The sequence below is a fragment of the Shewanella sp. 10N.286.52.E4 genome (assembly GCF_041468785.1).
Lineage (GTDB): Bacteria > Pseudomonadota > Gammaproteobacteria > Enterobacterales > Shewanellaceae > Shewanella > Shewanella electrodiphila.
On record NZ_JBFRJJ010000002.1, the window covers coordinates 57,672 to 111,301 of the forward strand.

Below are 53,630 nucleotides of genomic sequence, written 5' to 3' on the forward strand. Positions count from 1 at the left end.
ATCATGGCTTGTATTATAGATTATTTTGCATTGCTGGGTGCTGCTTACGAGCAACAGCAATAAAAGTTACTTATCTAATATCGTTCTCATTTTATCAATAAAACCCTGCTAATTATCTAAGATAATTGACAGCAGTTATCTTTCCAAAGTGCTTTTAGAAATATCCTTTTTTTATGTGGTTAACATGCGATTGAACTTGTGTTTATTGTGACTTTTGTATAAATTGAAACAACTGTTTTAATTATCTGTTTAAGAGTCTGATATGAACCCTTACCAAGCACCTTTAAAAGACATGCAGTTTTTATTAGAAAATGTCTTCGACGCCACCAATACTTGGCAAAACATGCCTGCTATGGCTGAAATGGTCGATATGGATACTGCTGTCGCTATTTTAGATGAAGCGAGCAAGATAAGCCGTGACCTAATTCAACCTATTAACCGAAATGGGGATGAACAAGAAGTCAGACATATTGATGGTAAGGTCATCACACCGGATGGGTTTAAAGAAACTTACCAGCAATTTTCAGAAGGTGGTTGGGTAGGGCTTTGTGGTGAGCCAGATTTTGGTGGTATGGGAATGCCGAAAATGCTTGGTGTATTAGTTGATGAGATGAATTACAGCGCCTGTAACTCATTTACTTTATACAGTTCACTGACTGCTGGCGCCGCATTATGTATTAATGCGCACGCAACAGAAGAGTTAAAAGAAAAATATTTACCTAATCTTTATTCTGGCCAGTGGTCAGGTGCAATGGACATGACTGAGCCGCAAGCGGGTTCAGATTTACGTAACATTCGTACTAAAGCTGAACCTCAAGAAGATGGCAGTTACTTAATTTCTGGTAGCAAAATTTTCATTACCGGTGGCGATCATGATTTAACTGAAAACGTTATTCACTTAGTGTTGGCTAAACTGCCTAACTCCAGTGGTATATCTTTATTTTTAGTGCCTAAAATCAATGTTAATGATGACGGTTCATTAGGTGATTCTAACGGGGTGACTGTTGGTTCTATAGAACATAAAATGGGCCTTAAAGCATCTGCCACATGTGTGATGAATTACGACAATGCCAAAGGTTTTTTAGTTGGTAGAGTCGATCGTGGCTTGGTGTGTATGTTCACTATGATGAACTATGAGCGCTTGGCTATTGGTATTCAAGGTTTAGGCAGTGCTCAAGGTGCTTATCAAATGGCTGCCGACTATGCTAAAGAACGTGTACAAGGCGTCGCAGCAGGAGGGTCAGCAACTGGCGCTACTGCAGATCCAATTATTGTGCATGGCGATGTACGTCGTATGCTATTAACAATCAAGTCAATTACTGATGCGGGTCGTGCATTATCAGTGTTTACTGGTAAACAACTTGATTTGGCCAAGCACAGTGAAGGTGATGTTAAAGCAAAAGCGACAAAATATGTTGGCTTATTAACACCAGTTTCTAAAGCCTTCTTAACTGACCGTGGTTTAGACGCTACAATCATGGCGCAACAAGTATTCGGTGGTCATGGTTATATTCGCGAAACGGGTATAGAACAATTTGTCCGTGACACGCGAATAGCGCAGATTTATGAAGGAACAAACGGCATTCAGGCTATCGACTTTTTAGGTCGTAAAGTCACAGGTGACAATGTCGCAACGTTAACTAGTTTCGTTGCTGAGATTAACCAAGAGTTAGCCGGTTTTGAACATGTGTCTGACGCTGACAAAAAGGCGATCAGCTTGCGCTTTGATAATTTACTCACCATTGCAAATCACATCAATGAGCATAAATTAACTCAGCCAGCATTAATTAATGCCAGTGCGGTTGATTTCTTAGATGCATTTGGTTTTATCCTTTACGGTTATTACTCATTGCTGATGGCTGAACGTTCACAAGGTCATGAAGATCAAAGTTTTGCGCAACAAAAACAATTTGTGGCAAAGTTCTATATGGACAAAGTTCTGCCTAAAGCGGATTTCCATATTGCGCAGGTTAGTCAAGGTGATGATGCTATTATGGCAATGCCTGCAGACTTGTTTTAAATTATCGACTTGTAAGCACTTATCAGAAAAAAGCACCTTAATTTAAGGTGCTTTTTAGTATCTACAATAAATAAGCTTAAGCAGCAATTTGCTTGATAGCGCAAAGACCGATACTTAAGGTTTAAGGCAAATCATTCAACGTTTGCAGCAAAAGGGCACTAAAAGGTGCCAGTCTGGCTTTTTTTGCTTTAGGGCTTAAGCCGTTTTCTATGATGACAAAAGCGTATTGCTTACCATTATCTGCATCTAAATATCCTGCCAAGTTTTCTACGCCCATCATAGTGCCGGTTTTAGCGGCCACTTCACTCTTTAACGGTGGTTGATTGAAATATTTTTTGTATTTGAGGGTACCAGACTCACCAGAAACGGGTAGTAATGTTTCTAGATAGTTTAATTGCTCGTCTGTTTTGATTAGTTGTAATAGCGCCATCATTTGATGGGCTGTAATAAGGTTGTAACGTGACAAGCCAGAGCCATCGACAATGTTTGCTTCAATATAAGGTAAACCAAGTTCTAGCATTATATGCTCAATGGCTTTTGCTCCGACTAAAAATCCATCTTTAGGTACAGTATTATTCCACTGTATCTCATCTAAAGGGGCTGCTTGCTCAGTTCGTAATTGCTTTTGGTATTGAAAAAAATACTGTCTGCCAATTTGTTTTAATAAACTGTCAGCAATTAAATTATCAGATTTTTGTAACATGGTTTTTAATAAAACGGGTAGCGGTTTTGATTGATGTGTTGCAATGACTGTTTGTGGCTGATTAACCTTTGATACAGTGTTAATACTAAGATAGTTAATCTTGTTTTGTTGGAGTAAATCTTCAATTACCCCTTTGCTGTATAAACTCGGATCGTTTACTGCTATCGCTAATCGAATGGATTTGTTGCCTGGGTAACAACCATCAATTTGATAATGGTTATTATCAAATCGTTGCATATGCAATTCACAAAAATGTTTTTGTGCTTCTTTTACATCAATGGTTTGATCAAACTTAGCTGTTGATGTCATCGTGATTGGATAAATTGATTTAATTGAAACGGTAGACGCCACTTTAGACGGCGTCAGCGTCGCTTTAACGCAATTTCTATCAATAATGTAATTTGACACCGGCGCCGCATAACAAATGCCTAAATCGTCCCAAGCCCAGCCTGGTGCGCGAGTTTGTTTAGACTCTTCTGCAACTAGATATACATCACCGCTAATATTACTGATCCCTTTTTGCTTTAATTGTAGGATGAGCGCATCGAGGTGTTTACGTTTTAGGGTTGGATCCCCTTGAAAGTGGATATACAGGTTACCGTTTAAGACATTGTTATTGATAACACCGTCATGAGTAATTTGGGTTTCATAATGAAAATTTTTACCTAATTGATGGCTCGCAGCTACTGCAGTGATTAACTTCTGAATGCTAGCAGGTAACATTAAGGTATTATCATTCAGTGTATAGATGTTTTTTTGGCTTTCAACATCCCAAACACTCACTGATATCTGTGACTGTGATGGGCTGATGATATTCATCATATTAGTTAAATAGTCATTTGCTAACACTGGAAAACTCATTGCCAGAATGACTACCGTAAAGGATAAGGCTCGAATAGGAAAAGGCATAATTAGATACAATCAATATAGGTAAAGTTAAAATACGTCATTTACGCGTGGTTTACATTAAAGATCTTTGCTTGTGGCTGAGAAAGAGTCGATTTTACAGAAAATATTGGGTCACTTTCGTGAGTAAATCGTTAGCGTTTAAGCCCAAATATATTAATTGTTTCTCATAAACTAACCAAACACGTGTTTAAGTTGAGAAAAACCTTGCTCGAACGCAGTTAAGTCGGTAATTTCTATCTCCAATTATTTTAGTAAATTTGTTATTGCGTCGTTTCAGATATATCGATTGATAGATTAAGCATTTTATTGTTCAAACCTAGAATAAAAATAGGGCTGATGCTTAAATTCAATACGAATAGTCATTTAAAAACGGCGAACTCAGTGAGTAACACTGAGAATCATTTAAGGAGGTTGCCTTGCTGGACAAGCTAGGTGGTATCGCATTACAAGCTGAATCATTAAAATGGTTATTAGATCCGATTCAGTTTAAAACTGAATTACTTTCACGCATCGCGAACGCGAAAAAAGCGATCTATATAGCTGCGTTGTATTTGGAAGATGACGAAGCAGGACGCGAAGTCTTAAATGCGTTATTAGCAGTTAAAGCTGCCAATCCTGAAATTAATATTGTTGTACTAGTAGATTATCATCGTGCACGTCGTGGCTTAATTGGCCATAAAGGCGATAGCGGTAATTACATTATGTACCGCAAAGCTATGGCTGAAGCTGAAGTCCCATTTGATATTCTTGGGGTGCCTGTTAAATCCCGTGAATTTATGGGCGTTTTGCACCTTAAAGGTTTCATTATCGATGATGCTGTCATCTTCAGTGGTGCAAGTATCAATAATATCTATTTCCAGCAATTTGAAAAATATCGCTTTGATCGCTATCACCTGATTGAATCTGCTGAACTTGCAAGAAGCATGACTGCATTTATTCATAAGTATTTAGTTACCGATCCAGCAGTTTGCTCATTAACGCAAGATAGCAGTAGCGAGCAGTGCCCTGAAAAGAACGATATTCGCACATTCAAGACGCGTCTAGGGCGTTCTAAATACGAATTTGAAAGTACGCGTATTGGTAATCGTGTGACACCGCTTGTGGGGTTAGGCCGTAAAAAGAATAAGCTTAATGAAGTGGTTGTTAAGCTTGTCGATGAGTCTCAAGAGTCATTGTTTATTTGTACGCCATATTTTAATCCACCTAATGCCTTGGTGCGTGCACTGACTCGTCATCTTCGTAATGGCAAAAGTATTGATATTGTTGTCGGTGATAAAACGGCTAACGATTTTTATATACCACCTGAAAAAGAATTCTCTACCATTGGTGCATTGCCGTATATGTACGAGCAATCGTTACGCAAGTTTGTTAAGCGCCAACAATGGGCTGTTGAAAATGGTCAGCTTAGGATCCACCTTTGGAAAAATGGAATTAATAGTTACCATTTGAAAGGGATCAGTGCTGATGGCAAAAAACACCTCATCACAGGCTCTAATCTTAACCCACGGGCTTGGGCTTTGGATCTAGAAAATGGCTTACTACTGCATGATGAATCTGGTGCTTGGAAGGCCAATTTTGAAGCTGAACAAGAACTGATCCTTACCCACACTGAGAAGCTGTTTCATTACAGTCAAATTGAAACTTTACAGAAATATCCAGTTCCTGTGAAAAAAATTATGACTAGAATTAAACGCTTAAAAGCTGATTTTTTACTACGTAGAATATTATAGCTAGGCAAAAATCATTCATCACCTTAATTGGTGATGAATATTTTTGAACGTAAAAGTAAACGACTGCATCTATTTGTGTTTAATACACTATCATTTGATACTAAGATAATTATGTATCAAGCAAGCATGATAATTTTCCTTAATAGCAAAACTATAGCTGTCCTTAAGTCATTCCCATATTGCGATAGAAAGAGAGTCCACCATGTTGGCGATACCACCTGAGCAGCAACATGCTGTTCATCGTCTGTACCAATACAGAAAATCAATTTCAACAAAACCTTTTGCAGCTAGAGGAATGAAGCTTATTCGTTGCCCATGGTGTTTATTAGGAGAGATTTTCTGCACCTGTGAGCATAGGCAGTATCTCAACACATCAGCTAGCTTTATGTTGATCATGTATGATGACGAAGTATTAAAGCCGACAAATAGTGGTCGTCTCATTGCTGATACCGTGCCTAATACCAGCGCTTTTCTTTGGTCGCGTAAAGAGCCCAATAAGCAAATGATTGAGATGATTAATGATGCTCAATATCAGCCTTTGTTAATTTTCCCAGCTCAATATGCACAAGAAGGCCAGCAAGTGGTAGAGCATATTGATCAACTATCAGTGTGCAAACAGTCAAACATTGATAATGCAGTTAATGCAGTTAATGCTTCTTTAGCGCATCAAGCTGATAAGCCTAAAAAAATACCGTTACTCATTTTACTGGATGGTAGCTGGCGCCAAGCGATTAAAATGTTTCGCAAGAGTCCATACCTTCATGATTTACCTTTGCTATCTTTTAATCCGGAAACCTTAGCCACTTATGAATTAAGAAAGGGCAGTCATGACTTTCAGTTGTCTACCGCTGAAGTTGCTGCATTAGCGTTTAGTGCAATAGATGAACCTAAAAATGGTGAGGCATTATCATCTTGGTTTGAATTATTTGTGGAGTCCTCTTTGCTTGGGCGTAATAGACGCTTAAAAGAAGACATTGTGCCAATCGAAAACTATATTGATAAGTTTAAACAAGCTATGATAATAGCCAAAGAAGGCTAGTTTTTCTTTTTAACTTAATTGATTTTTGGATAATTTGTAAATCAGTTCAATTGTTTACGCATAGGATGCGCGCTTAGTATGTTTGATAATAAATTAATTGTTCTTTACCGTTTAGAGCCAGGTTGTTTAGGACCAGATGGTATAGATCACATTGATACCTTTTGTAATCTTGCTCAGCAAACGTTAGCTGCGTTTGATACAGACAGTTGCCAGTGGTTACTTGAACCTCGTTTTAATAAACAATTAGACGAAATGGCTTATTGTTTAGCCAATAAAATGCTCACTCGCGCGCAAGCTGCAAAATATTTACAGCGCTTTGGTCATGACCTTGAACAAGTACAAGAAGTGTTTGAAGATAAACTAACGGATTTAATCAATCAATATATTGCTCGTAAGTCGTAAGCGTTCGACTGCTTTCAATCAATAAAGGCGTCGACATGCAACAGCCAAGTTCTCACATATCTACAACAGCCCCAGCATTAACTGCGTTATTAAAACAACAATTTGGTTTTGATCAATTTCGTGAAGGGCAACAAGCTGTCATTGAACATATATTGTCAGGGCATTCTTCTTTGGCCATTTTTCCAACGGGTTCTGGTAAGTCACTATGCTATCAATTTAGCGCACTGCAGCTTGCTAATGTAACGTTAGTGATTTCGCCACTGTTGGCCTTAATGAAGGATCAAATAGCTTTCTTACATAGTAAAGGAATTAGTGCAGCGAGTATTGATTCAAGTTTGACCTATGAACAAAGCCAGCAAGTGATGCGTGATGTGCGTAGCGGGCAGACTAAAATATTAATGGTGTCTGTTGAACGTTTTAAAAATGAACGCTTTAGGCAGTTTTTATCTTCAATTACTATTTCGTTATTGGTTGTTGATGAAGCGCACTGTATCTCTGAGTGGGGTCACAATTTCAGGCCTGACTATTTGAAAATTCCTGTTTATTGTCAGGAGTTCGCTATTCCTCAAGTATTGCTATTAACAGCAACAGCAACTGCCAAAGTAAAACAGGATATGGCTAAGCGGTTTAATATATTGCCTCAGCAAGTGGTTCGAACAGGGTTTTATCGAGCTAACCTTGATATCAGTGTATTACCCGTTTTAGAAAGTGAAAAAAATACCAGCTTGAGCCATTGCGTCAGCCAGTATAACGGTGCGGGCATTATATACGTGACTTTGCAAAAAACGGCTGAAGATGTTGCGCAGTACTTAACGACTCAAGGCTTTCAGGCCACGGCTTATCATGCGGGGCTTGAATCTGATATTCGAAATCAGATCCAATATCGTTTCATGAATGGCGAAATCAATATTATTGTCGCTACCATTGCTTTTGGCATGGGGATAGATAAAAGTAACATACGCTTTGTTATCCATTATGATTTACCCAAATCGATTGAGAATTACAGCCAAGAAATTGGCAGAGCTGGGCGTGATAATGGTTTGTCACATTGTGTCACTTTAGCAAACAAAGATGGTCTCAGTACCATAGAAAACTTTGTTTATGGTGATACTCCAGAACCGAGTGCCATTGCCAAATTAATTCAGCATATCAGCGCTGAAGTGGATAATGGCCGCTGGGAAATGCAAGAATCTAGTATATCCAGCAGTTGCAATATCAAGTTATTGCCGCTTAAAACCTTATTGGTTCAACTTGAATTAGCCAAGGTCGTTAAACCTAGTTTTGCTTATTTTGCTGAGTTTAAGTATCAATTTCTAGTTGATAAACATCAATTACTTGCAGGCTTTGATGGGCAAAGGCAGACATTTTTAAATCAAATTTTTGAACATACACGTTTTAAGAAGGTTTGGGGTCAACTAGATTTTGATAGTTTATATCAAGCTTATGGGGCTGAAAGGCAGCGTGTGGTTGCAGCATTAGAGTATCTTGCAGATAAGCAGATGATCTTATTAGAGACCAAAAAAATCACACAAGTTTTCGAAGTAAACCCTGCAGCGCTAGTGCAAAAAGATCTCATTGGTCAGTTATCAGATTACTTCCAGAGCAATGAAGTCAAAGAAATCGCTCGTTTAAATCAATTGTTAGCTTTTTTTGAATCACAAACCTGTATTACAGCGCGGTTAGCGCATTACTTTGATGATAATGCGGCGCCTTCGCAGTGTGGTCATTGTAGTGTTTGTCGTGGAAAACCGGCCATTTTGCCGCAAAAAGCCATAGCACCCATCGAAAACTTAACCGACATCCAAGCACATTTAGACAGCTTTAATCAGCACATGCTAACGAAAGGGCATCTATCTGTTTCAGTATCTGTGCAAGCTAAGTTTTTGGCAGGTATGATCGTGCCTATATTCGCCAGAATAAGAGTGAAACAGTTACCGGGTTTCGGTTATTGTAGTGAGTATCGTTATCAAGATATCGTTAACTGTATCGACAAATATAACCAAAATGGAGCGCACTAAAATGAAGAACAAAGCAGTTGAGGGCTTGCTAAAGAAACATGAAAAACTTAATCATTTAGAAGGCGTTAAAGTTATCTCTCACATACAAAGAGAGAAAGAAGAGTGGGTGCTGCATACACTTATGATAGACGGTTATGACGTTCCATTTAAATTTAAGCGACCTAAAAAGTATAAGTCGCTTAAAGATCAATTAGTGAGCCTTATTTACTACACCGATGAAGAAACGGTTGCAGGTTTTACCATAGAAGTAATGCAAGTGGTGCGGGTTAAACGTTATTAACATGTTTTTATCTGCCAATCAGTAAGTTAACCTACACCGCGAGCACCAATCCTGTTTTATTGATTACCTGTGTACTGGTAATCACTTTTGACTTGCCAAATACGGTAACGAAGTTCGGCACCTTCAGGCAAATAAAACACCTTAGGTAAGCGGCTGTCATAATCAATTGTAATACTTTGCCCTAGCGTCACAAATTTTGCTGTTTTAGGCTCGCGACACATCATCATTGTACTTGGCCCATCGGTCAATTTATCAAGTGTATAGTAACTATAACCCCAACCTTGCAGGTTTTGCTTTTCAATTTCGCCCATCAATCGATGTTGATTACAGTCGACCATTTTGTTTTGACCAATCTGAATTTCCACTTTATATCTCGCTTCATCGTCACGTTTAGAAAGCGATAATATATGCTGTACTTGGTTCTCTGTAGGCTTAGGAAACATTTTAGCTTGTTCAATTTCTTGATAGCTCTCTTGTGTAAATGAATGACTTGAAATCATGTTAGAGCGCTCAAATTGATTCGGCACAGGACTAGTCGCTAGAGATGAAAATGACATAGTGGCAATGGCGCCAACTGCAGACAACTTGATTAGATTTTTAAATGCGCTGTTAAGACTAATTTTCATATGGATTCTCACTTGTAAAATGCTAGTGTATTACTGGTATCTAAAACCTTGTTATAGATATAAACGGTTTGGGGTTCAAAAAGGGTTTTATTTTTTTATTTATTTTTAATTCACGAGGATTTTACGATAAGCACACCCCATGAAAGCTTAAAATATCTTTTATATTCAATGTTTTTCATTTTATATATTAAATTCCATTGCTTAAATAAATAATTTTAATACACTGGTGAAGTATACTTTTTATGTGTATTGCTAAAGCGACTTGTAGGTCACTAGTGCAGATTGACTGTTTCGAAATATGATTCTCACATTGATGAATAGGATGTTCTCTTGAATACTAATCTTGAAAATTCTGCACAAATATTACGTATGGCTGTGCCGCAAATGTCAGCGTTAAACATTCCTGTCACGCCTGAAAATTATGCCATTTGGTATCAATACTATTCAGAAACCAATTTGAGTTTAAAGCGTGCGATTGATGGTCTTCTTGCTAATGAGGTTGAATTTACCCCTTCAGTCAATCAAGGTTTATACAATAACTTCATACAAGAGCAATCGCCTGAAGTGATTGAGAATGTCCAGATTGAAACCCAGCTACTCATTAATAGCTTAGTGAATCGCATTAATCAGTTTGCTTCTGGTACCGATGACTTCTCAAGTAATCTCTCACATTTTAATCAAGAGCTTCAAACAGAGCTTAACCCTCAAACACTGAATGAACTAGTCGTTAATATTAGCTCAGAGATAGAGCAGGTCATCTCTAATAACCAATCAATGAAAGCCGATATTGAAACTTTAGGGGACGAGTTGAGCCAACTTAAAGAAGAGATGGATAACCTCAGTAAAGTCGCTATGACCGATGAGCTCACCTCCTTAAATAATCGCCGCGCCTATGAAATATTTTCAACGGAACAAGTCAGCTTATTCACTCAAAACCAAATACCTTGCAGTTTACTGATGGTTGATATTGATCATTTCAAAGCATTTAATGACACCCACGGTCACTTAGTGGGTGATAAGGTCTTATCATTTGTCGGCTTTGCATTAAAACAGTCAGTGAAAGGCAATGACTTTGTCGCGCGTTATGGTGGTGAAGAGTTTGTTGTTCTTTTACCTAACACAGAATTTAAAGATGCATTTACTGTTGCTGAAAGTATAAGAGAGCGTATTGCCGCGCGGCAATTAACGATTGGCAAAGAAAACAAACAGCAACTAGGTAATATTACCGTGTCGATTGGACTTGCCAATATTCAACCAGGGGATGATTCTGAAACTTTATTAAAACGCGCAGACGATATGTTGTATCAAGCAAAATCATCTGGTAGAAACTGTGTGAAAGGCTAATAAACTAAGCGTCCAAACTAGTATGAATGTTATGACTGTCATCATTGACGCTTATCTAAATTTTACTACTGTCTAACACTGACGGCCAATAAGTACAATTGTAGTTATTGGCACTTAATGTCGACTGTTTAGTTAAACTGCAAATACATTAATTAACTCAATCCAATCTTTTTCTAATTGACTAAATGTTTTCCCCGTTAAGGTGTGTGGCTCGCCACCTTGGTATAATTTTAAATAAATATCTAACCCATAACGCTCAATGATAAATTGCGTAAATGCACCTTCTTGCAGATATGCGAGCTTCCTAGCGGTTCCAGTTTTTGCTGAATGCCTAATATCTTCTGCTTCAGTCAGTGAAATCAAACTCCCATATTTTGCTGATTGCTCTGCAACAGCCCTATATAAGTCAGTGCCAAAATCTGGATATTCTGGTGTTCCACCAAAGCGATGCTGTAAAAACACGGCAAGGCCGTCATCATAAAAACGATCTTCATATCCATTTTTCTTTTGTTTTCTAAATGCACTAACGGCATAAACGTGAGTCAATTCATGGATAATAGCCATACCAGAGTGTTCAGACTGGCTATCTGAAAAAGCAGCTAGGACTCTTTTTTCGGGGATATGTATTGTGTTCCAATCTTGGTAAGGCGTGCGTCTTTTTTTGGAAACATAAATAATGAGATGCTCGTTAATCGGAGTTCCAACATAGACCGAAGACTGCTGTAAATAAGATAGAACGACTTCTCTATTTTTATCAACACGGTTTGCTAACTGCTTTATGGTGTTAATAGAAATGTTTTTATCGTATTCAATGGTGAAGTTTTCCGTTTGATAGCTTTCTGCATTAACAATCAATGAAACTGTACATAGCAAGCCAATCATGCATTTTCTAATCATAGTACTGTCAAATTCCGTTTTGATTTAAATTCGTTATATCCTTGCCCAAACTGAACAGAAATTCATGCTATTACATTCGCGTTCAGCCGTTTAGAGCCTGTTGAGTCACTCTTAACTCAATCGTGTTTAAACATTTATTATCACAGGGTCATTTACTCTTGGTTTGATGTAGATGAAGTAGGCATGTCCATGTGCATTTTGATCAAATGCTCCTCCATATCAAATGAGACTGCAAAACCAAGATTCTTTGCAAGATTTGCCATACTGCGGTTTTCAAACATGGTGAAGCCTGCAAGTACCGGAGTATCGGTAGTTTTATAGTAATCGACTAACTTTTCTAACAATAATTTTCCTAGACCAATCCCTTGGTAATCTCCACGTACAGCCATAGCAAATTCAGCTTCGGTATTATCAGGATCAGTTGATGCTCTAACAGCGCCAAGGGTGATTAATTCACCATTATCGTCTTCTGCCGTAGCGATGAATGCCATTTCGCGGGCGTAATCAATTTGGGTTAATACTGCCATTTCTTCATGGGTCATACGAGAGCGCACACCAAAATAGCGCTTGTATCTGTCTTCATCACTAAGTGAATTATCAAAGGCTAAATGCTTAGGTTCGTCTTCTGGTAAAATGGGTCTAAGCATGACTTTTAAGCCATTTTTCAAGACGGCTGTTTGTTCTAACTCTTTTGGATAAGGCATGATGGCCAAGCGCGTTTTAGGGTCGATATCGGCTTGGTTCAATTTCATATTCACATCAAGCAAAGTGATCGTCTTGCCCGCTGCCAGAACGGGATTTAAATCCAATGAAGCAATTTCGGGGCAATCAATTATAAGATGCGATATTTGCGTCAGCATGACACACAAGGCATTCATGTCTAAACCTAAAGGCAAATGTCTGTCTCTAAGCTTATTCGCTTTTAGAGCTTGAATGACCATGTATCGTGCTAGTGTCATGTTCAAAGGTGGTAGGGCAACTGACGCATCACGGGTAGGATCCCACTCAGAACCTCCTTCACCCAAACAAATAGCTGGACCAAACACAGGGTCATTAATAACAGAAACCCGTACTTCCTGCGCTCCTGCTGTTAAGGCCATTTTTTGCACTATCATGCCGTCAATCTTGGCATCTGGATTAATCTCTTTAACGCGACTTATTATTGAATGCGCCGCTTGTCGGACTTCATCGTCGTTGGTTAGATTAAGCATGACGCCATGAGCATCTGACTTATACATTAAATCTGGTGACTGTACTTTAAGCGCAACAGGATATCCAAGTTCGTTGGCAAGCTTAATGGCTTCATCTGCAGTTTTAGCAAAACAAGTTTGAATGGTATTCAGGCCATAAGCTTTTAAAATGTCGCTGGTTTCATGGGTTTCTAAAATGAAACGTTGCTCATTTTGCGCTTTTTGCAGCAGCTTTCTCGCACTGTTTGCATCAGCAGGGATATTATCAGGAATAGATTGCGGTACTTCTTGAAGCAACCTTTGGTTACGTCGATATTCAACCATGTGCATGAAGGCTTTCACTGCGCCTTCAGGCGTTCGATAAGTTGGGATCACCGCTTTATTAAACAGTTTTCTTGCCTGGTAAGCTGAGTTTTCACCGCTCCAGTTGGTTAAGATATTCAGTCGATTTCGATTAGGGTGAGCTTTAATTGCAGCAATCAAACTATTGGCAATTTCGTCACTTTCTTCTAATGCTGAAGGGGAATGCAATACTAAGATGGCATCCATTTCCTGGCTATCCATCAAGATATTTAATGCCTTGGTATATCGTTCGCTATTGGCATCACCGACAATATCGATTGGGTTTTGGCCAGACCATGTTGTTGGCAAGATTTCATTGAGTTTATTAATGGTGTCTTCTGATAGTTGAGCTAATTTACCGCCTTTTATTATGAGCTCATCAGCAGCGAGTACCGCAGGGCCGCCGCCATTACTTATAATGGCAACACGTTCACCTTTAAGGGGGGTTGAATGGGCTAAACTTTCAACTGCAGCAAACAGCTCTATTAAATCATTAACACGTAGCATACCAGCACGTTTAAATGCCGCTTCATAAACCGCATCATTTCCGCCTTTACCACCAGTATGTAGCATGGCGGCTGCGATGCCTTCTTGGCTACGGCCTGATTTAATCACAAAGATGGGTTTATTACGCGCTGCTGCTCGGGCTGCGGACAGGAAATGGCGTTTTTCATTGATAGAATCGATATAAAGCATAATGGCGCTGGTGCTGCTATCTCTACCGAGATAATCCAGCAACTCATCAAAATCAATATCTGATGCATCCCCTAGGGATATAAATGATGAAAAGCCGATGTCTTTGTTATTGGCCCAATCGAGCACCGTAGTACAAATTGCTGCGGATTGAGACACAAATGCGATTTTGCCTTTCTTGGCACTGCTATGGGCTAAGCTGGCATTAAGACCAATAGGTGGAATTATCATACCTAGGCTGTTTGAGCCTAAAATGCGCATGCCAAAACGTTTAGCGTGCTGCTGAGTCAAACTGAGTAAACTCACACCATTGTCATCATATTCATTGGCCATGCCCGATGCCATGATAATGACTACCTTACAACCAAATTGCGCTAAGGTTTCTACAATACTGGGGACTCGACTTGCTCGAGTACAGATGATGGCTAAGTCAGGTTTGATGGGCAGAGATTCAATATTAGGGTAGGCCAATACGCCCATCACGGCGTCGTATTTAGGCGTCACCGGCATGATCGGGCCTGAAAATCCGCTACCCAGTAAGTTCTTCATTAATACGCGACCTGCGCGCTTTTCTTTATTTGATGCACCAATGACGGCAATAGACTTTGGTTTAAATAAAGCGTGAATACTTCTCTGACTCATAATGCCTCACTTTCGAGTGGACTAACTATTAGCGATAGATTGCAACATGACTTTTTGACATAACTCAGATAACCATGAAATTTTTGCTTCATGACGACGCGCAGCACTGCAGATGACAGCTAAATCGACAGCAATCGCTTTATGGCTATCATCTGACTCTAGCTTAAATTGATAAGAGTAATTATCGGCAAGTAATTGGCATTGCACACTATAATTATCAACAATAATGGTTGGGTTGAGTTTCACGTCTATGGCGCGATACAGCTCAACATACTCATTTAGGTCTTCAATAATCAGCTTAATAAACTCGCCATTTTTATTGCCCACTAATGAGCCATAACCTGAAGCAATTTTCTTCTGGTATAGCTGTTGTGGTCGCTCTCTTAAGGTTTGTATTCCAATATCAATTGAGCCATCAATTAAGCCGTCATTACTTGTTTTACGCCATTGTCTTAACTCAATTACTGCTGAGGTCTCTGCTCTAATTGCATCAATGAGATCTTTTCCCATCATGACCATTAGTGGTTCGCCTAAATGAACCGTAATATATTGCAGGTTTTTAGGATCAAAATACTCAGGTTCTAAAGCCAGGTTGATTTGTTCTATAGAACTTTGTATTTTAGGGGCAATCTTGTCAGCGTAGCTGGTTGGCTGAAGACCATTTGCGGTGCGTATGAATAAGGGATCGCTTAATTCTTCACGTAATTGCGCCAACACTTTTGACACAAAAGATTGTGATCTTCCGAGTTGTTTAGCCGCTCTTTGGGTCGAGCCTGCTCTATATAGGGTAATGAACACATTAAGTGCATTAAGATCCATAATATACCGATAATTTAGAACACGTTAACTTCATATTACACCATCTATTCCACAAACACATTATCGAACAAAGTAAATAAGCCATTTGGAATATCGGTTATTCCATTTTTACATTTAAATATTGTTAATATACATTTGTCCAAATCTTTGCTTTATGGAGAATACATGTCAAAAGCGCTAGAAAATGCATCTACAGCATCAACTAAACAGCACATTGTGTTTAGGTTATTAAAGAAGAGTCTCACTGTTATTGCTGCTTTTTCAGCTTTAGGTCTTTTGAGCTATTTATTTTCATTGTTGACCAAGATCCACGGTAAATCATTACCTGAAAGTTATTTTGCCAATGGTTATCCATCTATCTTAGGATTGCTCGATTCTGAGCTATTCATGGGTTTTGTGTTTGTGGTCACTATTGGCATTATTTGTTATACGCTGCTGTTATTTTGGCGCCTACATGAAGTTGCTGTTCATAAGGCTGAGGCCATGTCGAGTGCACATACACAAATTGTGTTTGCCTTATCATTATGTGGCTTATTCATCGATAAAACCTGGTGGGTTTTAGCCATCATTATTGCTTTCGGTCGCTGGGATGTATTAGCTAACAGACTTTCTAGCATCATTAGTAACGGCTTAAAAGGAGACAAGTAAATGAAAGAGATTATGCTCCCATATGTACTCATTATATGGCTCCTAGTAAAACTCGGTGTTATCAAATGGAACCTTGCTAATGCGGTTCGTTCTGTTGGTTTAGGTATTTTTATCGCATTTATGCTTTTTACCGCACACCGTTTTTGGTCTCCAGCTGATTTAACCGATAGTTCAACGATTAAAGCACCTCACGCGGTGTTAAGCCCTTTATTTGGTCAAGAGATTGAAGAAATCTATGTGACTCATAACCAACAGGTAAAAAAAGGCGATTTAATCTATAAACTGGTATCAGTAGACAGCGAACAAGAAATAGATTCTCTTGAAGCGCAAAAAGCGGCAGAGCTTGCTAAGAAAGAAGCATTAAAACTTAAAATGCATTCGTTAACGGTAACGTTAAATAATGATAAGCGTAATTTTGAGCGTGTTATCAATTTAGGTGAACATGCCAGTGAAATGACCCGTGACGATCTTGACGCTAAAATCGAATCTACAGTGGCTGAAATCGCTTCTGTCAAAGCTGAGCTTGAAACCCATCGCGCGCAGTTACGTTCGTTCGATGCGCAGATTAGTTCTGCTAAATGGAATGACGATCGCCGTGAGATCAGAGCGCAATTTGATGGTCAGTTATCAATAACCAATGTTGCAGTCGGAAGTCGTATTGGTAACATGCATCTTTATGATACTTCTAAAAAGTTTTTAGAAATGCGTATTGCTGATCAAACTTATCGCTATATTAAACCTGGTCAATTTGCAGAGTTTTATGTTGATGCATTTCCTGGTGAGATTTTTCGTGGACGTGTTCACAGTGTCACTACGGGGACGGGCGAGTCGTTAATCAGCCCAATGGCAGGAACCCAACATGTTAGACAGCACGTGGGTAACAACAACAGCAGTCACGGCCGTACAGTGATTATCGAGTTTGAAGAGCCGGAAGGTTATATCATACCAATTGGTGCTACAGGTTCAGGCTGGATCTCGGCGGATAAACCAGCTGACTTTTTAGGGTTTATGGATATTATTGGTGGCGCAACCATCAGGCTTAAGGCATTAAAAGCCTATCTTAATGCTCTATAAGTTGGGTTTAAGTGCGATTTATAAGTGCTTGCACCTAGTCTAGTTATAAGCTCAGCTTAATTAGTGTCTGCAACATGTTATTTTTAAAGGGAGCTTCGGCTCCCTTTTTTATTCACTCGCATCTTATTTGATCAAATCCTTACGCCACTAGCAAAGCTGCAACCAGGGAAAGACGTATATTGGTTTAAAGGCTTAAATTCGATAATGCTAACTTCACTGATTTTATCGGTTTCAATTGTCTGCTCTATTTCAAAATAAAACCACCATTGCCTGTTTAATGAGGTTAACTCTATATAGGGATAACTCCTCATTTTCCAGCTGCCTTTCAGATGATCTGAGTGTGTGACTGCCTTACTGGTATATGATAATTCATAAGTATTATCTTCGTTAAGCTCCAGAGCCACTAACGTATCGCAATTTCTGCTTTGGTATTCGTTAGCCAGATCTCGTGTGGTGACTTTATCTTTAGGCTTAACGCCATCAGGCAGCAAAAATAAACCCACATTATCTTTGCTATACCAGTGATTTCCAGACTTTAGCATTTCAACGTTAGGAATTACCCAGCCATTATCAGAGAGGGAACCAATAAGTCCTTGAAGGTGAGTTTCATCCTTTATAAAGGGGGAATATAAGATGGTTGATTGATTTACCGTATCAGGGAAAGCGTGGGTATTGGTTGTCACTTTATAGTTAGCTTGTTCCAGCGTCGTGGTGACTTTCTCAATCTCAGCCTCTGATAAATAGCGCGTATATAAATGTACTTCAGTAGCTGAACAGCCAGCAAGCATCACAGTCACGATGACGAGTTTCCATATTTTCACTTCATTGTATCCTTACAAATTAGTTTATGTCGTTATTTTGTCTACACAACGACTTTGGCGTAGCTTTCTCTGTCTATATCATCAACTTCTACCGAAATAGAACAATCCTTTATTGATAAGGCCTTCAATTGCGCGAGTACTAATTGAGTGAGTTTTGATTTTTGCTCAACATCACGCCCAGAAAGGATCTTTAAGGTAACGTGTATAAAATTAATATCAACTGCACCGGTTTGGTAATGTGAGTAAGCGATGGCCCTTACCTTGATATCACTGCCTTCTGGGTCAAATAAGTTTGAAGTTAACGCACCTCGGTGAACTAACGGTACGAGCAGATTTCCATCAATTTCTGTCGAGTGCTCAATAATACAATGTGGCATTTATAACTCCTGTATCCCTGTTAAAGTCGTGAATAAAACTGTTTTCTATGATTCATTTAAGCTTTTGATCCAACTTAATTGATCATCACACTGGCTGCTTAACTATGGCTGATTACAATACGCATTAATTAGCTGCTTTAAAAGTAGCGATATGATTTTAAAGATAAGAGTTGGAGATAGGGGAATGCTGGGCTTAAGTACTGGGCTTAAGTACTGAGCTTAAGTACTGAGCTTAAGTACTGAGCTTAAGTACTGGGTTTAAGTACTGAGTTTAAGTACTGGGCTTAAGTACTGAGTTTAAGTAATTGAGCTTAAGTATCGAATTTATGTATCGAGCTGTAATGGTGGATGTCTGCGTAAGTTAAGCATTTACACTCAATCCACTCTCTATCTATTTTACCAGCTCAACACTATCATTATTCGCTTCGATACTGTTCGCTTCGATATAGGATTTGCTTTGTAAATACTGCTGAATCAGGCCTTGAGATAAAATCATCATCGTCATGACTTGATAGAGTATTCCTGACCATGACATCAAATATATTGATAGCATAAGGTTCAGTGCGTTACTGGCTATCATAGCGAGTCTTAACTGGCTGCCTGCAAAGTAAAACAAGCTAACACTCATGACGACAGCAGCCATGACAGCACACCATTCGCTCCAATGCTCTGCCCACATTAAACCCTGTAGTGTCGCAACACCGCTGAACAGTATGGTCATGAGTAAAGGGGACAAGTTAATTGAGTCATCCTTACTGAGGCTTTGACAACAACGAAAGCGAATAACATTTACTAGTTGATTCGCCATGCCTAAAAAACTGCCTAATAGACCTAAATGAATTGCAGTCAGTATTGCAGCTACCATATTGCCATGAATAAATTTGCAGTCTTGCTGTTGACTATTTGCCCACCAACCTATGGCCATTGAGACAAATCCAATTGCTTGGATAAAAAATAATTGATTTAAAGCAAACTCAGGCACGCACAGTAATCCGATAGAAATTTGAAGGTGCGTATTGTCTATATTTTCGCCGCTAAAACAATGATCCAGTCGAGGTTTATTCAATTATGCTGATATTAGCTTGTAAAACTTCATATACGTTTACTTTACGTTGCTTCATTGTTGTTCTTTTGTGTTGCTTAAGCGCTGTTTGTGTTGCTGTGTACAAGTCGTTCAGCGGTACAAAATGGGCGATATAAGGTCAAGATACTGCTTATTGAGAGACTGGTTATGAGTCACAGTTGATTAAATGATTGTTATCAAATGACTGTTGATTGAATAGATGTGATTGAGCAATTGAAGCTCGAACAACGGCTGCTTGAGCTATTACAGCATTGAATAAATGCACAGGCGCTTTATTTTAACGGCAACTAACCTGAGGAATATCTTGCCAGCTGGTGGTGTATTGCGGTGTCAGTAAGTCGCGGCGCATATGCCATTTTCCGCCAATACCTTGTGCAGCCACAAAGACGGAGTCAGTGCCATAACGTTGATTGAGCGTATCACAAACTTGCATTAATGCAGGATCTTTAGGCGGCGTGAACAAATCACCTTGTAAATGTTGTACAGGACATAAGTCCACCAGCCCGACGCCGATTTTATAATAACGGGTAGAGGGGTTAAACAGTTGGCTTCCAATGCTTGTTGCATGACTGATGAGTTCACAACTGTCGTTGGTAGGCGTCGCGCAGCGGTAGTGATACTTAAAACCGCTAGGCTGTTCATCATAGGGGGAATTTCTGGCAAAAATGAGTAAGCTACTTGCTGCAGAACCTTGTTTGCGTGCTTTCGCTGCCGCAATCCCAGCATGCTTACTTAAGGCTTGTAGTAATGCCTCTTTGTCTGTGATGCGTTCACCGACACTGCGAGTCGAAAAAATTTGCTGCTTATCTGCTCGAGCACTGTCCCAGCCCTTACATTCTTCGCCATTCAATTCACGTACCGTGCGCTCTATTTCAATGCTAAAGCTTTTTCGTGCAAGCCCTGGCTGGAGTTTAGAAAGGGCAAGTGCAGTTTGAATGCCCATTTGTTGTAACCTTTTGCCTATACGAGAACCAATTCCCCATACATCGGTGACCTTCATGCTAGCGAGAATATTTTGTCGTTGCTGAACTGAGTCAATATAACAAACGCCATTATAGCCACTCAGTTTTTTTGCCGCATGGTTTGCCACTTTTGCTAGGGTCAGGGTTTCACCGATACCGACACAAACAGGCAAGCGAGTTTCTTTCCATACTGCGCGGCGTATATGAGCCGCATGGGTCAGCAAGCAAGGAATTGCAGGATAAGTTTGTTTAAATGATAAGAAGGATTCATCAATTGAATAGATGTGCTGCTCTGGTGCGAAGCGGCCAATGACGTCCATCATCGCACTAGAGAGCGAACCATATAATTCATAGTTAGAAGAGAGCGCAATTACGCCAAGTTCGTGGCATAAGTCTTTGACTTCAAAGTAAGGACCAAACTTGCCAATGCCTAACGCTTTTGCTTGTCGGTTGGCGGCAACAATACAACCGTCATTATTGGATAACACAACAATAGGGCGACCGCGCCATTCAGGTCTGAAAACCTGTTCAGCGCTACAATAAAATGAATTGGCATCAACCAAGGCGTACATAAGTTAACCGCCCATTCTAATCATTAACTAATAAAGGACTTTGGCGATGGCAACGAATTGAACGGATCACCACGCCCTCAACACTAAAATTGTCGTGCTCTTGGATTAACACGCTATTGTGATGGTCATTGGCCGACAACAGTAATCGGCGCTTGGTATCAATCAGCTTACAGACGAAGTTGCCGTTGTAATTAGCCACGATTACATCATGGTTTTCAACGTTGACGTGACGATCGACAATCAGAATATCTTTATCAAAGATGCCTATCTTTTCCATTGAGTCACCACTGGCTTGACCAATGAAGGTGGCACTCGGGTGCTCAATTAACAGTTCATCTAAACTGAGTGGTAGTTGTCGATATTCTGCTGCAGGGGACTCAAACCCGGTGATCCCAGCGCTGGCTAAAATAGGAATAACGTTCATAAATTTCACATCTAAAAATAACTGTATATTTATACAGTATTATAGTCCTCCCCGTAAAATTGGCAATAATTTCCGTTTATTTGTATTCGATTAGAACAATCTGTTGGTTATTTATTCGAAGATAGCGTTGAGGCTTCTTAAAAAGAACCATCATGAATTGAATAAGTTAATTGGTTGTTCAGCTTAGGTTTAGCAAAAGTAGGTAAAATAGCTATCAAGTTAGCTAATTCAGTAAAGCGGTATGTAATGTAAAAAATCTTTGGAACTAACTGGCGCAAAAAGGTAACTAACAAATGATGAAAGTCGTTATCTTAGTACAAGTTAACTACAACACTGGCTTACTCGCATCGACGTAAAAGGTATACGAAATATGAAAAAATTAATCATGGTCGCAATGTTTGCTTTCTTTTCTGTGGCAGCTAATGCCAGCTATTCAACGCAGCAGTCAGTTGTAATCCAAATCGATCAAGCTAGGGCTAACATAGAATCAGCCGTGAGCTGTTCTATCATTTATTCCCATACGCCAATGGCGACTGAAGCCGATTATTACAAAGGCATGGTTTACGAGAATTACTCAAACCTTGTTGAGCAATTAGTATTAACAGGGCAATCAGAACAACAGGCAAGACAAACGGCAATGGAGCAAGTTGTTTCACAAGCACAACACATGGAAAAATTGTTAAATGATGAAAGAGCAGGTGGTAAGGCGCAATTCACTCAGTTGCTTAAGCAAACCGCAGTTCAAAACCAATGCGTGCATTATGCTAATCTGTAACGCTATCCATCAATAGAAACAAATCATAATATAGGCTTGCCGAAACAGGCATTTAGAAACAGGCATTTGGAAGCAATCACTTAAAAATAGCCGCTTATAAATAGATAGTTGAAATATACAGAACAATAAATCATCGTTATGTGCAAATAATAAGCACATAATGATGACCGGGCATTTAAATGTAAAGCCTCGTGAATATCTCGTGTTAGTAAACAGTTATACTCTCTATTTTACAAAAGCTTAGAATATATACTGCAACATTATGTTCTATTTTGAATTTTTAGGTGGTCCTATCGGGGCTTCATTAGCCGTGATATAACCATCTTTATTTTCATCAAAATGATTAAATCGTTTTGTACTTGCTTGAAACTCTGAAGCCGATACTTTTCCGTCGCCATTTTTATCAAATCGATTAATGAATTTATTATGTGGAGAACTGTTTTTGTTATGGGTCATTTTATGAGTTTTGTTGTCTGAACTCGTACTCATGCTTGTATTTGTAGTATCAACTATCGCCGAAGAGCTATTTGAATATTGATACACTTGTTCAGCTTGGTATTGGTGACTTGCTTCAGTGGCAAGCTCAATATTACCAGCCCTTACGCTACGCACATAGTTATCAACTCGAATGTAATCGCCTTGTGGCCCACGGGACATGGGTCTACCCGTTTTAGGATCACTGCGCTGAGAACCCGCACCGTGAACATCCATTGTATTACCGCGCATTACGCCCAAAGCTTTACCGAAAGCAACATAAACAGCGCCAGATGCAGGCACTGGCCCATCAAGATGAGTGGTTGAGCTCCAATAATAAGGGTAATCTTTATCGCCAGCTTCATTTGTTATTGCTGTTGTTGAGAAAATAGGGTCAATAGCAGCTGAGTGGCTGGTTTCGGGTGAACGACTATAATCCAAAATACTTTGCAATTCTTTTGCATTGGGTAAGCGCCAATCGCTATGGCCTGCTAATGTGAGGTTTTCTGAATACTGCAATGCTTCTTGCCAATTCAGATCTTGCTTGCTGTCATCTTGTTGCCAGATTAAGCCTGTGGCTAAATCTGTAATGGTGCCATCATTATTGTCAATGAAATTATTTTTACCATAAGCTTCATTGCCTCTGACGAATCTGAAGTACATTTTATTCGCAGATTTTGTGCGAGGATTATATTTTGGATAACCTTTAATTCGGCCATCAACAAAGTTTACGCCAAAAATCGTCTGATCATTTTTCATTGTTTTGCCAACATATTCAGTACTAGACCATGTTTGAGCATCAATTTCTCGTTCACCAGCTTGGGTATTACCAATGGGTTGACTAAAAAAGTGGGTGTCGATGAAAGGGGTAAGGGCTTTTTGCCCTTTAACGCTGCCTGAAAATTGAATAAGCGAGTAGAGCTCTTTAATCGTAGGGATCCGCCAGTCACCATATCCAGCCAATTTTAAACTGGATATTTTTTGTAATGCCTGCTCATAGGTAAGTTTTTCACCCATTTGTTGTTGCCACATTAAGCCGGTTACATTATCTGTAATCGTGCCATTATTATTGTCTGTATATGATGGAGGATTAGAGCGATAGTTTGCATCCTGGCCATAAAAGCTATTGGCCTTGTCAGGTAATGGCATTGCGGCATTATTGTTGTAGGATATTCTTTGCCCTGTATCGACAATTGGGTAACCTGTTATATTAAATGATGAATTAGCTAAATCTGTTGCATATGCAGAAGCTGCTAGCAATGAAATAAACACTGAAACTCCAAGAATTCGCTTTTTCATAAAATACCTATTTTTAAAAACCATCTAATAAAAACCTATCTAGTAAACATTATGCATAACAACTTAATGGTAGTTATGTTTTTACTCAGGTTTAATCGAGTCGTGATTAATGCCTTATCTCTAATTAAAATAGCAATAATAAAACCAACAAAAATAAACTTTACTTAACTTTAAATACGTTACATGAGTATTTTATCTATCGATTATAACTGGATGTTTGTACCACTAGGTTAGCGATACATTAGGGTTAGCAGAACTACAATTTATGCGGTTGACATGTTAACAGTATAATTTACTTAGCTTTACATGTTACTCATTATTGTTTACATGCGTATGTGTATAATTTAATTACAATAACTCAGATAATAAGTATAAAGATGCATAGTAAAGTTAGAGAAATAAATCTGTCACTTGTGATGATATTTTTTTCATTCTCTCTTATTGGCTGTGGATCAGGAGATTCTGATTCTGCCGCTGTAGAACTACCGAATAACACGATTCCTATTGCGAACCCTGGCGATGATCAAATGGTAACGACTGGTGAGTTGGTTACCCTTGATGCTAGTGCGAGTTCAGATCCAGATGGTGACACGTTAACCTACAACTGGATCATCACTTCTGCCCCTAGCGGCATCGTAAGTTTATCTGATGCGTCGAGTTCAACACCCAATTTTATAGCGGATACCGATGGTGATTATGTTATTTCACTTACAGTTAACGATGGCACTGACAATAGTGAGGCTGCTACGGTCATTATAAGCAGTTCATCCACCAGTGCAGACAACACTTATACCATAGTAGATACCAATCAAAACATTTGTTATGACTCATCAACAGGCCAAGCTGAAACATGTGAAGGCAGCGGCTACGATGCTGATATTTCGGGAAATCAACCGAGTTATACACTCAGTAATGATGGCACAACCGTTACCGATAATGTGACGGGCTTAATTTGGTTACAAAGCACCGATATTAATGCAGACGGCCTGGTAAATTACGATGACAAATTATATCAAAATGAAGCCGTTGAATATTGCGAAGCACTCGATTTTGCAGATCGAGAAGACTGGCGTTTGCCCAGCGTAAAAGAAGCATATTCACTTATTCTATTCAGTGGTAAAGATGCGAGTAACTATCAAGGTACAGATACATCAACGCTTGTCCCTTTTATCGATCCTGTTTTTGATTGGGCATTTGGGGATTTAAATTCCGAGAATGATCGCATCATTGATGGTCAATATGCATCAACCACACTTTATGTCAGCAACACGATGTTTGGCGACCCAACCATGTTTGGTGTTAACTATGTTGACGGAAGAATTAAAGGCTACCCAACTGATACAAAAGAATATTATGTTCGCTGTGTTGCTGGTAATACAGACTATGGCGTTAATCAATTTGTTGATAATAACAATAAAACAGTGAGTGATAATGCAACAGGCTTAATGTGGCAGCAAAACGACACTGACTCGAACAATTGGGATGATGCAGTACAACAGTGCCAAACAGCTACAACGGCAAGCCAAACGGATTGGCGTCTGCCTAATGCAAAAGAACTACAAAGTATTGTTGATTACACTGTTTCGCCAGATACCCACAACCAGGCAGCTATAAACAGCATATTTAATAGTACCTCGTTTGTGAATGAAGAAGGTGTTATTGATTGGGGCTACTACTGGGCGTCAACGACACACGTTGATAACGACGGTGACGGCAGTAATGCAGTCTACGTGTCATTTGGTCGAGCTTTAGGTTACATGCAAAGTACGATTTTAGATGTTCATGGCGCAGGCTCACAACGAAGTAACGATAAACTTGATGTTGCTAGTGAACCTGGCGCAACATCAGCACAAGGAACAGACGGGGTGTTTTATTATAAAGGGCCTCAGGGTGATATCTTACGGAGTAATAATAAAGTCCGTTGTGTTCGAGATATCGAATCCAATAGCACTGATACCCAGCAGTTCACTTTATTCTCACCGTTAAAATCTACCGAAACTTACCTTATAAATGAACTTGGTGAAACTGTTCATAGTTGGCAAAGTGATTACCGCCCTGGATTATCAGTCTACCTTTTAGAAGATGGCACGTTATTACGCACTGGTACTAGCGATAATATCGATCCTGTTTTTGCTGACATGGCGGGCGGTACAGGTGGGATTATCGAAATACTGGATTGGGACAGTAATCCAGTATGGAGTACTAGTCTGTCAACTGATCAATATTTAAGTCATCACGATGTAGAAGTGTTACCCAATGGCAATATCCTTGCCATAGTTTGGGAAGCAAAAACTGCAGAGGAAGCCCTAGCACTAGGGCGAACACAAGTCGCTGATGATTCACTATGGGCTGGTGCGGTATATGAAATCTGCCGTGCTAGTAGCAGTAATCCTTGTATTGATGGAGATACAGTCTGGCGTTGGAGTGTTTGGGATCATATCGTGCAAAATGTTGATGAAGAAATTAGCGATTCTTTTGTTTCAGACATAGCGGCGCACAGTGACAAAATTAACCTTAATTACTTTAATGGTGCCGGCGCTTCAGACTGGACCCATATTAATTCGGTAGATTACAACGTGGATACAGATCAGATTTTGTTAAGCGTGCATAACTTTAATGAGTTCTGGATTATAAACCATCAAGATTCAACTCAAGGAATCGTTTCACGTATCGGTAATCCTGCGGCATATGAGAGTACAGGTGAACAAACATTGTTTGTACAGCATGACGCACAATGGATTGATGAAGGGCTTACTGGGGCAGGCAATATCTTAGTCTTCAATAATGGGACTAACAGACCCGAAGGCGATTATTCATCAGTCGATGAGTTTTGTTCAGCAGAAAATGATTGTACTGAAGGTGAAATGCTCAGCAGTTATAGCGATGGTGTGACTGGTGAGTTTTATGCATCGCGAATTTCAGGTGCACAAAGATTAACCAATGGTAATACGCTCGTTTGTGAAGGGACAGAAGGCCGTTTATTTGAGTACGACAACAACTTCAATATTACGTGGGAATATAACGTAGGTTCAGAAGTGTTCAGAGCAGTAAGATATGAATCAAGCTATGAAGGCTTAAGTCAATTAAACTAATTACACTGTCAATGACGCTTGTAATTTGCTCTTTATAAAAGCTCTTGTAGCAATCTTAAAGACAGCTTTAAAAAATTCTAATAACTAATAAATAATAACTAACAACAACCTATATTGTTTTCATATAGCAGAGGCTTAAGTTTAACAGGCTTGAATACGTGATTATGTCGATATAGGCAAGGGTAGTCACAGTCACTTACTTCTACAACATGGAACAGACGGAGTATTAAATTTGTCTGTCTCCATCATGTAAACAGCTTTACCTAACTCGCCATTGTAAAATAATGTACTAAAAGAGAAGCAGCACAAAATATTCATTAACACACTCAATCTCTCATTAGCTTTAATGCCTGTGTATTCACGCAGGTATCATTTATTTCTTTAAATTTGCGCCATTTTATTTCTCGTTATGTAATCAATAAAATTCTCGATTTTAGATTATGAGAACTTAACGTATTGATATGTAGCGTAATTTAAAAACTCTGCGGATTTTTTATCGAGAATAAAGATTCTCGTTAAAATTTATTTTCTGTTTTATCTACCCAAAAGGATAATTGTTTCAAGGTTACTAAGCTGATAACTTACTAAAAATATTGATGATTTAGGCATATTAGCGATATATATTGCGTTGAATAGCTAAGGATGTTTTTCGGAATTATGCTAATAAGCCTGTTAGTCGGCATGCTAATTTAAGTTCCGCATGTATTAGTTTTAAATAATTGAATATAAGGGAATTATAATGCAAGTTACATATAGGAAAGCGGAAGATCAATATCAAATAAGAGAAAGAATGTTTAATAAAATGAAAATACTTAAAATCATAACTTTAATGTTTATAACTGTAGCCATTGTTATTGTCCTTTCTTATGAAAAAATTATAACCAGTGTATTGTTGCCTCAGTATATAGACTGGGCATATGAGGTAGATCGAAAAGGGCAGGAAATAGGCGTCTCATTAGATAAAAAAGAGTTGTTGCTCGCAGCTGAAATTGGAATCGTACATCCAGAAAAAGTAAGAATTGTTTATGTTAATGAAGTACCTTTCCCTTATGAAAACTTCGCATTAAAGGTTTTTGGTGAAGGGGTTGGGATTGTTGGTGAAGGAATAATAAACAATGCTCAAGTCTTCGGTTATTCAATATACGCTCGTAAAGACTTTGAGTTAAATAGGACGAGACTAGCTCATGAATTGGTTCATGTACTACAAATAGAAAGAGCCAGCTTGGATATAGTAGTAAGCCAGCATTTTTCCGATATGTCGAAATACGAATACGATAAAGCACCGTTAGAAATGGAAGCATTTGAAGCTAATAAAAAATACAGTGAAAACTGGTAGCTAAAATATTTTTTGGGGAAATTAAACAAAAAATAGTAACTAGCAAGCATCTGCTCCATATGTGAAGAGTTATTAGTTCTGTTTTATAACGGGGATTAAATGAATAAGTTAAAAACTTCAAGGGTAATAATAGCTATACCATTTTTTATTATTGGTACTGGTTCTGTCGTCAGTGCTTTCTGGCTTGTTATTGGCAGACTGTTGGAAGGAATGATGTGGAAAGAAGATGATAGTTTTGTTATTGGTGCGATGGTCGTGTTAATACTATTTGGAAGCTCTTTTATAAGCTTTGGAAAAGATGCCTTATATAAGGGGCATTCTAAAAAGTCTAAACGCTTAATAGGACCAACTATTTTCTATGCCATTGGTGTAATTATTTTAATTCCAGGAGTATGGTCATTCTTTGCAGGATCTCAACAAGCACTAATAATATCACTGCTTGGCATAGCTTCAATTATCTATGGTCTTCGTTTGTCACATAAAGTAAAAAAAGAAAAAGTAAAAATTATCTCAAACGAGGTTTAACAGCAATCAAACACAGACCAAGTTGTTTAAAAGGAGTATCACAATGAAGATTGGCGTTTCACTAGCAATTCTATTACTTACTTTTTCTAATTCAGTTCTCGCTGATTGTAAATCTGAACTTGCTGATAGACTCGAAGCAGATTTGAATTTAACTTATCAGAAATTTGATCAAACAAATGATTCAGGTTTTAGGTTGTTAGAAGCGTCAGGTTGTTATGCTGAAGCAGCAAGTTTAATTAAAGCCTTCATCAAACATAATAATTCAAAAGAGAATGCTTTAATCTGGCACCTTGCTCAAATGGAGGGCTTTGCTGGAAATTATGAACAAGCAATCACACACGCAAAAAGCGTTTTAATCGACAACGAAGACTTATCTAAGTTTCCAATGCATTGGAATGACTTTGTGTTGGGGAATATAGCTTTTTGGTCAAAAGATGAACAGAGCTTAAAAAAGCATATCGATAATATTCAGATAAACTCTGGATTTAAACCAAATAAAATAAATTTAAAATACCTAAGTAAGTTGCTTGCTAACTTCGATAGCAGTTATAGAGAAGCCCTTTTGTAAATGTAATGCAGAAAGTTATTAAAACAGCTTAAAAACAGTGGATTAGGCTTCATCCCTCTGAACTTTGGAACCAACTATTTTTAGCATCTTCATGTGGCATAAGGTTTTAACCAGCCTTATTTATAAGTATATATTTGTGAATAAATCATATTAATTGAATTAGCTACATCTTAAATTCCTTGCAGTGATGCAAGATTACTTGTCGTATCGTAAGCAGCAAAACATAACCAGCTCAAAAGGAAGTACTATGATTAAATCAGTTGTTATTAGTATTGTATTAATGCTCTTTTTACAATCTTTGGCTTACGGAAAAACACTCATGACAGTTAGCGATAAACTAAATCAGCGTATTGAGTATTATGTTGAAGAGGATAATTTTCAAGGTGCTGTTCTTGTAGCTAAACAAGGTAAAATCCTATTTAAGAAAGCATACGGCTATGCAGATATCGAAAAAGAAATGCCAAATACAACGCGCCATCAGTTTCTTATTGGCTCAATGACTAAATCATTAACCGCAGTTGCTGTAATGCGTTTGGTAGAACAAAACAAACTTGATTTACATGTTCCTATTACCACATATATTCCAAAACTTGATAGTAAACTGGCGAGCGGTGTTAGCTTGCACCACTTACTGAAACATCAATCTGGATTTACTCGCCACTTAGAGCACCTTGCAAGCTTTGAAGAAAAAGATATCACGTCTAGTGAAATCCTCAATATTATCAACACATCAGAACAATCATTCGAAGCTGGAACACAATACGAATACGGAAACCTAAATTATCACCTTGCTGCAATCATCATTGAAAATATTACGGGAAAAAACTACGCAGAGGCAATGCAAGCTCTAGTTTTTGCGCCATTAAATATGCAGCAATCTGGTGTTGAACGTATTGCTAATCCACCCAAAAACCGTGCTAATGGTTATCGAAAAAGTGTGTTTGGTATCAATAGAGATGAAAATATTGTTTCCTATGCCCTCGGTTCAGGTGATATTTACTCAACCGTAGAAGACTTATTAAAGTGGGAGCAAGCTCTCTATACGACAAGCTTTTTATCACAACAAAGTCTCGACTTGATATTCAATGGGGAGAGTAAAGCTTTTGGTTATTACGGTTATGGTTTTAGAATCAGAGAATATCAACGAAGTAGCAAGCATAATATACTTGGTAAATTAACCCGTCACGGTGGTTCAATGGATGGCTTTTCATCAAATTTACATCGTTATACAGATGACCAACTTACTGTAATTATTCTGGCAAACGTTCGGAAATTTCCAATTCGTACTCTAACCTTTGAACTAAAAGAAATAGCACTTGGTGCAGATAGCTTGCAAAGAAGTAGAGCGTCATTTGAATAACATAAGCAGATAATCTAGAAAGATGGGATGGACTGTTGTGACTTATGAGCAGGAACTTAGAAGTTACTCTAACGTGAAAAACATAATAAGTTAACAACTGATTCTAATTGATAAATCACAGTTTGTTTTCTTCTTGGTTGCTATTTTTTGCAAACATTTTTTACAAATTAACAGGGTGTTAGCTACTAAATTACACATCAGAGGTCAGCATGAATATAAAATTTAGCGACGTTTTAGATCTATTTGAACTCGTCAATTTTGGTGCTCCTTTTGATCATGAGGGCTACATTTGTAAAGAATCAGGTAAAACATATTTTTATTCTGAGTTTGGTGATAATGAAGAAGAATTACCAGCCGATATTAATGATGAAAAATACTTGGCAATCCCTCATAAAACAGAATTAAACCTTGGTAATAATCTCGCTTTCGATTTTACGCTAGAACACTTACCTACAGAATATGAAAATGTACGTTCAATCTTTAATCGTAAAGGTGCTTATGCAAAGTTCAAAACGTTACTAGAGAGCGCTGATAAAATTGAAGAATGGTATAAATATGAATCAAAACGTACTGAGGAAGCACTACAAGAATGGTGCGCAGAACAAGGTGTTACACAAATATCAGCTAATAAACTGTCAATCAACAGGTAAGTATCTGATTTTTTTAGAATCTTTAGGTGTTTAGTTTACTTTATTTCGTGCTCTTAACGCGCGTTAGTTTACAAAAAGGGTTTTAGTGGTGTTTGAAAGTATTGCGATCTATTCAGGGTTACTTGCAACAGTTTGGATTTTCATGGGTGTATACGTAGTAAGCAGATTTTACGATGGTTACAATCATTCTAAACAATTTTGCAGTGAATTAGGGGCAACTGGTAGCCCAACAGAAAAATTGTCTCCCATAATCAACAATTATCCTCTTGGTTTTCTATTTTGCTTTTTCGGTTGGTACCTGGCGCAACTCTCAAATGTATCAATCTTAGTTAATGTGGCTGGTGGGTTGGTAATAGTTCATGGCATTGGTACTTGGATTGCAGGTTACTTTCCTATGGACGCTGATCCATTTACTAAGAATCCAACTTTTAATTGTAAGGTACATTCTTGGGCCGGTTTCATTATGTTACTTTCGTTAGTTGTAGCACCAGTCTTAGTTGCTATAAGTCCAACAACAATAATGATCCCTCTATATTTCCGTATTTTTTCAGTTGTTTCTGTTATCGCTGCTATTTATTATCTATTCGCTATGGCAAAAGCCGTAAAATCTCAAAGTAACCCTGGCATTCATCAACGTATGTCTTATGGTATTCAACTCATGTGGTTAAGTTGTTTTTCATTAGTATTGGTGTAATTGTGAATTAACAAGGTCATTAATCTAAAAATCTACTGTGACTGTTATTTTGTCTCATAATTTATTTCATAATAATTTTTCGATTATTGCTTCGTTTAACGTAGCGTTTTATTTTAAGGAGCACGCTTGACCGTCATTAGTCATCAATCAGCTGAACATTATACTTGGGGCAATCAATGTGATGGTTGGCACCTTGTAAAATCAGATAGCTTAAGTGTAGTCCAGGAAAGAGTTCCTGCGGGTTGTGCCGAGTCTCGCCATTTCCATGTTAAAGCTGAGCAATTCTTTTTTATATTATCCGGTATTGCAACCATGGAACTTGAGGGGGAAACTTTTAGGTTATCCCCAAATGAGGGGATACATATTCCTGCAGGTTCAAGACATCAATTGAGCAACCAACACGATCTTGATTTAGTCTTTACAGTCACTTCGACGCCACCGAGTCATGGTGACCGAATTGAAATATAATGAGGCTAGGTATCAGTGCAGGTGTAAGTGGGAAGGTTATAATGAAAAACTTGAATGACATTGTGACTCTTTATCATAAAGAGCTGCGCAAAGGCGATATATTAGTTGCGTATAACGAGTTGGTGAAATTTGTAATGAACACCAGAACGGAACTAGTAAAAGATTTAGAACACCAATACTCTTTTACAAAAATTCGCCATGGCTACATGGATTTCACATATTTTTATTACACCAATGATTTTTTAAAGCGTAAAAATTTAAAATTTGCTCTTGTGTTAAATCACTTAGAAATGAGATTCGAGGTTTGGCTTTTAGGAAATACTATTCCAGTTCAAAAAGAATACTGGAACTGGTTAAAATCAACAAAGTGGAATAAAAAGAACAGTGAAATGCCTCAATATTCAATTATTGAGGCTGTAATAATCAATAAACCAGATTTTAATAACCTAAAATTACTATCCGAAAATATTCAGAAGAATATGATTCAAGTAACGGATGAAATCATAGCGTTATTGCAAGTACAAGCATCTAGCAAGGCTTAATGCAATGAAGCAACAATCTTACGAGGTTGAAACCCACGGATAATCACGCCATTGACTTGTAAGAGGGGAATCGCTTGCCCACCTAATGCTTCATAACGCTCATTAGCATCATAAGACTTTTCAATATCATAATCAGCAAACGCGATGTTATTGTCATTAAAGAACTGACGTGCATTCTTGCAGTAACCGCACCAGTCCGTTGAGTACATCACCACGACATTGTCGGCTGCAAAAGTGGGCTTGTTCGTGTTATTGGTTATGGCATCCCAATTCTGATATAACGCATAAAGAACGATTAAAACGAATAACTTTTTCAATTTACACCTTCCGTGGAGTAATGAGTGGTTTAGAGAAATAACTTAGCGTCATTGAATCTGAAAATAAGTTATTATCAATTTTTATGTTAAATTTAATTCGATGAGTTTTTATTTACTCAGATGAATGAGTTGAGTTCATTATTGTAAAAACTTGTACTTATCATCAATCACACATTGCTCAATTGGCATGGGATTATTATCACGATTCACAATCCAGCATTCGTCGTAAATAGAGCAGTAGCAAAGCTCTATTGAAATTAAATTATCCGCTTTTAAAATATCATCAACTTTATTACCTTTGTAAAGCACTGGCGTGATCGTCTTTTGCGCAGATAACACCGTTTTTCCTATGTGAGATTGCGTAACCTCTTCGAATACATTGATATCTCTCCATTGGGATAGATATTTTTTATCGTGTGTTACCTTAGCGTACTTGATGACCGCTGGTCCTGTACCATTGTTAGAAACAATATATCTAAATGAATCGTAACCATAGCCTCTAGCTATTTCAACACTGGGCCAAACTGAAGCGCGGGCATACGCACGATCGACAGAAGCTGAATAAATTGAAGTGAATGTCGTCACTATGCCGATAATTAATGCTGAGAAAGCAACAATCATTTCAGGATTCTGATACCAAGGTTTTTTAGCCAATTGTTGAACGATGAGGTTGTCAATTTGCTGTTCTCTGGTAGCTAACCTTTGCTCAGTCTCTGTTTGGTTGATTACTTGATCATTTACTTGAGAATTTGGCGGGATACCACTTTCCATGTTGGGAAATCCTATTGTGCATAATTGAATATTTTTATGGCTCGATGCTACCTATGTTAATAGCTTGTGACAAGTGTGTCTTGGTAAATTTAACCTAACTAAATGTCGCAGAATTAGTTAAAAGTACAATTAAATCAGATGAGTGACAGTATTCAATATGGCAGTATTCAAGATGGCAGTAATAAAGATGACAGTGTTAAGGGTGACAGTGTTCAAATTCGGCTGAGATACATTGTCTCATTGTGGAAGTTTATCATTGAGCCTTTAAGGTATTTGAGAAAAATAGCTGAAATTAATAATAACTAGGCAACATAATAAAATTTCATACTAGTGTTTTACCAGCATTAATTTCCACCATATTACCCCTCAAGTCGCATTAGCTGATCATCCCTGAATCCTTAAAACAGAAGCCCTGATGAACGGAATAATGTTGTTAGCTCACTGATAAAAAATAAATAGGGGTATAAAAGAAATTACCTGCAATCGTATGTAATTGAATATTATTAGTACAGTCGCTAGCTTAGTAAGTTAAGGGATTGCTAATTAAGATAAAAACATGCCAAAGCTATACAGAATATTCAACCAACTAGCACTTAATAAACACAGCCAAACTAAAACAAGCTTTAATCTGCCTCTACATTTGTTTAGAGGTTTAGCCATTATTGCAATTGTTGGCGCACATGCTTGGTCATTTATGATTTTTTGGACAGGGTCGTTAGACTCGATAGGACTTAAGGTTCTTTTTTCGATAACTGAAATGTTGTTTCATGGCTCAACGCTTTATTTTGCACTTATCTCCGGAATGCTATTTAGCATGGTATTAGCAAAACGCTCCTGGAAACAGTTTTATGAAAAAAAGTTATTACATGTAATTTTACCCTATATTGCAGTATCGTTATTTTACTTTTCGTTTTATGGGGGGTGGCAAAGCGAAATGCCTCAAAATGAATTTTTCATCAGTTTGTTGTTAGGAAAAGCGTCAATTCATTTGTGGTATATCCCCGTGTTAATGGTGCTATATCTTTTAACGCCATTGTTATGGCAATTGGTTAGCAATCCTCAATATAAATGGCTTACATTGACCGTGATACTGATCCCTTTGGTCATTTCACGTAGTCCATTTCCTGACTTTATTAAGTTACAAACGTTTTTTTATTTTGCTGGAGCCTACGCAACAGGCTTATTCTTCGGCTGTCATTTCAAGCGAGTTTTAGATTTTATTAATCTACACATTAAAAGCTTATTATTGTTATTAGTGGTGTTGAGTGCAGCGATTGTCGCTAGTTATTTTTTCGACTTTTACGATACTGGTTGGTTTTCTGTTAGGCAGTCATTAATCTATTTGCAAAAGTTGATTATTACAGGTGTTGTGTTAGTTGGGTTGTATTTAACAACAGTTAAACCTGAGTCTGCAAAGACGCCAAAGCAAATTTCATTTTTATCGTTGGTGACTGTGTTAGGTGACATGGCGTTTTCAGTTTATTTTTTACATGTATTTTTTATGGGCTGGATTATTTATGTAGCTCAAAACTGGCTAATAACTGACAGAAATACATTCGAAATAGGTTTATATGGACTCGCTAGTTTAGTTGGCTCTATTTTGGCAAGTGTCTTACTTACACTCATATTTCAAAAAATATTCTCAAATAGCTCGAGAAAATTGATCGGTGCATGACCTAGGTAGCTGAACAGATAGTATGAAATTATCACAGATTCGAAACACTAAAGTGTTAAGGATATAGTCGCTTTTTTACAATAGAACCTATCTGAGATAGTGGCTTGAAACTCAACGTTGGAATGTGCCTGATGAATAAATTAACGATACCACAAGGAGCATCATCTCACTCCTTGTGGGTATGATTAAAATAACCTAAGCGTATTATTTTACTGTGTATCTTAATAATACTTCGTTATCGAGTACTACATTCGTTGACCAAATAAAACTGGCGCCAGCACCGCTAAATTTATCAATAAAGTTCATATACGCTTTTTTATTTTTTACACCAATTTCATCTTCTGTGTATAGAGTTGCTTGTGGCCACAAACTTGAATCAAACTCTTTAGTCATCCAGTTATTCGGTGTCTGCCAATGAACAGCAAAAGCATCTTGTCCTTCATCAGTCCCTAGTGTACTGCATGTATTGGACATACGTTTACCTTTAGATTCTGTTAAACAAGTCAAATCATAAATAGGCGAGGTATAAAAAGTTTGCGCTTGCCAATCTTCATTAGTGACAGTGTCGTCACTAAAACTTGCTATAAAACCGCCATCACCAGGGTGATAAGCTTTACCTCGATTCTTTTCTGTTCCCAATCCCAGATTTTCTTCCCAATCAATGACTTTAATTGCAATCGTATAGGGTGTACGGACTTTAAATTTAACCAGACTTGAATTAAATGGCGTAAAAGGAACGGTATCAACTGCGATCATTTTGCCGTTGATATATAGCTCAAAATAATTGTCAGCAAAAATATAGCCAGTAATTTCCTCCCCATCAGGGTCAACAACAACGAGTGGCACATCAGCTTGATTGACATCAGCAATACTGCTGTGAGTGATGCCTGCACATTGCTCATATAAATCGATTGCTTTTGGAGCTGTAGTAAAGTGGTTTGAGGCAGGCACAGTCCATACTTTACCTTTTGAATCGGAAATTTCACCAATACCAGCCATGCGACTGCGTCCGCTTTTACAGTCAAAAATATTCGGTTCAATTGTTTTAGCTAAGCCTTGGGTAATACTTCCTGAGCCCTTGTATTGACTCAGACCACTTAAAGAAGCTGCAGATAAATTAACACTTACCATAGCTAATAAAGATATTGATGAAAGTGTAGTTATTTTAAGGGGATTAAAGGTCATGTAACTTATCCTTGTTAATCATCATTCTGTTTATAGATTAGTCTTAAACTGTAAATACAACAAAACATCTTATTATGAGAGATTAGATCCTCTGTATGAAAAGGTAGCAGGACATATTACCTAGTTGCTATTTAGGGTAAATAATCTGTAAAAATAGGTACATTCTGTTTAAATTTTTCGTTAGCATATCTGTAATCTCCCCACTTTTTGCTAAACCATAAAATTAAAGCTACTGATTTTAATTATTTTTTGACACAATAACATTTATAAGTGTGCTATCTAATGAGAATCTAAATGAAACAATTGATCGTTTTTGGTGTGTTATGTGTCAGTGTTAGTGGCTGTGATTTACTCGATGATATTATTCACCCTAAACCCATTGTTCCTGACGCTAAGATAGATTCGGGTTTTAAAGATCAGGCACGCCAATTAGGCTTGTCTGATGCGGTCATTAATCGTTTATGTGTGGCCACTAAAAAAATCGACACCCATTGCATTAATACAGTCAATGACAACGACGTCCGAGAAGTGAAAATTGAATATTCAATGGAACAAGCGGTTATCAATAAAGATAATGCCCGTAGCTATAATAATAGCCGTGTTGTATTTCATTTAGCGACCGATGACTCTGCATCAAAAGTGTATTTTGAGAATACTCGCCAATATATTCAAAGCGATGGTTATAGCTATACATGGTCTGAGCCTGAAGGTTACGAAACCACATCACTTTCATTAGCAAGTGATAGTGATAATCCTGTTTTATTGACTAATGTAAGTGAGATTGAAGAAGTCTCAGCTGAAGAGTTATATGAAACCACATATTCTGAATTATCAAATGACGACTATACATTAGTTGCTGGTGCTGAAGTAATGGATGACATTACGACGGTTCTGTTTCCATCATTAACCTATATGTTAACCTTAGATGAATCGTTAGAACCTATTGATAATAGCTTTGCTATTTACACCGGTGGTCACAGTAATATCTTAGGTAACTTTGCGCCGGTTATTGCTGATGCCATAGAAGAAGTTTGGTTCTAACTTTATCTGCTAATCAGTAAATCATTTCAGTATTAAAACGGCTTCAGGGCCGTTTTTTGTTTGGGTGTTAAGTGTAAAATACTCGTCAATATAAGTGATTAGATAAATAAATGAGATTAGACAAATTTGTAATGCGCAGCACTCGATTAACGAAGCAACAAGTAACCACTTGTATTGAATCTGGTGAAGTCACTGTTAATCAACAAGTCATAACAGATGTTCGTTACCAAGTGCATGAAAATAATTATATTGAATATCAAGGTAAGCAGTTAGTCCCAAGGCCTTTTAGGTATTTAATGTTTAATAAGCCGGTAGATACAATATGCTCAAATGTAGATGGAGATTATCCTTCGATTTTACATTATCTTGAAATTGAGAATAAGGATGAGCTTCATATTGCTGGCCGATTAGACGCCGACACAACAGGTTTAGTGCTTATCACTGATGATGGGCGCTGGTCTTTTAATATCATGAGACCAGAAATGCAATGTGAGAAAACATATCGAGTCACATTAGCAAAAGCCTTAATACTAGGCGTAGCTGAAAGATTTGCTGAAGGCTTGCTGTTACAGGGGGAATCTAACCCCACGTTACCCGCTAAGCTTGAACACATTGAAACAGATCCAAGCCATGAACCTGCTGCACATCAAGTTTTATTGACTATTTCTGAAGGACGCTACCACCAAGTCAAAAGAATGTTCTTTACTGTAGGGAATAAAGTAAAACAGTTACACCGCGAAAAGATTGGAAACTTAACGGTAGATATTCCTACTGGAACATGGCGATATTTAACAATAGATGAGGTTAAGTCACTGACTTATTAATTTATTGGTTAATTAATTCTGCAAATTTCACGCTATTCAGTCATTAAGTTATGTATAAGTACGGGGCTAAGGTATCATCTGCCCTAGATAACACACTTAGCTTATTTGTTTAAAATACAGCTATACGCTACAGCAACGGCTGATATGAAAATAGAAATCACTGAAATTTTAAGTATAGATAGTACAGATATCGATCCCAATATAACCTGTACTGGTTGTAAAGCGTGTTGTTGTAAATTAGAAGTGATTTTAATCTCAGAGACGGGCGTACCCATAGAGTATATCGGTGAAGATCAATGGGGCGGTGAAGTGATGAAACGCCTAGACGATGGTTGGTGTATTGCTGTTGATAGAGAAACCCTAATGTGTACGATTTATGAGAATCGACCATGGGTGTGTCGTGAGTTTGAAATGGGTTCATACGAGTGTGTAGAAGAAAGACAAAAAATGTAACAACTTAATTTAGATACTTTGAACAAAGGATTTGTCAGTAAATGAATGGAATGCAATTTTTTATTGAGTTATTAGATAAGCTCGCTTGGCCGCTAGTTTTTATTTTTAGTGTCGTCACACTTCAAAAGCCATTGTCAGCGTTAATTCCATTAGCCAAAAAGTTTAAATTCAAAGATTTTGAAGTGGAATTTGGCCAAGATTTAAAAGCGGTATCTAAAAAAGCCGAAGGAGCATTTCCTGAACTGGAAATTGACAAGAAATCTGTTTTAATCGCATCAGTCGACAATTTACCTAGCTCGTCAATTTTACAAGCTTGGAGTGAAGTAGATAAAGCCGCAGAAAACCTTATCAGCACCAAACTACCGAATGTCATTTTAGATTCTAATACACGCTATAAAGACATTGAAGAGACGCTAGTCACTGAACAAATCATTGATACCAAAAAAGCAAAATTATTCAGCGAACTACGTGTTCTTCGAAATAAAGTTGCCCATGCAAAAGGGTATGAAGTTGGCAAAGTAGAAGCTGTTCAGTACATAGAATTATGTTTTGTATTGGTCGATCATTTAAACCAACTTAAGCAAGCTTAGGCATTTAGATGCCATATCAAATGATCTCCCAAGTTAAATATAAGCTTGATATCTAACCTTGTTTTGGCAATGAAATCAGCTTGTGAATTGACTTTATTAAATAGTGGATCGCAAGCCCCAATAGTTATCTATTCCAATAGCGATAGACTATTAAACCACTAGCTAAAATATAAAGGAAACCTTCATCGTTTTTGTTGGCAACTTTCACCGAGTAAGCGCTAGGAAAAATAGTCCCCCAGTTATCAATTAATCGCCATCCTTATTGTAAATTACGACAGGATTAATAGGGTAGTCGTTAAACATCATGATGTTATCTTGGCTATTAACTGCGAGTGCATGACAGTTTTTACATGGTAATGGCTGATGTATAGCTTTCCCCTGTACAGTCAAGTTAATAAGTTAATTTGCCAATTGCTGATAATCATATCGTGAGAAGCATTCCCACTTTTAGGTAAGGTGTTTGGTTGGTAATCTTGTTGGCTTAATGATTGTTCGATTCTAATTCCTTAAAGGTAATCACACGTTAACTTATTGAAATTAAATGGTATTAGTGCTTTATGTTTAAGTTGCAGATATAAAAATAAGCTTGTATATATTTAATTGTTAACAATTTCGCATTTATAGGGTAACATGATTGCAACTTAAGGGAGAGTTGTCATAAGTTGATTTACCGCTTCAATTAGGTGGGAGATCTCATAGAGACAACAACAATAAAGAAAAGTAAAAACGGGGATGTTTATGAATAGTGATTCGCACAGCGTATATTATTGTGCCATGGTGGTTGCCTTTGGCGCTTTTATATTAGGACTCGATGCTGCGCTGATTTCTGGCACGATAAAATATGTTTCCGCTGAGTTTTCATTATCGGATATGGAAGTGGGTACTATGGTAAGTGCACCAGGCTTAGCTGTTTTACTTGCTTTAATGTTCACGGGTCACGTTTGCAATCAACTAGGTCGTAAGAAAACTCTAATCGGCATTTCCTTTATCTATATATTTTCCGCAATTGCTTCTACCTTCGCACCAAATTATGAAACTTTAGTTATTGCTAGGTTTATTGGCGGGTTGGCTTTTACTTCTTTATCTGTAGCTGCCATGTATATAGGTGAAATAGCACCGGCAAACATTCGTGGCAAGCTAGTTTCTATTGTACAAGTAAGTATAGTTGTTGGTTTTTCAGCAGCTTATTTTATTAACTACGGTATGTTGCAGTTGTCACAATCTGGTGCGGACTGGGTTGTAGCTCTGGGGTTGGATACGCAAACATGGCGCTGGATGTTAGGCATTGAAATTATCCCTGCCATTGTTTGGTTCGGCCTTTTATTTACTGTTCCTAAGAGCCCGCGCTGGTTGATCATGAAAGGCAAAGAAGAAGAAGCAAAAGAGATTATTGCCCGATTTGATCATGACTTATCGCCAGAAAAAGAAGTCGCACAAGTTAAACGAAGTCTTGAAATAGACCCCGCTAGCCAATCATTTTTCGCATCTTTTAAATCCTTGTTCTCAACCAAGTTACGTAAAGTGGTATTTATTGCGTTAACTATCGCTATTGTTCAGCAGACAACTGGTATTAATGCCATATTATTTTATGCACCAACTGTATTTGAACAAATTGGCGTAGGAACAGATGCAGCTTTTCTAAATGCTGTTGTAGTAGGTGTAGTCGGCGTAGCCTTTACTATTTTAGCTATTTTCTTAATTGATAAAGTAGGCCGTCGACCACTACTTATGTCCGGTCTTATTTTAGCTAGTATAAGTTTATATATTTGTCATATTGGCTTTAAGCAAGCAACTTATCAACTTACCACTGATGAGATTGTTGAAATTCAAAAGACACACCAGGTTGCAGGTATTGAAGCGTTGGCAGGTAAAACATTTGATACCGATGTTGAATTTAAAGCAGCGCTAAAGGCGCAGTTATCTGAATCAGAACTTAGAGCGGTTGAAAGCGTATTAATGCAAAGCGCGACTAACATTAATGTTGCGCTTGTGATGACAGGTATCATGTTATTTATTGTTGCTTTTCATTACTCCTTAGGACCAATACTTTGGGTACTATTTTCAGAAATATTTCCAACTGGTGTCCGTGGTGTTGCTATTCCAGTTTTTGCTTTTATTAGTTCGATGGTGAGCTATTTGGTTCAACAGTTTTTTCCTTGGTTATTAAATAACTTAGGCGCTGCTGATGTCTTTTTATTCTATGCTGTCAGTGGCGTTGTTGGTTTTGCATTTTTATACAAGTTGTTGCCGGAAACTAAACACAAAACCATTGAAGAAATTGAAGCGGAATTAGTGACCGCGAAGTAGTGGTGTGAAACTTTGAAGGCGAAATCGCAAGTTGCTTTGCTACAAATGGACCATAAATAACAGTGCAGTTTGCACCTGAAGCCATTGTTTTATTGCGACAACCAGAAGAAATAGAAATCGAAAAATCTGGTATTTATTACGGCCTATGCCATAAATATGATGAAAGCTATAAGAAACTACATCTGTAAATTTACGCCGCACAAATAATACGAGATGTGGCTAGGTTCCAGAACGCTGTTAGATAAAGCATTAACGAAAATTAGGGAGCTAGATAATAGCTTTTTATTTTTCACTTTATTATTTGTTGACAATTAAATGTAGATTATTGATATGACGACATTCGATCCAACTGAACACCCGCACCGCAGGTTTAACCCGTTAATTAATGAGTGGGTATTAGTATCCCCACATCGCGCTAAACGTCCATGGCAAGGACAAGAAGAGTCAGCTGACGTCAGTGTAAAGCCAAGTTATGACGAGTCGTGCTATTTATGTAAAGGGAATACCCGTGTTAATGGTGAAGTAAACCCTGAATATTCTGGCACATTTGTGTTTACTAATGACTTCGCGGCATTAAATGAGCAAACACCTGACTTTGAACAATCCGACCCTTTATTTCGTTTGAAAGCAGAACAAGGCGAAAGTCGCGTCATATGTTTCTCACCAGATCATGCCCGTTCATTACCTGAATTGACTCATCAAGAAGTTAGCGCCGTAATCGATACATGGCAAACACAATGTGCTCAACTATCTGAAAAGTATCATTGGGTACAAGTGTTTGAAAATAAGGGCGCTGTAATGGGGTGTTCAAATCCTCATCCCCATGGGCAAATTTGGGCGCAAAACCATTTACCTACATTGGTCGAAAAGAAACAAGATAGCTTCAGCGCCTATCAAAGCGAGTATGGTAGTTGTTTGTTGCTTGATTACGCTAAACGTGAATCAAGTGACGGCAGTCGAACGGTAGTTGAAAATAATGATTGGCTAGTCGTTGTTCCATTTTGGGCGGCTTGGCCTTTTGAAACACTAGTGTTGCCTAAGTTCCCTGTGACGAGAATGACCGAATTATCAAGCCAACAAAAATCTACATTAGCTGAAATATTGCACAGAATTACCGCTAAATACGATAACTTATTCCAATGCTCATTTCCCTATTCTATGGGTTGGCATGGTGCACCTTATGATGGTCAAGCTCACAGTGAATGGCAATTACATGCTCACTTTTTTCCTCCATTATTGCGCTCAGCCACGATTAAAAAATTCATGGTGGGTTATGAAATGATGGCCGAGGCGCAGCGGGATCTCACCGCCGAGCAAGCAGCTGAACGTTTACGTGCTTTATCAGATGTTCATTACACCATTCAAGAAAATGCCAACTCGTAGGAAAGTACCATGAGTCTAGTAGAAAAAGTTAAATCAGGATTTGAACAGCACTTTTCACAGCCGGAATCATTTATTGTTAAAGCGCCTGGCCGGGTCAATTTGATTGGTGAGCACACTGATTACAATGATGGGTTTGTATTGCCATGTGCGATAGATTACGCCACCTTTGTAGCCGTGTCGCCTAGAGCTGATGATAAAGTGAGTGTGGTGGCACTAGACTACGAAAGTGAACAGGATGAATTTTCCCTTAGTGAGCCGATTGAACACGTTAAAGGAAAGCAGTGGGCAAACTATGTACGTGGTGTAGTAGCCGAATTGCAAAAACGTAACTATCCATTAAAAGGTTGCAACTTAGCCATTACTGGCAATGTCCCTCAAGGTGCAGGTTTAAGCTCCTCTGCAGCTTTAGAAGTTGGGGTAACATATGCCTTTGACCAATATTGCCAATTAGGTATTTCAAAACAAGATGATGCCTTGATAAGTCAAGCGGCGGAGAACAATTTTGTCGGTTGTGCATGCGGCATTATGGATCAACTAATTTCAGCTTGTGGTAAAGAGCAAATGGCCCTAGGTATAGACTGCCGTAGCTTAAAATTGATAGATGTCTCTATACCAAAGGGGATGACCATAATGATGGTTAATTCTAATGTGAAACGTGGTTTGGTCGACAGTGAGTACAATGTCCGCCGTCAGCAATGTGAAGTGGCTGCTAATCACTTTGGCGTATCACATTTAAGAGACGTGCCTATTACGTTGTTCGAACTTAAAAAGCATGAATTGGATGATACCGTGGCAAAACGGGCAGAGCATATCGTATATGAAAACCAACGCACGCTTGAAGCAATGAAAGCCTTTAACGAAAATGACATTCAATCAATTAGTCAATTAATGGCACAAAGCCATGTATCAATGCGTGACTTGTTTGAAATCACTACGCCAGAAATTGATTTTTTAGTCGATATCATTGGTGATGTGCTAGCTGAGTCAGGTGGTGTACGTATGACAGGCGGTGGCTTTGGTGGCTGCATTGTCGCTTTAATACCAGATGAACAAGTGAATTCAGTCACCCAAGTCATAGAAGAAAAATATCAAGCTAAGACAGGGTTAAAAGAAAGCATATATATTAGTCAGCCTGTTCAAGGGGTGTCAGTGGTTACAACTCATTAATGCAAGGATGAAATTATGAGTAAAGTACTAGTAACAGGTGGAGCAGGGTATATTGGTAGCCATACATTGCTTTCGTTGCTTAATAAAGGTTACGAAGTCGTTGTTGTTGATAATCTGTCTAATTCTTCAAAAGAATCTATTTTACGGGTTGAAAAATTAACGGGAAAAGTGGTTACCTTCATAGAGACCGATATTCTAGATAAAGAAGCTATGGAGTATGTTTTTTCTAAACATAAAATTGATGCAGTCATACATTTTGCAGGTCTAAAAGCGGTTGGAGAGTCAGTACAAAAACCTCTGGAATATTATTACAACAACGTTCAAGGTACGATGATGTTGTTGTTTGTGATGAAAAAATTTAATGTTAATCAGCTAGTCTTTAGTTCGTCGGCAACCGTTTATGGTGAAGCAAACGAGCCGCCTTATAAAGAAAGTCAGCCAATAGGTAATCCTTCAAGCCCCTATGGTAAAACCAAAGCCATGGTAGAACAAATTTTAATGGATTATTGTAAAGCTAACAGTGATTTTAAAGTAGCAAACTTAAGGTACTTCAATCCAATAGGTGCTGATATTAGTGGAGAAATTGGTGAAGACCCAAATGGCATACCGAATAATTTAATGCCATTTGTTGCTCAGGTTGCGGTAGGAAAGCGTAAAAAGCTTGCTATATTTGGCGATGACTACCCAACTAAAGATGGCACTTGTTTACGAGACTATATTCACGTTACGGATTTAGCCGATGGTCATATAGATGCCCTTACATGGTTAATAAAACAACACAGTGGTTGCTGTGAAGCATTTAACTTAGGTACAGGTGAGCCTTTGTCCGTACTTGAAATTGTTCATGGTTTTGAAAAATATTCAAAGCAAAAGGTGGATTATGAATTCTCACCTCGTCGAGATGGTGATTTACCCGCTTTTTGGGCCGATGCAACCAAAGCGAAAGCTCAATTAGGTTGGCAGCCTACAAAGTCATTAGAAGACATCATGAAAGATACTTGGCGCTGGCAATCTAAAAATCCGAATGGTTATCCAAACTAGTTTTGCTTTAACCCTATGGCTAATAACTGAATGGCGTTGTGGCCTGAAGTGAAGATTTAAAATCTCATTTTTAGTCGTTTATTGATGTTTTGGATAATGTGTGGATTATTGGCCGCTCTTAAAAGTAGGGTGGCTAAATTCAATTTTTATTCAGATTAATGTACTAAATTGCCTCTATGCTATTGGTCCACTGGTTAGGAAAATTCAACACTTGCTCAGGAAAGTTAGAGAATGGCAGGCTTAATCCAAATCATACAGAATGAAAGGGCTAGCCCGCTATTTAGTTTTAGCTTAGCTAGAGTCATAACTAAGCTATTTTCATACCTAGCTATTTTCGTAACTAAGCTATAGTCAACTAACCAAAGCCAACTAACCAAAGTCAACTAACCAAAGTCAACTAAGGCCATCCTATTTAACCTTATGGGGTGAGAGAATGCTGCACAGCATGGAATACAATAGTTAAAGTTACCGAGTAAGAGCTTCAATAGACAAATCAGTTTGGCTATTGGCGAGTTGAGCTTTGTTTAATGTCGAATGTGTTTTTAAAAGCTTTGTGCCTAACACATAAGCCTTTGCGTGATTTACCGCGTCAATAGCAAGCAAGCGATCACCTTTAAAATACCAAACAGAAAATCTTTCTTGTGCTGCCTTTTGCTCACTGAGTTTTTCACTAAATTCTTTACTAAGTCTTTCACACAGTTCTTTACGAATGACAATATTATCGTAACCAGCCGCTAAACCAACCATTTGAAGTTTTACATCAAATTGATCTGACCAAAACCAAGGTAGAGCATTATACGTGTTGTCTTTTTCACAAATGTTTGCGCTCGCGACTTTGCCTTGGTCAACTGCATTTTGTACTGATTCTAAACGCAGCCAGCGATCGTAATATTGATTATGGTGGTATGCGCAGTCTCCTATTGCATAAATGTCATCGTGGTTAGTTTGACAGGTTTTTGTAACTTTGATGCCCTTTATAAGACCTTTATCTACATCAATACCAGCCTGCTCAGCTAACTCTTGGTTTACCCGAACTCCAACACCAATAAGAATAATGTCAGCTGGATAGTTGCTGCCGTCTTCACAGCAAACTATTTGCTCGTCGTTTGAATATTTTATAGCTTGCACATTTTTAGAAGTTTGAATGTTAACGCCGTTGTTTAAGTGCAGTTGTTCAAAATATGCAGACATTTCTGGCGATGTAACTCGAGCAAGTAAACGGCTCTCACGCTCTAGTACGGAAATTTTTCCGCCTAGTTTATTAAGTGAGGCAGCGGTTTCTAAACCAATATAACCACCACCAATGATTACAACTCGCTTTTGTTCAGTATGGTTGAACCTTGTACGAATTTGGTTAACATCTTCTGCAGTGCGCAGTGCAAAAACATTTTGGGCCGTATCTAATCCTTTAATAGGAGGAATAAAAGGGCGTGCACCAGTAGAAATAATTAATTTGTTATAGCGAAGGGAAACACCATTTGCCAAAAGGGCTATTTGTTTCTCTGGATCCAGTTGTGTTACTTTTTCACCTAACATTAAAGTAATGTTAGCTTTATCATAAGCCGTCTTTGCTTTAAGTACCTGCGGTTGATCAGCATTTACATCCGTTAAGTAGGCTTTAGAAAGCGGTGGTCTGTGATAAGGCAGTGTAGGGTCGCTATCAATTAAAATAATACTACCTAGCCAACCCTCTTTTCTTAGTGAAAAAGCAGCGCTAATGCCGCCGTGGCTTGCGCCTATGATTAGGCAAGTTTGATGTTCAGATAACGACATAATGTTCTCTATGTTTTTGTTAATGGCTAACGTTAGCCAGCTACCGTTAAAATAACGCCATCAATATCTTCTGATATTTCAATTTGACAGCATAAGCGGCTATGTTCATTCGCATTGTCGTCTAATTCCAGCATGTCTTGCTCTATTTCGCTGGCCTTACCTACCTTGCTTTGGTATTCCGGAGCTACGTGAACATGACAGGTGGCACATGAACATACACCACCACAGTCGCCATCGATGCCAGAGATACCATTTTGAACGGCCAGTTCCATCACTGAGCCTGAGTCTGCTTCTAACGTTACTTGCTCGTCTTCTTGTGTAATAAATGTGATTTTCGCCATAATTTCCCCCTAAGATACAATTAACTTACTTAGCCTTGAACGTGACATTCAAAGCGTGAAAACCTATTTTCCGCTGGAACTTATCCCAGTCTTCAATATTATCTTCAGCGCTATTAACGGTAATTGAATTGACTTTAGATGCTAATGATTTAAGTAATAAGGCTAGTAGTTGCCTAGCATGCGTTGCGCCTAAACAGTTATGGGTACTAAATCCGAAACCGACATGTGGGTTGATTTTACGATCAAGTACCACTTCATTGGCATTTTCAAATGCTTTACTATCGCGGTTTGCAGAAGCCCAGCATAATGAAATGCGGCTTTGTGCTTTTATTGCATGTTCACATACTTGAGTATCTTCCGTGGCAATGCGTCCCATATGGGTTAGTGGTGAGAAATAACGAACAAGCTCTTCCACTGCTTTTCCAGTAATGTCAGGCTCAATATCTAATCTCACTAATGACTCTGGATGATCAGCTAAATAAGCAACTGTATTAGTAACAGCATTGATAATGGTATCGCGTCCCCCGGCAAAGGTAAGAATCATCACGCCTTTAACTTCTTCTCTGGTAAGCTTTTTACCGTTTGCTTCACTTTTAAGCAGCAGCGAATATAAATCATCACCTGGATTTTTCGCGGCTTTATCTATTTGTGTGTCAATGTAGTCATATAAAATATTAGCTTTACTGGCATCAAGTGCAGTGTCATCACTTCTAAATACATGCGTCCCCCAACTGATCCAAAGCTCAGATTCCTCATAAGGAATGTTAAGCAGTAAAGTAAGAGCGCGTGATTGTAATTTGAGTGCAAAGTCTGTGACTACTTCAACTGTCGGCCTAGCGATAACTTCATCAACAAGATCATTAATGATATCGCTAAGTTTTTCTTGATAAGCGAGTTTTAAAGGACGTTTAAACCAAGGTTCAACTAAATCGCGATAGCCTTTATGTTTAGGTGGGTCAACTTCAAAAGGTATTTGACGAGTATCACGAATAGCCATTTCAGAAGGTACAACGATACGGCCAACTTCTTCGCCGCCAGATTGAAATACTTTCCAGTTATGGGCGCACTTTCTAACATCTTTTAGCCCCAAAACCATAGTGACAGGGTCATCTTGGTCATCAATGATTGCAGCGCCTTCGTTAAGGCGAGTCTGCTCAAACGGATCTGGTAATTCACTTACTTTCATTGTGCTATCTCGGTTTTATCAAATAACATTGTAAATAGTTAACAACATAATATTGTGCAAATTGAGCTTTAAATACCTACATAAGGCCGAAAAGTATTAAATATATGCTGTTTGAGTATGCCGGTATGGAAAGCTTGTGTTATTTATTGGTTCTATGTGTAAGAATTTAGCTTACTTTACATAAGCTTCAGAGCAGGAGTTGGCCGTGGATTTAAATAAATATCAAGGCATAATCTTTGACATGGATGGCACTTTAGTTGACTCCATGCCAAGACATGCAAAAGCATGGCAAAGAACCTGTGAACATTACAGTATTCCATTCGACAAAGCTTACATGTGGAATTTAGGTGGTGTACCTACAAAACAAATAGCGGTGCTTTTAAATGAGAAATTTAATCTGTCTCATGATCCAGAGGCTGTTACATTCACTAAAAGAAGTTTCTGGCGAGAAGATACATCGACACCAGCACTCATTCAGGTAACTAATGAAATATATCAGTTTTATTTAAATAAAATGCCGATAGCCGTTGGTACAGGTTCCGATAGGAAGCATGCAGAAGAGTTGTTAGCAGAACACGGTATTTTATCTAACTTGGCAGCACTGGTGACGTCATCGGATGTTAAAAATGGCAAACCACACCCAGAAACATTCTTAACCGCGGCCAGTAAAATGAGTATCCCAGCACACAAGTGTATTGTGTTTGAGGATACTCAAATAGGCTTTCAAGCAGCACAAAATGCTGGTATGGATTGTATACTTGTGCAAAATGGTAAACTAGTCAGTATGTAAGTAGCATCAACTTAAGCCGATGCAGTTTCTCGCCAATTTATTATGGCATTGTCTTCTACTTTTTCGAGTGGCATGTATACCAAAGAGTTCTCTCTAAATGGTTTAGCTGACTCGGCGCAATATGCGGGTATCATCACCCAACGTGGTTCTGTTGAAGTGTTTTGGTTTGACTTATGCAACAAGTTACAATGGAAGAAAAGCGTGTCACCAGGGTCTAATTCAACTTTTACTAGCTCATGATGTTTTAATGCTTCTTCAACAAATGTCATATTTGCACCTTTTTGATCGCCAGTTTTGTTGTGATCAATTCGGCCAATATGATGTGAACCTTTCAATACTTCTAGACAACCGTTTTCTATCGTTGCTTTGTTAATTGCGATCATACAACTAACGATTTTAGGGTATAAATGGAAATTGTCGGTTGCCCAATAGCCGTAGTCTTGATGCCACTCCCATGCTCCACCCACTAAAGGCTCTTTCATCATAATTTTAGTTGTAGTATGAAATACCGGCTCACCAAGGATCTTTTCCACAGAATCGGCTAAGCGCTTACCACGGGAAAACATGCTATAAAAATCGTCACCTAACTCTTGCCATAAACACACTTTGCTTACTGTGCCAGTGGCATCTTTTTTATACCAAGCACGTTGGTATAAGGATTCATCATTAAATACCGTATCTTGTAGTTTGCTAATTTCTGCTTGGTTGTAATAGCCTTTCACAATAACGTAACCGTCTCGGTGAAAGTCTTGTACTTGCTTATCAGTTAACAATAATTGATTGCTCATGCTTTTCCTCTGACATTGTCTTTATGTTTAATTATGTAGTCTTTATGTTTAATTATGTAGATTGTTGACAATGTTAGAACAGTTAACGCAATATATACAAATAATATTTAAATTTAAATTTGATATTCATATATGAATGTAAACGGCGATGATTTTGTGGTTTAACCGCAAGGAAATGACTTAGATTTGACGTTTTCAAGCGTTAAAGGTTTAAAGTTTAAAATGGATAAAAGTAATGGTTTATCAGCAAGAAAATAAATACGCAGTACCTGCGTTGGATAAAGCGCTGGATGTCTTAGAGTATTTAACCGAACAATCAGTACCTAAATCACAAGCAGAAATAGCTAAGGGATTAAAACGTAGCGCTAATGAAATTTATCGCATATTAATTGGCTTAGAAGCTAGAGGGTATCTAATTAGAGACGAAAAATCAGGTTGTTATCGTATATCGCTCAAGCTCTATAATTTATCGCATTCCATTTCTCCGGTAGATCAAATGCGTCAATGTGCGCTTCCTCATATGGAAGACTTAGCCGTCCAAATTGGGTTGTCATGCCATTTAAGCATGCTGTATCAGAGTAAGGTTATGGTAATTGTACAGGCTCGTAGCCATACCCCTGTGTCATTGAATATTACCGAAGGTTCAATTTTCCCAACGAGCACTACTGCATCAGGTAAAGTGTTATTGGCAAACAGTAATGAAGAAGTACGAGATATGATTTTAAAACGTGATCAAGGCTTTATTCAGTTAGCATCACATGAACAAACCGCTTTTATTAACGAACTTGCTAATATACAAAAACTGAGTTACATAGCAGGTAAAAGTGAGCTGACAGAAGGTGTATATGATTTTTCAACCTTGATTGGAAAACCACTAGGGTCAGTGGTTGCTGCACTCTCTGTATCTTCACTAAATACACAATTAGGCGCAAAATATAGCACTGAGAAAATTAAACACCTTGTTATGAATACAGCAGCCCAAATTACCAAACAATTAGGCTGCTAACAGCAATTAACGTTTTATTCATTATGCCATTTAACTATGTTGTTAGCTTATGACAAGTACTTGCCAGTAAACTTAAATAGTTCTCGGTTCTTATGTATTTAACATGGCTTCTATTATTGCCAAAAGCCGGTTTTACAATGAAAAGGTTATATTCTAATTAGCTGTATTGGATAGGTTTGCTGCGCATTCCATTGGCCAACATAAATATTTTCGTCATTATCGATACATAGTCCATGACAGTGCTTAAATACATCCCAAGTGGTTTGCATAGGCTGTAAAACGTTATCAATATATTCAGGCGCTGTTCCACCCAAATTTGATATGACTTTATTATTAATATCAAAAACACTAATGAAACCAGAATTATCAGCATTATGGCCATCAATGTGCGACCAACACACAGGCGCAAAAAAATGGTCGCCATGAAATACGGGTCCACCTATATAAGCACCTGCAACATCAATGGTGTCGAGGTAGTCGCCAGTTAAAGAATATTGTTTTAATGTATTGTCAGCACGAGAGCTAATGATGAGATGCTGTGAATTATCAGAAGAAACACTTTTAACAGATTGGCGCTTGTCGATACCAATACCATGGGTGTTAGCTAAGTTTAAACGTTCGTCACTATTATCATGCCCGCCCCAATGACGGATATATTTTCCGTTGCAGTCGTATTGTAAAACGTAATCCGAACCGTAGCCATCAGTCACGTATATGTCGCCGTTATCTGCAATGGCGATATCGGTAGGTCTAAATGGTTGGTCTGGACGATAAACACCTATGGTTTGAGGATGACTGATAGTGAATATCAATTGACCTGTAAGCGTGAGTTTTGCAATGAATCCTGCTTGAGGAACGACTCGATCTAAGCCATTACTTGGTGTCCAAAGACGATTAATCACCCAACCACAATCGACAACGTATAAAAAATCCTCTCCATTTTCATGATTAACTTTTACAGAGTGAGCGCCTGGAAATTGCCCACCCCAAGCATCGATAAGCTTACCGTCCTTGTTGTAAATAATAATATTATTTTGCGGATGATCACTCACCATAATAATTCGACCTTGAGAGTCAAAAGCAAGGTCATGACAATTCTCTACAGGTAATTGGTTTGAGCTGATTTGATTCCAATGCATATTAACTCGATATTGGAAATCTCCTTGGCCAATAACTATGCCATGTGGATCGGTAACCTGGTGCTTAGAAGGTGTTGATTTAACGTTTACTGACATTGTTTATCCTTGAAAAATTGATTGAAAATTGAGTTAAAATATTAAATATATTTAATTGTTAACAATGTTAGATTATTGTGATTAATTAAACTGTTAAATATTTGCACTGCTATTTGTGATTTATCACATCAATGTTCTTTCTAAATCAGTTGAGCGTTAACGCAACAATTAACACTAAAGGTAAGGAAGCAATAATGTCATTCATAATGGGGAAATTGGATTCTTTAAAAGAAGTGAACAGTGTGCGTTCAAAGCATAAAAATTCAATAGAAGAGTTAACTATTCGAAAAGAAAATATTAGTAGCATTGCGAACAAAGCTAAAACAGATTTGCTGCAAAGTAACAGTAACAGTAACAG

The 53,630-nt window shown here is 38.1% G+C and carries 51 protein-coding genes (1 of these 51 only partly in view); 32 read left to right on the top strand and 19 right to left on the bottom strand.

What is annotated here, in order from left to right:
• Positions 1-63, top strand: partial view of a CLCA_X family protein gene (locus AB4153_RS00595; protein WP_303516858.1) — the final stretch only. 750 nt of this gene lie to the left of the window's left edge; only the last 63 of its 813 coding nucleotides appear in the window; its start codon lies beyond the left edge, outside the window; the stop codon is at positions 61-63.
• A gap of 199 nt (positions 64-262) precedes the next feature.
• Positions 263-2,020 (top strand): acyl-CoA dehydrogenase family protein, encoded by a 1,758-nt coding sequence (locus tag AB4153_RS00600; protein ID WP_248955209.1) that lies wholly within the window; start codon positions 263-265, stop codon positions 2,018-2,020.
• A 121-nt stretch (positions 2,021-2,141) separates the two neighbouring features.
• Here the strand turns inward: AB4153_RS00600 and dacB are convergent, their stop codons facing one another.
• Positions 2,142-3,632: a D-alanyl-D-alanine carboxypeptidase/D-alanyl-D-alanine-endopeptidase gene (gene dacB, locus AB4153_RS00605; protein ID WP_371995994.1), complete on the bottom strand. Its 1,491-nt coding sequence runs from the start codon at positions 3,630-3,632 to the stop codon at positions 2,142-2,144.
• 416 nt (positions 3,633-4,048) lie between these two features.
• Here dacB and pssA point away from each other — a divergent pair, with 416 nt between their 5' ends.
• The 5 genes from pssA to AB4153_RS00630 all read left to right on the top strand — a co-directional run bounded on the left by pssA (position 4,049) and on the right by AB4153_RS00630 (position 9,101).
• Positions 4,049-5,362 carry a CDP-diacylglycerol--serine O-phosphatidyltransferase gene (gene pssA / locus AB4153_RS00610; RefSeq protein ID WP_371995995.1) on the top strand — a complete coding sequence of 438 codons (1,314 nt, stop codon included), beginning with the start codon at positions 4,049-4,051 and terminating at the stop codon, positions 5,360-5,362.
• Positions 5,363-5,564: 202 nt separating this feature from the next.
• A complete protein-coding gene (locus AB4153_RS00615) occupies positions 5,565-6,401 on the top strand; it encodes a tRNA-uridine aminocarboxypropyltransferase (RefSeq protein ID WP_371995997.1) in 837 nt (278 codons plus the stop codon).
• A gap of 78 nt (positions 6,402-6,479) precedes the next feature.
• Positions 6,480-6,803, top strand: a complete 324-nt coding sequence (locus AB4153_RS00620; RefSeq protein WP_102527360.1) for a hypothetical protein — start codon at positions 6,480-6,482, stop codon at positions 6,801-6,803.
• 35 nt (positions 6,804-6,838) lie between these two features.
• Positions 6,839-8,821: an ATP-dependent DNA helicase RecQ gene (locus tag AB4153_RS00625; protein ID WP_371995999.1), complete on the top strand. Its 1,983-nt coding sequence runs from the start codon at positions 6,839-6,841 to the stop codon at positions 8,819-8,821.
• A 1-nt stretch (position 8,822) separates the two neighbouring features.
• On the top strand, positions 8,823-9,101 hold the full coding sequence (locus AB4153_RS00630; RefSeq protein WP_102527358.1) for a hypothetical protein: 279 nt from the start codon (positions 8,823-8,825) through the stop codon (positions 9,099-9,101).
• A gap of 56 nt (positions 9,102-9,157) precedes the next feature.
• On the opposite strand, the gene eco is transcribed toward AB4153_RS00630, so the two are convergent.
• On the bottom strand, positions 9,158-9,727 hold the full coding sequence (gene eco, locus AB4153_RS00635; RefSeq protein ID WP_371996000.1) for a serine protease inhibitor ecotin: 570 nt from the start codon (positions 9,725-9,727) through the stop codon (positions 9,158-9,160).
• Positions 9,728-10,096: 369 nt separating this feature from the next.
• Here eco and AB4153_RS00640 point away from each other — a divergent pair, with 369 nt between their 5' ends.
• Positions 10,097-11,071: a GGDEF domain-containing protein gene (locus AB4153_RS00640; protein ID WP_248955395.1), complete on the top strand. Its 975-nt coding sequence runs from the start codon at positions 10,097-10,099 to the stop codon at positions 11,069-11,071.
• A 132-nt stretch (positions 11,072-11,203) separates the two neighbouring features.
• Here AB4153_RS00640 and AB4153_RS00645 read toward each other — a convergent pair whose 3' ends face one another.
• The 3 genes from AB4153_RS00645 to AB4153_RS00655 all read right to left on the bottom strand — a co-directional run bounded on the left by AB4153_RS00645 (position 11,204) and on the right by AB4153_RS00655 (position 15,654).
• Positions 11,204-11,953: a hypothetical protein gene (locus tag AB4153_RS00645; protein WP_371996001.1), complete on the bottom strand. Its 750-nt coding sequence runs from the start codon at positions 11,951-11,953 to the stop codon at positions 11,204-11,206.
• Positions 11,954-12,120: 167 nt separating this feature from the next.
• A complete protein-coding gene (locus AB4153_RS00650; RefSeq protein ID WP_371996002.1) occupies positions 12,121-14,835 on the bottom strand; it encodes a bifunctional acetate--CoA ligase family protein/GNAT family N-acetyltransferase in 2,715 nt (904 codons plus the stop codon).
• Between the two features lie 21 nt (positions 14,836-14,856).
• Entirely contained in the window at positions 14,857-15,654 is a 798-nt protein-coding gene (locus AB4153_RS00655; protein ID WP_102527353.1) for a LysR family transcriptional regulator, read from the bottom strand.
• A 165-nt stretch (positions 15,655-15,819) separates the two neighbouring features.
• On the opposite strand from AB4153_RS00655, the gene AB4153_RS00660 reads away from it, so the two are divergent.
• Both AB4153_RS00660 and AB4153_RS00665 read left to right on the top strand, forming a co-directional pair.
• Positions 15,820-16,302, top strand: a complete 483-nt coding sequence (locus tag AB4153_RS00660) for a magnesium transporter (protein ID WP_102527352.1) — start codon at positions 15,820-15,822, stop codon at positions 16,300-16,302.
• Complete coding sequence (locus tag AB4153_RS00665) at positions 16,303-17,376, top strand: HlyD family secretion protein (protein WP_102527351.1); 1,074 nt, start codon at positions 16,303-16,305, stop codon at positions 17,374-17,376.
• 131 nt (positions 17,377-17,507) lie between these two features.
• On the opposite strand, the gene AB4153_RS00670 is transcribed toward AB4153_RS00665, so the two are convergent.
• From AB4153_RS00670 to AB4153_RS00690, 5 genes are all read right to left on the bottom strand, one after another.
• Positions 17,508-18,197 carry a hypothetical protein gene (locus AB4153_RS00670; RefSeq protein ID WP_303516834.1) on the bottom strand — a complete coding sequence of 230 codons (690 nt, stop codon included), beginning with the start codon at positions 18,195-18,197 and terminating at the stop codon, positions 17,508-17,510.
• Between the two features lie 41 nt (positions 18,198-18,238).
• The gene (locus AB4153_RS00675) at positions 18,239-18,574 is read right to left on the bottom strand and encodes a 5-carboxymethyl-2-hydroxymuconate Delta-isomerase (protein ID WP_102527350.1); all 336 of its coding nucleotides are present in this window, start codon (positions 18,572-18,574) and stop codon (positions 18,239-18,241) included.
• Between the two features lie 391 nt (positions 18,575-18,965).
• The gene (locus tag AB4153_RS00680) at positions 18,966-19,640 is read right to left on the bottom strand and encodes a YgjV family protein (RefSeq protein ID WP_371996004.1); all 675 of its coding nucleotides are present in this window, start codon (positions 19,638-19,640) and stop codon (positions 18,966-18,968) included.
• A gap of 295 nt (positions 19,641-19,935) precedes the next feature.
• Positions 19,936-21,192 (bottom strand): Y-family DNA polymerase, encoded by a 1,257-nt coding sequence (locus AB4153_RS00685; RefSeq protein ID WP_102527349.1) that lies wholly within the window; start codon positions 21,190-21,192, stop codon positions 19,936-19,938.
• A gap of 16 nt (positions 21,193-21,208) precedes the next feature.
• Positions 21,209-21,616: a LexA family transcriptional regulator gene (locus tag AB4153_RS00690; RefSeq protein ID WP_102527348.1), complete on the bottom strand. Its 408-nt coding sequence runs from the start codon at positions 21,614-21,616 to the stop codon at positions 21,209-21,211.
• A gap of 370 nt (positions 21,617-21,986) precedes the next feature.
• On the opposite strand from AB4153_RS00690, the gene AB4153_RS00695 reads away from it, so the two are divergent.
• The gene (locus AB4153_RS00695) at positions 21,987-22,391 is read left to right on the top strand and encodes a hypothetical protein (RefSeq protein ID WP_229368721.1); all 405 of its coding nucleotides are present in this window, start codon (positions 21,987-21,989) and stop codon (positions 22,389-22,391) included.
• A gap of 267 nt (positions 22,392-22,658) precedes the next feature.
• Here the strand turns inward: AB4153_RS00695 and AB4153_RS00700 are convergent, their stop codons facing one another.
• A complete protein-coding gene (locus AB4153_RS00700) occupies positions 22,659-24,164 on the bottom strand; it encodes a DUF1566 domain-containing protein (RefSeq protein ID WP_371996005.1) in 1,506 nt (501 codons plus the stop codon).
• Positions 24,165-24,541: 377 nt separating this feature from the next.
• Here AB4153_RS00700 and AB4153_RS00705 point away from each other — a divergent pair, with 377 nt between their 5' ends.
• The 9 genes from AB4153_RS00705 (at position 24,542) to AB4153_RS00745 (ending at position 33,399) form a co-directional block, all read left to right on the top strand.
• Positions 24,542-27,256 carry a DUF1566 domain-containing protein gene (locus AB4153_RS00705; protein WP_371996007.1) on the top strand — a complete coding sequence of 905 codons (2,715 nt, stop codon included), beginning with the start codon at positions 24,542-24,544 and terminating at the stop codon, positions 27,254-27,256.
• Positions 27,257-27,995: 739 nt separating this feature from the next.
• On the top strand, positions 27,996-28,592 hold the full coding sequence (locus tag AB4153_RS00710) for a hypothetical protein (protein ID WP_371996009.1): 597 nt from the start codon (positions 27,996-27,998) through the stop codon (positions 28,590-28,592).
• Positions 28,593-28,691: 99 nt separating this feature from the next.
• Entirely contained in the window at positions 28,692-29,117 is a 426-nt protein-coding gene (locus tag AB4153_RS00715) for a hypothetical protein (protein WP_371996011.1), read from the top strand.
• 43 nt (positions 29,118-29,160) lie between these two features.
• A complete protein-coding gene (locus tag AB4153_RS00720) occupies positions 29,161-29,685 on the top strand; it encodes a hypothetical protein (RefSeq protein ID WP_102527343.1) in 525 nt (174 codons plus the stop codon).
• Positions 29,686-29,932: 247 nt separating this feature from the next.
• Positions 29,933-31,045 (top strand): serine hydrolase domain-containing protein, encoded by a 1,113-nt coding sequence (locus AB4153_RS00725; RefSeq protein WP_371996012.1) that lies wholly within the window; start codon positions 29,933-29,935, stop codon positions 31,043-31,045.
• Positions 31,046-31,254: 209 nt separating this feature from the next.
• The gene (locus AB4153_RS00730; protein WP_102527341.1) at positions 31,255-31,695 is read left to right on the top strand and encodes a UPF0158 family protein; all 441 of its coding nucleotides are present in this window, start codon (positions 31,255-31,257) and stop codon (positions 31,693-31,695) included.
• Between the two features lie 88 nt (positions 31,696-31,783).
• The gene (locus AB4153_RS00735; protein ID WP_371996014.1) at positions 31,784-32,389 is read left to right on the top strand and encodes a DUF998 domain-containing protein; all 606 of its coding nucleotides are present in this window, start codon (positions 31,784-31,786) and stop codon (positions 32,387-32,389) included.
• Between the two features lie 126 nt (positions 32,390-32,515).
• Positions 32,516-32,857, top strand: a complete 342-nt coding sequence (locus tag AB4153_RS00740; RefSeq protein ID WP_371996016.1) for a cupin domain-containing protein — start codon at positions 32,516-32,518, stop codon at positions 32,855-32,857.
• Between the two features lie 41 nt (positions 32,858-32,898).
• Complete coding sequence (locus AB4153_RS00745; protein ID WP_248955176.1) at positions 32,899-33,399, top strand: DUF7000 family protein; 501 nt, start codon at positions 32,899-32,901, stop codon at positions 33,397-33,399.
• On the opposite strand, the gene AB4153_RS00750 is transcribed toward AB4153_RS00745, so the two are convergent.
• Both AB4153_RS00750 and AB4153_RS00755 read right to left on the bottom strand, forming a co-directional pair.
• Entirely contained in the window at positions 33,396-33,716 is a 321-nt protein-coding gene (locus tag AB4153_RS00750; protein ID WP_102527338.1) for a glutaredoxin domain-containing protein, read from the bottom strand. The genes AB4153_RS00745 and AB4153_RS00750 overlap by 4 nt on opposite strands.
• 138 nt (positions 33,717-33,854) lie before the next feature.
• Positions 33,855-34,487 (bottom strand): hypothetical protein, encoded by a 633-nt coding sequence (locus AB4153_RS00755; protein WP_371996018.1) that lies wholly within the window; start codon positions 34,485-34,487, stop codon positions 33,855-33,857.
• A 556-nt stretch (positions 34,488-35,043) separates the two neighbouring features.
• On the opposite strand from AB4153_RS00755, the gene AB4153_RS00760 reads away from it, so the two are divergent.
• Entirely contained in the window at positions 35,044-36,162 is a 1,119-nt protein-coding gene (locus AB4153_RS00760) for an acyltransferase family protein (RefSeq protein ID WP_371996019.1), read from the top strand.
• Positions 36,163-36,366: 204 nt separating this feature from the next.
• Here AB4153_RS00760 and AB4153_RS00765 read toward each other — a convergent pair whose 3' ends face one another.
• Positions 36,367-37,347 (bottom strand): hypothetical protein, encoded by a 981-nt coding sequence (locus AB4153_RS00765; protein WP_371996020.1) that lies wholly within the window; start codon positions 37,345-37,347, stop codon positions 36,367-36,369.
• 294 nt (positions 37,348-37,641) lie between these two features.
• On the opposite strand from AB4153_RS00765, the gene AB4153_RS00770 reads away from it, so the two are divergent.
• The 9 genes from AB4153_RS00770 to galE all read left to right on the top strand — a co-directional run bounded on the left by AB4153_RS00770 (position 37,642) and on the right by galE (position 46,153).
• Positions 37,642-38,388 carry a hypothetical protein gene (locus AB4153_RS00770; protein ID WP_303516809.1) on the top strand — a complete coding sequence of 249 codons (747 nt, stop codon included), beginning with the start codon at positions 37,642-37,644 and terminating at the stop codon, positions 38,386-38,388.
• Positions 38,389-38,498: 110 nt separating this feature from the next.
• Complete coding sequence (locus AB4153_RS00775; RefSeq protein WP_371996021.1) at positions 38,499-39,212, top strand: pseudouridine synthase; 714 nt, start codon at positions 38,499-38,501, stop codon at positions 39,210-39,212.
• A 144-nt stretch (positions 39,213-39,356) separates the two neighbouring features.
• Positions 39,357-39,665 (top strand): YkgJ family cysteine cluster protein, encoded by a 309-nt coding sequence (locus AB4153_RS00780; RefSeq protein ID WP_303516805.1) that lies wholly within the window; start codon positions 39,357-39,359, stop codon positions 39,663-39,665.
• Positions 39,666-39,706: 41 nt separating this feature from the next.
• Complete coding sequence (locus tag AB4153_RS00785; RefSeq protein WP_303516803.1) at positions 39,707-40,255, top strand: hypothetical protein; 549 nt, start codon at positions 39,707-39,709, stop codon at positions 40,253-40,255.
• Positions 40,256-40,987: 732 nt separating this feature from the next.
• Positions 40,988-42,562 carry a sugar porter family MFS transporter gene (locus AB4153_RS00790; protein WP_371996022.1) on the top strand — a complete coding sequence of 525 codons (1,575 nt, stop codon included), beginning with the start codon at positions 40,988-40,990 and terminating at the stop codon, positions 42,560-42,562.
• A gap of 62 nt (positions 42,563-42,624) precedes the next feature.
• Positions 42,625-42,750 carry a hypothetical protein gene (locus tag AB4153_RS00795; RefSeq protein ID WP_371996023.1) on the top strand — a complete coding sequence of 42 codons (126 nt, stop codon included), beginning with the start codon at positions 42,625-42,627 and terminating at the stop codon, positions 42,748-42,750.
• 142 nt (positions 42,751-42,892) lie between these two features.
• Positions 42,893-43,945, top strand: a complete 1,053-nt coding sequence (locus AB4153_RS00800; RefSeq protein ID WP_371996024.1) for a UDP-glucose--hexose-1-phosphate uridylyltransferase — start codon at positions 42,893-42,895, stop codon at positions 43,943-43,945.
• Between the two features lie 9 nt (positions 43,946-43,954).
• On the top strand, positions 43,955-45,112 hold the full coding sequence (gene galK / locus AB4153_RS00805) for a galactokinase (RefSeq protein ID WP_371996025.1): 1,158 nt from the start codon (positions 43,955-43,957) through the stop codon (positions 45,110-45,112).
• A 15-nt stretch (positions 45,113-45,127) separates the two neighbouring features.
• Positions 45,128-46,153, top strand: coding sequence for a UDP-glucose 4-epimerase GalE (gene galE / locus AB4153_RS00810; protein WP_303516795.1), 1,026 nt, complete (start codon positions 45,128-45,130; stop codon positions 46,151-46,153).
• Positions 46,154-46,618: 465 nt separating this feature from the next.
• Here galE and AB4153_RS00815 read toward each other — a convergent pair whose 3' ends face one another.
• From AB4153_RS00815 to AB4153_RS00825, 3 genes are read right to left on the bottom strand one after another with little or no spacing between them, the layout of a single operon-like run.
• Positions 46,619-47,926, bottom strand: coding sequence for an NAD(P)/FAD-dependent oxidoreductase (locus AB4153_RS00815; protein WP_303516793.1), 1,308 nt, complete (start codon positions 47,924-47,926; stop codon positions 46,619-46,621).
• 32 nt (positions 47,927-47,958) lie between these two features.
• Complete coding sequence (locus AB4153_RS00820; RefSeq protein WP_303516792.1) at positions 47,959-48,267, bottom strand: 2Fe-2S iron-sulfur cluster-binding protein; 309 nt, start codon at positions 48,265-48,267, stop codon at positions 47,959-47,961.
• A 25-nt stretch (positions 48,268-48,292) separates the two neighbouring features.
• The gene (locus AB4153_RS00825) at positions 48,293-49,453 is read right to left on the bottom strand and encodes a cytochrome P450 (protein ID WP_371996026.1); all 1,161 of its coding nucleotides are present in this window, start codon (positions 49,451-49,453) and stop codon (positions 48,293-48,295) included.
• A gap of 205 nt (positions 49,454-49,658) precedes the next feature.
• Here AB4153_RS00825 and AB4153_RS00830 point away from each other — a divergent pair, with 205 nt between their 5' ends.
• Entirely contained in the window at positions 49,659-50,243 is a 585-nt protein-coding gene (locus AB4153_RS00830; RefSeq protein WP_303516788.1) for a beta-phosphoglucomutase family hydrolase, read from the top strand.
• An 11-nt stretch (positions 50,244-50,254) separates the two neighbouring features.
• Here AB4153_RS00830 and AB4153_RS00835 read toward each other — a convergent pair whose 3' ends face one another.
• Positions 50,255-51,031 (bottom strand): phytanoyl-CoA dioxygenase family protein, encoded by a 777-nt coding sequence (locus AB4153_RS00835; protein ID WP_371996028.1) that lies wholly within the window; start codon positions 51,029-51,031, stop codon positions 50,255-50,257.
• Between the two features lie 235 nt (positions 51,032-51,266).
• Here AB4153_RS00835 and AB4153_RS00840 point away from each other — a divergent pair, with 235 nt between their 5' ends.
• Positions 51,267-52,037 (top strand): IclR family transcriptional regulator, encoded by a 771-nt coding sequence (locus AB4153_RS00840; protein ID WP_303516784.1) that lies wholly within the window; start codon positions 51,267-51,269, stop codon positions 52,035-52,037.
• A gap of 146 nt (positions 52,038-52,183) precedes the next feature.
• Here AB4153_RS00840 and AB4153_RS00845 read toward each other — a convergent pair whose 3' ends face one another.
• Complete coding sequence (locus AB4153_RS00845) at positions 52,184-53,272, bottom strand: 6-bladed beta-propeller (RefSeq protein WP_371996029.1); 1,089 nt, start codon at positions 53,270-53,272, stop codon at positions 52,184-52,186.
• Between the last annotated feature and the right edge of the window lie 358 nt (positions 53,273-53,630).

Bases quoted from the DNA above. Each gene is read 5' to 3' on its own strand.
- AB4153_RS00600 (WP_248955209.1), top strand. From the start codon at position 263: ATGAACCCTTACCAAGCACCTTTAAAAGACATGCAGTTTTTATTAGAA.
- dacB (WP_371995994.1), bottom strand. From the start codon at position 3,632: ATGCCTTTTCCTATTCGAGCCTTATCCTTTACGGTAGTCATTCTGGCA.
- AB4153_RS00615 (WP_371995997.1), top strand. From the start codon at position 5,565: ATGTTGGCGATACCACCTGAGCAGCAACATGCTGTTCATCGTCTGTAC.
- AB4153_RS00620 (WP_102527360.1), top strand. From the start codon at position 6,480: ATGTTTGATAATAAATTAATTGTTCTTTACCGTTTAGAGCCAGGTTGT.
- AB4153_RS00625 (WP_371995999.1), top strand. From the start codon at position 6,839: ATGCAACAGCCAAGTTCTCACATATCTACAACAGCCCCAGCATTAACT.
- AB4153_RS00630 (WP_102527358.1), top strand. From the start codon at position 8,823: ATGAAGAACAAAGCAGTTGAGGGCTTGCTAAAGAAACATGAAAAACTT.
- eco (WP_371996000.1), bottom strand. From the start codon at position 9,727: ATGAAAATTAGTCTTAACAGCGCATTTAAAAATCTAATCAAGTTGTCT.
- AB4153_RS00640 (WP_248955395.1), top strand. From the start codon at position 10,097: ATGGCTGTGCCGCAAATGTCAGCGTTAAACATTCCTGTCACGCCTGAA.
- AB4153_RS00645 (WP_371996001.1), bottom strand. From the start codon at position 11,953: ATGATTGGCTTGCTATGTACAGTTTCATTGATTGTTAATGCAGAAAGC.
- AB4153_RS00650 (WP_371996002.1), bottom strand. From the start codon at position 14,835: ATGAGTCAGAGAAGTATTCACGCTTTATTTAAACCAAAGTCTATTGCC.
- AB4153_RS00655 (WP_102527353.1), bottom strand. From the start codon at position 15,654: ATGGATCTTAATGCACTTAATGTGTTCATTACCCTATATAGAGCAGGC.
- AB4153_RS00660 (WP_102527352.1), top strand. From the start codon at position 15,820: ATGTCAAAAGCGCTAGAAAATGCATCTACAGCATCAACTAAACAGCAC.
- AB4153_RS00665 (WP_102527351.1), top strand. From the start codon at position 16,303: ATGAAAGAGATTATGCTCCCATATGTACTCATTATATGGCTCCTAGTA.
- AB4153_RS00675 (WP_102527350.1), bottom strand. From the start codon at position 18,574: ATGCCACATTGTATTATTGAGCACTCGACAGAAATTGATGGAAATCTG.
- AB4153_RS00685 (WP_102527349.1), bottom strand. From the start codon at position 21,192: ATGTACGCCTTGGTTGATGCCAATTCATTTTATTGTAGCGCTGAACAG.
- AB4153_RS00690 (WP_102527348.1), bottom strand. From the start codon at position 21,616: ATGAACGTTATTCCTATTTTAGCCAGCGCTGGGATCACCGGGTTTGAG.
- AB4153_RS00695 (WP_229368721.1), top strand. From the start codon at position 21,987: ATGAAAAAATTAATCATGGTCGCAATGTTTGCTTTCTTTTCTGTGGCA.
- AB4153_RS00700 (WP_371996005.1), bottom strand. From the start codon at position 24,164: ATGAAAAAGCGAATTCTTGGAGTTTCAGTGTTTATTTCATTGCTAGCA.
- AB4153_RS00705 (WP_371996007.1), top strand. From the start codon at position 24,542: ATGCATAGTAAAGTTAGAGAAATAAATCTGTCACTTGTGATGATATTT.
- AB4153_RS00710 (WP_371996009.1), top strand. From the start codon at position 27,996: ATGCAAGTTACATATAGGAAAGCGGAAGATCAATATCAAATAAGAGAA.
- AB4153_RS00715 (WP_371996011.1), top strand. From the start codon at position 28,692: ATGAATAAGTTAAAAACTTCAAGGGTAATAATAGCTATACCATTTTTT.
- AB4153_RS00720 (WP_102527343.1), top strand. From the start codon at position 29,161: ATGAAGATTGGCGTTTCACTAGCAATTCTATTACTTACTTTTTCTAAT.
- AB4153_RS00725 (WP_371996012.1), top strand. From the start codon at position 29,933: ATGATTAAATCAGTTGTTATTAGTATTGTATTAATGCTCTTTTTACAA.
- AB4153_RS00730 (WP_102527341.1), top strand. From the start codon at position 31,255: ATGAATATAAAATTTAGCGACGTTTTAGATCTATTTGAACTCGTCAAT.
- AB4153_RS00745 (WP_248955176.1), top strand. From the start codon at position 32,899: ATGAAAAACTTGAATGACATTGTGACTCTTTATCATAAAGAGCTGCGC.
- AB4153_RS00755 (WP_371996018.1), bottom strand. From the start codon at position 34,487: ATGGAAAGTGGTATCCCGCCAAATTCTCAAGTAAATGATCAAGTAATC.
- AB4153_RS00760 (WP_371996019.1), top strand. From the start codon at position 35,044: ATGCCAAAGCTATACAGAATATTCAACCAACTAGCACTTAATAAACAC.
- AB4153_RS00765 (WP_371996020.1), bottom strand. From the start codon at position 37,347: ATGACCTTTAATCCCCTTAAAATAACTACACTTTCATCAATATCTTTA.
- AB4153_RS00770 (WP_303516809.1), top strand. From the start codon at position 37,642: ATGAAACAATTGATCGTTTTTGGTGTGTTATGTGTCAGTGTTAGTGGC.
- AB4153_RS00775 (WP_371996021.1), top strand. From the start codon at position 38,499: ATGAGATTAGACAAATTTGTAATGCGCAGCACTCGATTAACGAAGCAA.
- AB4153_RS00780 (WP_303516805.1), top strand. From the start codon at position 39,357: ATGAAAATAGAAATCACTGAAATTTTAAGTATAGATAGTACAGATATC.
- AB4153_RS00785 (WP_303516803.1), top strand. From the start codon at position 39,707: ATGAATGGAATGCAATTTTTTATTGAGTTATTAGATAAGCTCGCTTGG.
- AB4153_RS00790 (WP_371996022.1), top strand. From the start codon at position 40,988: ATGTTTATGAATAGTGATTCGCACAGCGTATATTATTGTGCCATGGTG.
- AB4153_RS00800 (WP_371996024.1), top strand. From the start codon at position 42,893: ATGACGACATTCGATCCAACTGAACACCCGCACCGCAGGTTTAACCCG.
- galK (WP_371996025.1), top strand. From the start codon at position 43,955: ATGAGTCTAGTAGAAAAAGTTAAATCAGGATTTGAACAGCACTTTTCA.
- galE (WP_303516795.1), top strand. From the start codon at position 45,128: ATGAGTAAAGTACTAGTAACAGGTGGAGCAGGGTATATTGGTAGCCAT.
- AB4153_RS00815 (WP_303516793.1), bottom strand. From the start codon at position 47,926: ATGTCGTTATCTGAACATCAAACTTGCCTAATCATAGGCGCAAGCCAC.
- AB4153_RS00820 (WP_303516792.1), bottom strand. From the start codon at position 48,267: ATGGCGAAAATCACATTTATTACACAAGAAGACGAGCAAGTAACGTTA.
- AB4153_RS00825 (WP_371996026.1), bottom strand. From the start codon at position 49,453: ATGAAAGTAAGTGAATTACCAGATCCGTTTGAGCAGACTCGCCTTAAC.
- AB4153_RS00835 (WP_371996028.1), bottom strand. From the start codon at position 51,031: ATGAGCAATCAATTATTGTTAACTGATAAGCAAGTACAAGACTTTCAC.
- AB4153_RS00840 (WP_303516784.1), top strand. From the start codon at position 51,267: ATGGTTTATCAGCAAGAAAATAAATACGCAGTACCTGCGTTGGATAAA.
- AB4153_RS00845 (WP_371996029.1), bottom strand. From the start codon at position 53,272: ATGTCAGTAAACGTTAAATCAACACCTTCTAAGCACCAGGTTACCGAT.